A 56816-nucleotide genomic window follows, 5' to 3' on the forward strand; every position below is an offset into this window, starting at 1 on the left:
CAGAACAGCCGGTTCGGGCCGCAGGTTCAAGGCCAGCCCCAGCGCGATCCATCCCATCCAGCGCCACCGGTCCGCCCACAGTGTCAACAGATAGAAGAACACCAGAAGCATCGCAAAACCCGCGACATTCTCGCGGGTCAGCATCCAGATGGCAGGATAGGACAGGCAAAGCGCAAAACCGCAAAACCACATGACCGGTCTGGGCGCATCGCACAGATGGGCAAATATCCGCATCACCGCCACGCCAAGCGCCATATACGCGACCATGAACCCCAAAACCGCCGCCATCGGCCCGGCCGATGCCATCGTCATGGCCCCCAGCACAAAGATGATCACCGTCAGCGGCGGGATATGCAAAGTCGTGATCGTATGGGAATGCGGATCGTTGATATTGCGCAGCGAATCGTCCGCCGCGCCGAGATTGTTCAACAGATAATCCTGAAACAGTTGCGGCCAATAGCTGTATTGCCCCTTGGCCATGACATCCGTGAAGGCGAATTTGTAAGCGGTGGCCACCTTGGCGAAATCGGCGAACAGATCGGCCGGGTCAAAAAACATGCTCCACCGGCCCGGACCGCCAAAGGCATGATAAATATCATCGACAAGCGCCCGAACCGCCATGATCGCGATCAGCGCGGCAAAGGCTCGGGTGGGCTGGTAAAGGCGGTAATCGAAAACAAGCTGATTGAGTCGTGCAAGCGGCCGCTTAAGCCAAAGCGAATAGCCCATCAAAATAATATGTCCCGGACAAATGATTCATGCCTTCCCCACCGGCCCGTCATGGCACAGGCCAGTGGGAATGAAAGCAAAATCGCCCGCCCGGGGCAGGCCCAAAGGCATTAATGGGGCGCCTGCCCCGGATAGAACACAACCCGCTTCGAAGCGAAGCGGGTTGCGCGAGGATCGGGTTTTGGGACCACCAAAATCACCCCTTTGCGGCAGCGGCCTTTTTCGCAGGAGCCTTTTTCGCCGCCGGTTTCTTGGCGGCAGGTTTCTTGGCTGCCGCTTCGCCATCGTCCTTCTTGGCCGCTTCCTTTTTCGGGGCGGCCTTCTTGGGCGCTGCCTTTTTCGCGGGCGCCTTCTTCTTGCCCTTGGTGCTCGGCCCCTTGGCCGCCTTTTCGTCGATCAGCGCGATCGCCTGTTCCAGCGTCAGCTTGTCCTGCTCGACCGCCTTGGGCAGCGTGGCATTGGTCGTGCCATCGGTGACATAGGCGCCGTAACGGCCCGCCAGCAGCTTGATCTCGCCCCCGGTGGTGGGATGGGCGCCAAACACCTTGAGCGGCTCGGCAGGGGCATTGCGGCTGCGCCCGCCGCCCGCCGCCGCCTCGGCCAGCTTGGTCACGGCAAGGTTCATGCCCGTTTCAAACACCTCGGACGTGCTGCGCAACCGGGCATATTTGCCGCTATGCGCCAGATAGGGACCATAGCGGCCAATGCTGGCGGTGATCGGTTCGCCCGTTTCGGGATGCGGCCCGATGGTGCGCGGCAAGGACAGCAGCTTGACCGCCCAATCCAGCGTCATCTCGCCGATATCCTTGGGGATCGAGGCCATCTTGCGCGTGTCGCCCTCGCCCATCTGGATATAGGGGCCAAAGCGACCCGCCTTGCGCATGATGGGTTCGCCGGTCTCCGGGTGCTTGCCCAGTTCGCCTTCCTCGCCCGCATCGGCGCTGCCGCCGGGCTGGGCGAATTTGCGGGTGAATTTGCATTCCGGATAGTTTGAGCAGGCAACAAATGCGCCATACTTGCCGCCGCGCAGGGACAAACGCCCCGCCTCGCATTGCGGGCATTTGCGCGGGTCGGTCCCATCCTCACGCGGGGGGAAGAGGTAATCGGAGAGGAATTCATCCAGCGCCTCGGTCACTTCCGAGGGCTTCTTCTCCATCACCTCGTCGGACTTGGGCTTGAAATCCTTCCAGAAGGCTTCGAGCACCGCGCGCCATTGCGCCCGCCCGCCCGAAACATCGTCCAGTTCGTCCTCCATGCCCGCCGTGAAGTCATAGGCGACATAGCGGTCAAAGAAACGTTCGAGGAAGGAGGTCAGCAGACGGCCCGTTTCCTCGGCAAAGAAGCGATTTTTCTCGGTGCGCACATAGGCGCGGTCCTTCAAGACCTGAAGCGTGGCCGCATAGGTCGAGGGGCGCCCGATGCCCAGTTCCTCCAGACGCTTGACCAGCGAGGCTTCGGAATAGCGCGGCGGCGGCTGGGTGAAATGCTGGGTGGCCTCCACGCCCTGCTTCATGGGCATGTCGCCCTTGTTCATCAGGGGCAGCAGGTTCGCATCGTCATCATCATCGGTCTTGTTGTCGCGGCTTTCGTCATAGACCGCCATGAAGCCGGGGAACTTGACCACCTGACCCGTCGCGCGCAGTTCATGGCTCCCGGTGCCGTCGCGCATCGTCACCGTGGTGCGCTCCAGCGCGGCGGAGGCCATCTGGCTGGCCAAAGCGCGCTTCCAGATCAGGTCATACAGGCGCGCCTCGTCGCCGCTGCCGTAATGGTCGCGGCTGAACTCGGTCGGGCGGATGGCCTCGTGGGCCTCCTGCGCGTTCTTGGCCTTGGTTTCATAATGGCGCGGCTTTTCGGGGCAGTAATGGCCGGAAAAACGCTCGGTAATCTCGCGGCGGGCGGCGGAAATGGCGCTGGGGTCCATCTGCACGCCGTCGGTACGCATATAGGTGATCGCGCCCGCCTCATACAGCGTCTGGGCCACGCGCATCGTGTGGCTGGCCGAAAAGCCCAGCTTGCGCGCCGCTTCCTGTTGCAGCGTCGAGGTGGTGAAAGGCGGATAGGGATTGCGGCGGACGGGCTTCGTCTCCACCTCCTCCACGCGGAAGGCGCCAGCCTCCACCGCCGCCTTGGCGCGATCGGCAATGCCCGCATCGCCAAGGCTCAGCTTCTCCAGCTTCTTGCCTTCAAACTTGACCAGACGCGCCGGGAATTGCGAACCATCGTGCATCATACGCGCGATGACCTGCCAATATTCCTCGGGCTTGAAGACCTCGATCTCACGCTCACGCTGAACGATCAGGCGCAGCGCCACCGACTGCACGCGGCCCGCCGATTTCGCGCCCGGCAATTTACGCCACAGCACCGGCGAGAGCGTGAAGCCGAACAGATAGTCGAGCGCCCGCCGCGCCAGATAGGCATCGATCAGATCCTGATCCAGCTCACGCGGGTGCTTCATCGCCGTGGTCACGGCATCCTTGGTGATCGCGTTGAAGGTGACGCGCTCAACCTCCTTGGGCAGCGCCCGCCGCTTGGCCAGCAATTCCTTCACATGCCACGAAATCGCCTCGCCCTCGCGATCAGGGTCAGTCGCCAGGATCAGTCGGTCGGCCTGCTTGGCAAGGTCGGCAATCTCGCGCACGCGGGCCTGTTTGTCGCCATACAGTTCCCAATCCATCGCAAAATCTTCATCGGGCCGCACCGATCCATCCTTGGGCGGCAGGTCGCGCACATGGCCATAGCTGGCCAGCACCCGATAATCCTTGCCGAGATATTTCTCGATGGTCTTCGCCTTGGCCGGGGATTCGACAATAACAAGCTGCATGGTTTCTCTTGTACTATCTGCAATGGCCGCAGGGCCGACGATCCGGCCATGCCCCCAATTGAAAGACTTGTGAAGCCCGGTTGCCCCTTTGACCGCCGGGGCCTCACGTATACGCGCGAGGGTGGCGGGAGCGGTGGGCCTTCGTCAAGAGGGCGTGAGGCGCCTCCATTTCCATGGCATTTTGACAGGCATAAGACACAGGCGGGTTCGTTTCGGAACTATCACAACTTTACCCGCGCGGCTCCCTCTCCGAAAATCCACGCGCTTTTACGGAGCGCGCGATGAGACCACTTAATCCCCGATCACAGGATGCGGCTGACCCGGCCCCCGGCATGGCGCTGGATCACCCCGGCCAATTCCAGTTCGATCAGCGCCATCTGCACACCCCCGGCGCTCAGGCCCGACTGGCGCACGATCTCGTCCACCCCCACCGGGGCCAGGCCCAGCAGCGCGGCAATCCGGTCATTGGCATCGGTGCTGCCGTCCGCGTCTTCTGGCGCCTCCTGCGCCTTTTCAAAATGGCTCTCGCCGCCAAAGCCGTCCAGCGGGCCGTGATCCTCTTCATGAAAATGCGAACGCGGCACGCCGTCGAAACTGGCGATCAGCTCGATAATGTCCTCGGCGCGCTGGATCAGGATGGCGCCGTCGCGGATCATTTCGTTGCAGCCATGGCTGCGCGGGTCAAGCGGGGAGCCGGGAACCGCCATCACCTCGCGCCCGTAATCGCCCGCCAGCCGCGCGGTTATCAGCGAACCGGACTTGAGCGCGGCCTCGACCACCACGGTGCCCGCGGCGATCCCGGCGATGATGCGGTTGCGCGCCGGGAAATGACGCTGGGTTGGCTCGACGCCGGGCGGCGCCTCGGTCAGGAGCAGGCCCTCCTCGGCAATGCGCGATTGCAGCGCGGCATGGTCGGGTGGATACGCGATGTCGATGCCCCCGGCGATGACGGCAATCGTGCCGGCGTTGGTGTAAGCCTCTCCCCGACCCGCTAGCGCACCTTCATGCGCAGCCGCATCTATGCCGCGCGCCAGACCCGACACCACCGGATAGCCCGCCTCGGCCAGCCCGCCCGCGATTTCTCGCGCCAGCCGCATCGCCCCCGCGCTGGCATTGCGCGCGCCCACCATGGCCACCGGCGCGGCCCGCGACAGATCCGCCCGCCCGCGCGCAATCAGCAAAGGCGGAGCCGAATCGACCTGACGCAGCAAGGGGGGATAATCGGGCGAATCATGAAAGATATAGCGCGCACCGGCGGCGCGGACGGCCTTGATCTCGGCCTCGACCACGCCGGGATCCACCGCGCGATAGGGCTGACGCCCCTTGCCGCTGGCGCGCCCGTCGCCCCGCGCGGCCAGATCGGGCAAAGCGTCGAGCGCCCGGCGCGCATCGCCAAACCGGCGCAGCAATTGTCCAAAGGTCACCGGCCCGATGTTGGGCGAGCGGATCAGGCGTATCCGCGCCAGCCCCTCCTCGCGCGTCAGGGTGAAGCCCGTGCCGGACTGCGCCTCCTCGCCCGTTTCACTCATCCCTTTTTCGCGCCCACTTTCGGCTCGGTTCCGGCGCGCAGGCGGGCGATATTCTCACGATGCTGATACAGCACCAGCGCGGCCAGCGCGGCCAGCACCGGTACCATCGCCGTATGGCCCAGCGCCAATGCGCCAATCGGCGCGGCCAGCGCGGCGCTCATCCCGCCCACGCTGGAAATGCGCGAGAGCCGGAACATGCCCACCCATGCCAGCAGGCACAGCAGCCCGACCGGCCATGCCAGCCCCAACGCCACGCCCAGCATGGTGGCCACGCCCTTGCCGCCTTTGAATTTCAACCACACCGGGAAGCAATGGCCCACCATCGCCCCGGCCCCGCCCGCCAGCGCCAGCCATGTCGCCCCGGCGGCCCCATCGGCAAATTGCCCGGCTGGCAGCATGCCCGCGATCAGCACCGCCGCCGCCCCCTTGCCGCCATCGAGCAGGAGCGTGGCCGCCGCCAGACCTTTACGCCCGGTGCGCAGCACATTGGTCGCCCCGATATTGCCCGAACCGATCGAGCGCAGATCGCCCGCGCCAAAGGCCCGCGTCAACAGCAGGCCAAAAGGCACCGAACCCAGCGCATAACCCAGCACCGAGGCCACCATCAAAGACATTGCATTCACCCTTTTTGGCGCCCCATGCTTTAACCAAGGGGCGCGTTCACCCCTCCTTTAGTCGCAGCGGCGATTTTGTCGAACCCCCTTCTCTTTCCTTTTTGCCGCAATCGCTCGTAAAGAGGAGCTGACATGGCCCCGACTCCCGACGAACTGATCGCCCCTTCCGCCCCCATCCTGCTCTTCGATTCAGGCGTCGGCGGATTGACCGTGCTGGACGCGCTGCGCCGCCATTTGCCCGATGCTCCGGTGATCTATGTGGCCGACAATGCGGGCCTGCCCTATGGCACCAAAACCGAGGCGCAGATCGCCGCGCGGGTGTCGGGCCTGCTGGGGCGGATGACCGAGCGTTTGCGCCCTCGCCTGGTCTGCATCGCCTGCAATACGGCCAGCACGATCGCACTGGCCAGCGTGCGCGAAGTGCTGGAGGTGCCGATTGTGGGCACGGTGCCCGCGATCAAGCCCGCCGCAGCCATGACCCAGACCGGCGTGATCGGCCTGCTGGGCACGCAGGCGACGATCCGTCAGGCCTATGTGGATCGACTGGAGCATGAATTTGCCGCCGGTAAACGCCTTTTGCGCCATGGTGCGCCCGAACTGGTCGAGGCGGCGGAGGCAAAATTGCGAGACTTGCCGGTCGATTCCCGTTTGATTGCGCGCGCGGTTGCGGGCCTGCGCGATCAGCCGGACGGAGATCGCATTGACACGGTGGTGCTGGCCTGCACCCATTTCCCGCTGTTGGCGCAGGAATTGGGCGAGGCATTTGGTCCGGGCGTGCGCTTTATCGACGGGGCCGACGGCATCGCGCGCCGCATCGCCTTTTTGACGCAAGGTCAGGAGTTTAAACGCAATGCCGAAGACCTTGCCCTGTTCACCAGCGGGGATGGGATCGCCGGGCTGGAGCCTGCGTTGAACCAGCGCGGATTGACGCGCATCGGCGTGTTCTGATCCCCTTAATGGTCGCCGTGCGATAAAGACAAATACTACTTTTGGACAGAATGCCCTATCTCACTGTTTGACTCTGGTCATTTTATGCATCCCCTCATATGTTCTAACGGGGGAGAGCCGGAAAGCCGGATCCATACGGTGCCGTTCAGGATTAGAGCCAGTGAACTACGACCAGATTTTCGACGCAGCTATCGACCGCCTGCATTCCGAAGGGCGGTATCGCGTGTTTATCGACATCCTGCGCAACAAGGGCGCCTATCCCAACGCGCGCTGTTTTGCCGGACATAACGGCCCCAAGCCGATCACGGTGTGGTGCAGCAACGACTATCTGGCGATGGGGCAGCACCCCAAGGTGATCGCCGCGATGGAGGAAGCGCTGCATGACGTGGGCGCGGGTTCGGGCGGCACGCGCAACATCGGCGGTAACACCCATTACCATATCCAGTTGGAAGAAGAACTGGCCGACCTGCACGGCAAGCAGGGCGCGCTGCTCTTCACTTCGGGCTATGTGTCGAACGATGCCACGCTCTCCACGCTGGCCAAGATCCTGCCCGGATGCGTAATCTTTTCCGACGAATTGAATCATGCCAGCATGATCGCCGGCATCCGCAATTCGGGCGCGGAAAAGAAGGTGTTCCGTCACAATGATGTCGAGCATCTGGAAGAACTGCTGAAGGAAACCGATCCCAACGTGCCCAAGCTGGTTGCGTTTGAATCGGTCTATTCGATGGATGGCGATATCGCCCCGATCCACGAAATCTGCGATCTGGCGGAAAAGTACAACGCACTGACCTATATCGACGAGGTCCATGCCGTGGGCATGTATGGCCCGCGCGGCGGCGGCATCACCGATCGCGACAATGCCGCCCACCGCATCGACATTATCGAGGGCACGCTGGGCAAGGCTTTTGGCGTGATGGGCGGCTATATCGCGGCCGACAAGCGCATCATCGATGTGATCCGCTCCTATGCGCCGGGCTTCATTTTCACCACCTCGCTCTCGCCGGTGCTGGTGGCGGGCGTGCTGGCCTCGGTTCGTCATCTGAAGGCGTCGAGCGTTGAGCGCGACGGGCAGCAGGCGGCGGCGGCGGGCCTCAAGGCCATGATGCGCGAGGCCGGGCTGCCGGTGATGAATTCGACCACGCATATCGTGCCGCTGATGGTGGGCGATCCGGTCAAGGCCAAGAAGATCAGCGACATTCTGCTGGCCGAATATGGCGTCTATGTGCAGCCCATCAACTTCCCTACCGTGCCGCGCGGGACCGAACGTCTGCGTTTTACGCCCGGGCCGCAGCATACCGAGGCCATGATGCGCGATCTGACCGCCGCGCTGGTGGAAATCTGGGATCGGCTGGAGTTGAAGCTGGCGGCGTAAGCAAATCTATGCCTCCGGCGGGCAAAGGGACTTGTCCCTTTGCAATCTCATTAATGAGGTGGTGCCGGGTTGGCAGGGTTATTGAATGGAATTTGAGAGCCTGCGGCGCGAAGAGCTTATGCTCAAAAGCGCCGCAGGCTTTAATTTTGAAACGCTGCGTCCGACACCCATTGGCCGAACCCGTGGCACAACACAGACAGTAACGGGAGCGCGAGGGTCTAGACCCTCGCATCATCCCTTTTCTTACCCATACCTACCCGTCACATAATCCCGCATCGCCGCCGTCGCAGGCCGCACAAAGGCCTCACCCGAGGGCCGGAATTCCACCATTTTGCCCATCAGCATAAAGCCGGTGTAGTCCGAAATCCGCGCCGCCTGCTGCAGGTTGTGGGTGACGATGACGATGGTGAAGCTCTGCTTGAGTTCGATCAGCGCCGTTTCCAGCTTGGCCGTGGACAAAGGATCGAGCGCCGAGGCCGGCTCGTCGAGCAACAGCACTTCCGGCTCGACCGCGATCCCGCGCGCCACGCAAAGGCGCTGCTGCTGCCCGCCCGACAGGCTCAGGCCCGACTTGTCCAGCTTGTCCTTGACCTCGTCCCACAGCGCCGCGCGGGTCAGTGAGGTTTCGACGATCTCGTCCATTTGCGCACGCGAGACATTGCGGTGCAGCCGGACGCCAAAGGCGATGTTTTCATAGATCGACATCGGAAAGGGCGTCGGCCGCTGAAACACCATGCCGATACGCGCGCGCAGCCGGGCATTGTCGCCGTTAATAGGCGCGCCCGAAGCGGGTGGCGCGTCCTCCACCGCCTCTCCCCCGGCCAGCAGGTTCTCGCCGTTGAACAGGATCTGCCCCTCGGCGCGTTGGCCAGGATAGAGGTCGTAGATCTTGTTGAGCGTGCGCAGCAGCGTCGATTTCCCGCAGCCCGACGGCCCGATCAGCGCCGTGATCTTGCCCCGCGCCACCGGCAGATCGACGCCGAACAGCGCCTGATGCTTGCCATAGAAAAAGTTCAGCCCGCGCACGTCCAGCACGCGCTGCTCCATCGGCGGGGGCAGGATCACGCTGCCGACATCGGCCTGTTTGGCGTCAAAATTCACGACTGATGGCTCCCGCGCGCCAGAGCGCGTCCGATGATGTTGGCGGCAAGGACGGTGATCGCGATCAACAGCGCCCCCACCCATGCCAGCGCGCGCCAGTCGTCAAAGGCCGACAGCGCGAATTGATAGATCGTGGTGGGCAAGGCGCCCATCGGCTGGGTCAGGGCAAAGGAGAGGTTGGGATTGCCCAGCGAGGTGAAAAGCAGCGGCGCCGTCTCGCCCGAGATACGCGCAAAGCCCAGCAGCGCGCCCGTCACCAGACCCGGCCGCGAGGCGCGCCAGATGATTGCGCGGATGACATAGCTCTTGCCAGCACCGATCGCCATGCCGGCCTCGCGCAACTGGTTCGATTGCAGGCGCAGGATGTCCTCGGTCGTGCGCGTCACCACGGGCGTGGCCACAAAGGCCAGCGCCACCGCGCCCGCGCCCGCCGAAAAGCCATGCAGCGGCCGCACCAGAATTTCATAAACGAACAGGCCGATCAGGATCGATGGCGCGGACAGCAACACGTCGTTCAAAAACCGTACCACCTCGGCCAGACGCTTGCCCTCACCATATTCGGCCAACCACGTGCCCGCCAGAATGCCGATGACCACCGCCATCACCATGCCGATCGCGCACATTTCCAGCGAGCCGAGGATGGCATTGCGCAGGCCGCCGGGCATTTCCGGCGGCGGCTGATCCATGGTGAAGATATGCAGGCCAATCCCATCCAGCCCATTGGCCACCAGCGACCACAGGATCAGCAAGAGCGCGATCACCGCCACGGCGGTGGCCGCCATGGTCAGGCCGACAAAGCCGTAATTGACCAGCTTGCGCCGCATATGGCGGTCGAAAACCCGCATCACGCCTTCTCCCGCCCGATCAGCAGCCGCGCACCCACCAGCGCGGCAAAGGTGATCACAAACAGCACCAGCCCCAGCGCCAGCAATGCCGAGACATGCAGATCGCTGCTCGCTTCGGCAAATTCATTGGCGATGGTCGAGGCGATGGTCGATCCGCTGGCGAACAGGCTGCGCGGGAATTCGTGGCTGTTGCCGATGATGAAGGTGACGGCCATCGTCTCGCCCAGCGCGCGGCCCAGCCCCAGCATCACCGCACCGATCGCGCTGCGCCGGATATAGGGCAGCATGATCTTGCTCACCACCTCATAGGGGGTGCAGCCCATGCCATAGGCCGCCTCGCGCACATGGGTGGGCACGGACAGCAGCAGTTCGCGCAGCACCGTGGCGATATAGGGCAGCACCATGATCGCCAGGATCATCGCGGCGGTAAAAATATTCGCGCCATTGGGGATGCCCTCGAACAGATGGCCCCAGAAACTGTCGGGATCGACCACATAGAACAGCGGCAATTGCACATGCAGCGCAAACCACGGCGCCAGCACAAACAGGCCCCACATGCCGTAAACAATGGATGGAATGCCCGCCAGCAGCTCGACCGCCATACTGACATATCTGGCCAGCACCGAGGGGCAGAATTCCACCAGAAACACCGCGATCCCCACCGCCAGCGGCAGCGCCATCACCATAGCCAGACCCGCCGTCACCAGCGTGCCGACAATGGGTCCTGCCGCGCCATAATCCTCGGCCACAGGATCCCATGCGGCGGAGATGAAGAATTTCGGCCCGAAATGCGCCAGCGCGGGCCAGCCCCCGATCACCAGCGCAACCAGCAGGCCAGCGAGCGTCGCCATCAGCACCATGGCGGCGGAAAAGCACAGCGCCTGAAAAAACGCATCCTGCCGCGCCGCGCGCGAGGGGCCGGCAGTCTCCACGCTCATTTGCCGCCCCCGATGGCGCGCCATTGCTGGCGCACCATGGCTTTGAGCGAGGCGGGCAGCGGCACATAGGACAGGCGCGCCGCCGTGGCATCACCGCGCGCAAAGGCCCAGTCAAAGAAACGCAGCACCGCGCGACCCTTTTCCGGGCGCTCCTGCTCGCGGTGCATCAGGATGAAGGTCGCGCCCGAAATCGGCCATGCCCCCGCCCCCGGTTGGTTGAGCAGCAGCACGTAATTGCCCGCAGCACGCCCCCATGGCGCCGCAGAGGCGGCGGCGGCGAAACTGGTCGGTTCAGGCGTCGGGAATTGCCCCGCTGAATTCTGCACGCGGGCATAGCTGACCTTGCCCTTGCGAGCGTAGATATATTCGACATAGCCCAGCGCGCCATAGGTCTGGCGCACGAAAGCGGCCACGCCATCATTGCCCTTGCCGCCAATCCCGGCGGGCCATTTTACTGCATCGCTGGCCCCCACCGCGCGTGCCCATGCGGGCGAGGTCTGGGCCAGATAGGAGGTGAACAGGAAGGTCGTGCCCGAACCATCGGCGCGGTGAACCACCGTAATCGGGAAAGGCGGCAGCTTCAGCCCCGGATTGAGCGCGGCGATGCGCGGATCGTTCCAGCGCTTGATCCGGCCCAGAAAAATGTCGCCCAGCAAACCGCCCGACAGGCGCAATTGCCCCGGCCCGATGCCCGGCAGATTGAACACCGGCACCACCCCGCCGATCGCAGCGGGAAACTGCACCAGCCCTGCCTTGTTCAACTCTTCGGGCTTCAAAGGCTTGTCGGTGGCGCCGAAATCGACCGTATGGGCGATGATCTGGCGCACCCCGCCGCCCGAGCCAATCGATTGATAATTCAGTTGATCGCCGCTGGCACCGGCATATTCGCGGGCCCATGCCTGATAGAGAGAGGCAGGAAAGCTGGCCCCCGCGCCGGTGAACGATTCGGACCAAGCGGGCGAAATCATCGCCAGCCCAAGGCCGAACGCCAGCACGGTTTTGCGAAACATGGGCGATTCTCCACCAATGGGCGCACTTCGCCCACATCGGGCGCTAGACATTCCATATGACAACTTTGTGACAATCGCCAAGCCTCGACACTTTCGCGCCTTTTTGCCCAAACCGGCGGGAAAGGCGCGTTGCGGCCCGTCTTTGCCCTCATGCACGCCGCGCAATGTCATAGAAATGTCATCTTCTTCACACCGCCCCTTTGCCGACAGGGCTTTATCGTCCCACCGACGATTATCTATCTATCCCGATGCGCATGGCGGCCCTAAACTGGCCCGGATGGATCGATGCGCCGACCGGGTCCCGGCGCAAACCGATCCCGGCGGTCGGTTCACGGCGATCACCGCCAGCCTCGCGGCCCATATGGCTCATGCCACAAGGAATTCGTTCGATGGATTTGCTCAAGCCCTTTGCCCTGGCCCTGCTCGCATCGACGGCTCTGGCGCCGGGCGCAGCGGCGGCATCGGGGCAAGCGGCCAAGCCCAGCCCCAGCCTTCAGGCCCAATTGCAACAGGCCCAGGCGCAAATGGCGCGGATGCAGGCGCAGATCGACGCGCTGGAAAAGAAGCTGACCGCGCTGACCGCGCCCAATGCGGCCGACGCCAAGCTGGCCGAGGCCAAGCCCGAGGGTACAGCGCCCGGGGCAACGCCGCCTGAAACGCCCACGCTGGCCTCGGCGGTGGAAACCGCCCGCCATGCCGATGCCACCGCCACGCAGGCGCTGGCCAGCGCGGAAAAGGCGCAGGGCGCGATCACCCTGACCCAGCGCGCCGTGGCCGCCACCAAATGGGCCGCCAACACCTCGGTCTCGGGCGAAATGTTCCTGAACCTGAGCAACATCACCCAGCACAGCGGCGGCGCGAACAATCCCGCCAGCGGCGCGGGCGTCAATCTCAAGCGCGCCTTCATCGGGCTGAACCATCGTTTCACCAACAAGGTTTCGGCCGCGATCCTGCTGGACGCCGACAATGTCACCGGCCAGCCCAGCACGGTGAACCCGCTCAACTCGGCCTCCGGGCTGGTGGGCAAGGGCGTCTATGTGCGCAACGCCTATGCCGAGGTAAAACTGCACCCCGCGCTGACCATCCGGCTGGGCGCGGCGGAAATGCCGTGGATCTCCTATGCCGAGGGGGCGGAAAACCAGCGCCATGTCGAGCGCTCGCTGCTCGAACGGGTGGGCTATGGCAATCCGGCCGACTGGGGTCTCCACCTTTCGGGCGACTTTCTGCGTCAGGGCAGCACCAGCCTGTCCTATGGTCTGGCCGTGGTCAACGGCGGGGGCTATCGTCAGGCCCGCGTGACCAAATCCATGGACATCGAGGCGCGCCTGTCGGGCACATGGAACGGGTTCTACGCCGCCGCCGGGGGCTATTACGGCAAGCGCGGCAATGACATCGAATCCATCGCGGGCACCACGGCCTCGTCCTTCCGCACCGCCACGCGGATCGACTTCATGGGCGGATACAAGAGTTCGGTGATCGGCATCGGCGGCGAATATTTCTATGCCCGCGACTGGAACAATGTGGCGATCAATCCGGCCAATTTCGCACTGTCGCAGGATACGGCCAGCGGCTGGTCGGGATTTGCCCATTACAACCTCTCGCGCCAATGGCGGGCCTTCATGCGCTATGATCAGGTTCACCCCAACCGGATGACGGTGCGCGATTTGCAGGACGATCTGTTTGTGGGGGGCCTGCAATTCTCGCCGCTCAAATATGTCGATCTGGCGCTGGTGTATAAGCGCGAGACGGTCAATGGCGGCTCTCTGGCCACCAGCAATGGCGTGATCGGTTGCGGCACGACGGCCACGCCCAATGCCTTTGCCACGGTTTCCGGCCCTTCGGCGCTGTGCAAGGGCAATGGCACCTATGACGAAGTAGGGCTGTTCACCGCGATCCGCTTCTGATGCGTTTGGAGGTCATTCTGCTGGCGGCGGGATGGTCGCGGCGGATGGAGGGCGTGGACAAGCGGCTGATGCCATGGCGCGGGGCGCCGATGGTGCGCCGCGCGGCGGAATTGTATCTGGGGCTGGGCCTGCCGGTGATGGTGGTGGGCCGGGCGCGGGATGAGGCTTTGGCGCGGGCGCTTGGTGGGCTGGATCTGCGCCTGATCGCCAATCCCGATGAAGGCAGCGAGCAGGGCGCATCGGCGCGGGTCGGGCTGGCGGCCTGTATCCTTGACGGAGATGGCGTGATCTTTGCGCTGGCCGATCAGCCGCTGTTGATGCCTGAGGATATTGCCGCGCTGATTGCGGATTTTGCCGGGCATCGCGATGCTGTCACCATTCCGCGCCATGATAGTGTACGGGGCAATCCGGTGGTGATGCCGCGCGATCTGGCGCTTGGGCTGGCAGCCCAGCCTGCGGATGTCAGCCCGCGCGCATGGATCGAGCGCCACGCCTCGCGCATTGTCTGGCACGAGGCGGAACATTCGCGTTTCACCAGCGATATGGATACGCCGCAGGACAGGGATCGCCTGCGACAATACGAAAGTTGATTCATCATTCAGGATGGCTAGGTTAGTCGTTCAAAGGCCCATGGGCCGCAAGAAGATGACAAGAGGAGTAGACCGGCCATGAAACTCGACAAGAAGGTTTGCATCGTCACGGGCGCCGCCAGCGGCATTGGGCTTGGCATTGCGCGGCGTTATGTGGCCGAAGGGGCGCTGGTGGCGCTGGCCGATCTCAATCTGGACGCGGCGCAAGCCGCAGCCGCCCAACTGAACGCCGCAGGACCGGGTCAGGCCATCGGCATCGCCATGGACGTGACCAGCGAGGAGCAGGTCAATGCCGGGGTGGCCGAAGTGGTGGCCAAATGGGGCACGGTGGATGTGCTGGTCTCGAACGCGGGCATCCAGATCGTCAATCCGGTGGAAAATTTCGCCTATGCCGACTGGAAGAAGATGCTGGCGATCCATCTCGACGGCGCATTTCTGACCAGCAAGGCAGTCTTGCCGCATATGCAGGCACAAGGTTCAGGCGCGATTCTCATGATGGGTTCGGTCCATTCCAAGACCGCCAGCCCGCTCAAATCCGCCTATGTCACCGCCAAGCACGGGCTGCTGGGTCTGGCCCGCACGATTGCGCGCGAGGGCGGCAAAAAGGGCATTCGCGCCAATGTGATCTGCCCCGGCTTTGTCAAAACGCCGCTGGTGGAAAAGCAGATCCCCGAACAGGCCAAGGAATTGGGCATTTCCGAGGAGGAAGTGGTCAAGAAGGTCATGCTGGGCGACACGGTGGACGGCGAATTCACCACCGTCGAGGACATTGCCGAGGTCGCGCTGTTCTTCGCCGCCTTCCCCAGCAATGCGCTGACCGGGCAATCGCTGATCGCCAGCCACGGATGGTTCATGGAATAAAGCCCGGCGCCGGGGCCGGGTTTTTCGCATACACCGGCCCCGGCCCGTTCAGGCCGTCAAGTGCGCGACCAGCGCCTTGACCTTTTTCTGGCGCCATTGCGGCAGGGGGGCTACCAGCCAATAGGCTTTGCGTGCGGGTTCCGGTTCGCCAAAGCCGGGGATGCGACCCAGATCGCGCCAGCCCTGCGCCAGGAGCAAAGGCACACGCGCGCGACCAAGCCCGGCAGCGGCCGCCGCAATCGCCTGCCCCGCATCGCCCACATGCAGGCCCGCCTCGATCCCCTCGCCCGCCGGATTGGGGTCGCTGGGCCATGCGATCCACTCGCCCTCGCCCACAACCGCCTGCTGCGCCTCGCCAATCGCCACACCTTCCAGATCGCCCGGCCCTTCGGACAGGCGCATGGCAAGGTCGAGGTTGGCCTCGGTAAAATCGGTGGCATCGCCATCGACCAGCACGACGCGAATGTCGGGATTGGCCGCACGGAACGCGGCCAGACGCGGCGCCAGCCATGCCGCGAAAATGTCGCGCGGGGCGGCAATCGTGTAAACATGCGAGGATTGCCCCGCCTGCATCGCCTGCACCGCATCCTCAAATTGCAGGAAACCGGCGCGCAAAGGCTCCAGCCCCGCCTGCGCCTCGTCGGTCAGTTCCAGCCCCTTGGTCGTGCGGCGAAACAGCACCACGCCCAGCAGATCCTCAAGCGCGCGGATCTGTTGCCCGACGGCCGCCGGGGTCACGGCCAGTTCGTCGGCGGCGCGGGTAAAGGACAGGTGACGCGCCGCCGCGTCAAACACGCGCAAGGCATTGAGAGGAAGATGGGTACGCTTCATGGCGCGGGTTGTTGCGCGCCGCCGCCCACTGCGTCAAGCCTTCATCCCGCCGTGGCGGGAGCGGCCAGCGGGAAATGCGGGATCGGCACCAGCACCGAATCGCCCTGCGATCCATCAGGGTGAATCTCGCGGAAGGTATAATAGCCCTCCATGCTGCCCTGCGGCGTGGCCAGCGGGCAGCCCGAGACGTAATCATGACTTTGGCCCGGAGACAGCACGGGGGTCTCGCCCACGACGCCTTCGCCCTCGACCAGATTGACCGCACCGCGTCCATCGGTGATCCGCCAGTGGCGCGTGACCAGTTGCAGGGTGCGATCCGAGTCGTTCTCGATCCGTATATGGTAGACCCAGAACCACTTGCCCGCCTCGATCCGCGATTGTTCGGGCAGGAAGTTGACAGCCACCCGCACGGTGACGCCATGGGTGGTGGCGGCGTGCTGGAACAGTTCCTTGATGAAGGATCGGTCAGACATGGATGCAGGTTAGCGCCGCTTTTGGCGCTTCGCAACGGGCCTTTAGGGGCATTTTGGGGTTATTGGACCAACGGTTTGCCGCAAAAAATGCAGGTCTTTTATTGATATTCACTCGCAATAGCGTTAAATGAAGCTCCACACCAAGGAGTGTCCCCATGAACGAACCGCATCTGGCCCGGATCCTGCCCCATACCGCCCCACTCGAAGGCCCGCCGCGCGCACTTCTGGTCGCGCTGCGCCGGATGGCGATCCACGGCCTCTATGATGCCAGCGCGTCGCTGTTGATGTTTGAACATTTCGGGCTGCATTTCCGCAAGCCGCTGGTGCTGATGCGCGCGCTGTTGATGGAGGTTTCGCAGACCACCCGCAAACCGATCCAGATCGCGCCCTGCTGCGCCTCGCGCATGACGACGGCGGAAAATGCGCTGCTGCGCGCGATGACCTGCGCCGATCATGACCCCGCACAGGCTGGGCAGCATTTGCAGGATCTGACTCAGGCCCCCGCCATCGAGGGTCTGCTGGCCACCACCCGCGTGCTGGCCAGCGCCCTTCGCGATTCCGGGCGGGAACTCAGGGTCGAGGCTTGAAGGCCCTTAAAGCCCAATCGCCTTCAATGCCCCGTCGAGATCTTCCTTGAGGTCTTCCAGATCCTCAAGCCCGACGCTGATACGGATCATGCCCTCGGTCACGCCCATCGCCTGCCGCGTTTCGGGCGAGATCGAGGAATGGGTCGTGCTGGCCGGATGGGTCATCAGCGACTTGGTGTCGCCGATATTGTTCGAAATGTCGATCAATTGCAGCGCGTTGAGCAGCTTCATCGCCGCCTCGCGCCCGCCATCGACCTCAAAGGAGAAGATCGAACCCGCGCCATACATCTGCTTTTTCACCAGATAGTGCTGCGGGTGGCTTTCCAGCCCGGGGTGCAGCACGCGCGGCAGACGCGCTTCCAGCCAGCGGCCGAGGTCCAGCGCCGCATCACTCTGCGCCTTCGCGCGCAGTTCGAGCGTTTCCAGACCTTTCAGCACCACCCATGCATTGAAGGGCGACAGCACATTGCCCGTGTTGCGCGTATAGGGGTGCAGGATGGTATTGATGAAATTGGCATCGCCCGCCACCGCGCCCGCCAGCGTCCGGCCCGAACCGTCCATCAGCTTGGTGGCGGCATAGGCCACCACATCGGCGCCATGATCCAGCGGGCGCTGCAAGGCGACGCTGGCAAAGGCATTGTCCACCACCACGCGAATGCCGCGCGCATGGGCGATCTTGGAAACCTCGGCAATATCGACCAGATCCATCGTCGGATTGGCCGGGGTTTCAAAGAAGAACAGCTTGGTATTGTCGCGGATCGCGTCCTGCCACTGATTGAGGTCGCGCCCGTCAACCGCCGTCACCTCGATGCCGAAGCGGGGCAACAGATTGTCCGTCACCCAGCGCGTCGGGCCAAAGGCGGCCTTGGCGATCACCATATGGTCGCCCGCCGACAATTGGCACAGCAGAACGCTGGACATCGCGCCCATGCCGCTGGCCTGACACCGGCATGCCTCGGCCCCTTCCATCAGGGCAATGCGCTCCTCCAGCATCTGCACGCTGGGGTTGGCGGTGCGCGAATAGGTCATGCCGGGCAATTTGCCCGCAAAGCGGTCGGCCACGGTTTCGGCGCTGTCATAGGCAAAGCCCGAGGTCATATAGATGGCCTCGGAGGTTTCGCCCTGTTCGCTGCGCCATGTGCCGCCGCGCACGGCCTGCGTCGCGCTGCGCCAGTTGCGGGTGATCTTACGATCCTGTCCAGTATCCCTTTTCATGGGGCCTTGCTCTATAACCGGCACGGCGCAAGAGCAAGGGCATCCGGCGCAAGCGCTGTTGCGCAGATCCCGCCCCGGATCTAGCCTGTTCAAATGTTTGCCAAGCCACAGTCCGACCCGTGGGCATTCCAGATCCTTGTCACGCTGCTGTTTGCCGGGCTGGTGGCGCTGCGCCTGACGATCCCGTCGCATCTCTATTTCGACGAGATCCATTACGTGCCCGCCGCGCGCGCGATGATCGCGGGCAATCCGGCCAATCCGGAACACCCGCTGTTTGCCAAGGCGATGATCGCCGCCTCGATCCGCATCTTTGGCGACAATCCACTGGGCTGGCGGATGCCCAGTGCGCTGATGGGGGTGATCGGCCTGTGGGCCTTTGGCCGCGCCATGTGGCGGGCCAGCGGGAGGGCCATGGCCTCGGTCGCCGCGATGGTGCTGCTGGCCACCGATTTCGCGTGGTATGTGCAAAGCCGGATTGCCATGCTCGACATGGTGATGGCTGGGCTGGCGATGGTGGCGCTCTGGCTGATCGCCGGGGCGATGAACCGGGCCGATGGATCGCGATGGCGGATGGTGGCGGGCGGGCTCGTGCTGGGCCTGTCGCTGGGCGCGAAATGGAGCGTGCTGCCGGTCTGGGCGGTGGTTGTGGCTATGGTGCTGGGCGCGCGGCTGCGGGCCTTGGCCACCGGGGCGCGGCCGATCCTGCCCGCGCTCTCGATGGTCGAGCTGAGCCTGTGTCTGATCGCCCTGCCGCTGGGGGCCTATTGGCTGACCTATCTGCCGGGCTTTTTCACCGCGCGCGATGCGGTGCCCCCTCTCGATCCGATCGGTTGGCATCGCCACATGATCGACCTGCAAAGCAGCGTGACCAAGCACCATCCCTATCAGAGCGTGTGGACCCAGTGGATCATCAACTGGCGCGCGATCTGGTATCTTTATGAAGTCACCGACGGGGCGCAGCGCGGGGTGATGCTGATCGGCAATCCCTTCACAATGATCGCGGGGCTGATCGCGCTGGTCTGGGCGGGATGGTGCGGATTGGCCCGCCGGGCATGGTTGCCGCTGGTGCTGGTGGCGCTTTATGCCGCCTCACTGGGCCTGTGGATCGTGGGCAACAAGCCGGTGCAGTTCTATTACCACTATCTGCTGCCCGGCACGTTTCTGATGGCGGCGCTGGGGCTGGCGGTGGATGAATTGTGGGCCGCGCGCGGGCGACGCTGGAGGCATGAGGCTTTTGGCATCCTCTTGCTGTCGGTGGGCGTGTTCGCGTGGTTCTTTCCGATCCTCTCGGCCGCCGCGCTGCATAAGGGCGTGGCCAGTTTCGAGGACTGGATGTGGCTGGCCAGCTGGCGCTGAGCTTGAAAAGGCGCCGAAAGAGACGCATTTCATGCGGCACCGGCCCTCTCCCCCGGCCCTGCCACCCAAGAGTTTACTCGATTGAGTGACAGGGCCGGGAAAGAGTGCCTCTGATCAATTCCCGTATTTGCCCCAGACGAACTTGCTCGACAGCGCAAAGTTCCACACCGAGGCCAGCACGATGCCGACCAGCACCGCGATCACATCGTGGATATGCATCCGCTTCAAGGCCGCCGTCGCGCCGATGTTGGTCAGCAGGCCCAGCGAACAGGTCAGCGCGAATTGCGCCCAGCCCTTGCACAAAGGCCAGACCCCGCGCAAACGCTTGTCGGCATAGGTCAGCTCATTGTTCAGCACGAAGTTGAACGTCATGGCCACCAGCGCGGCAATCGTGTTGGCGATGTTGAAGGTCGTCTCGTCGCTCGACCAATGGCCATAGACGAAGCGCTGGCCCAGAAACACGCTGAGCACCAGCCACAGCATGGCAAATTGCACCAGCACGCCCAGCGCCCCCACCGTGCCGAACAGCGCGAAACGGGTGGGAATGATGCGGCCCAGCCACTTGTCGTAAAGACCGATCAGGAATTCAAACACAACCGTCCGATCCAGCTTGCTTTCGCCATCCGCGCGGGCGGCGAAATCGAGGGGAAATTCCTTGACCCGCATCGGCGCGTCAACCGTGGCAAGAATATCGAGCAGGATCTTGAAACCCACGCCCGAAAGGCGATGCGCATCACAGCGCAGCGTGGCCGTGGGCAGCATGAAAAAGCCGCTCATCGGATCGGACAGATCCACGCCCGTCACCTTGCGCGCGATGGCATTGGCAAAGCCGCTGGCCTTGACACGATCAGGGCGACCCCATGCCTCGGTGCTGGCGCCTTCGGCAAAGCGGCTGGCATAGGCCAGATCATATTCGCCCGATTCAATGGCCGCCAACATGCCGGGCAGCAGCTTGGGATCATGCTGATGGTCGGCGTCCATCACCGCGACGATGGGGGCGGCAGTGGCGCACATGCCCTCGATGGCGGCGCTGGCCAGACCGCGCCGCCCGATGCGCTGGATGCAGCGGATACGGGGGTCTTCCAAAGCGATGGCGCGTGCCTCATCGGCAGTGCCGTCGCGGCTGTTGTCGTCAACGAAGATCGCCTCCCACGCGATGCCCGCCAAAGCGGCATCGAGCCGCGCCACGAGCGGGCGCAGGTTGCCCCTCTCATTCAGCGTGGGCATTACGATGGCAAGTTGCAGAGTCTGAACCATAATTCCTGATGCTAAAAAAGCCGAAAGATGGGGAAGAGCCCCATTCTGACCCCATTCTGCCGCATATGACCGCGTTCATCGCCCCCCGGAAAACGCGCGTCTCTTGCGCCCCAACCTTGTTCAAATCATGGCAGGGGCGCAAAAGCGCGGATTACAGGCGTTCCAGCACCGCATCACCGATCGCGCTGGTCGAGGCATCGCCGCCCAGATCGCCGCCGCGAATGCCGTCGGCCAGCGTCTTGGCCACAGCCGCCTCGATCCGCACGGCCTGCGCCTCAAGGCCCAGCGAATGGCGCAGCAGCATGGCGGCCGACAGGATCGTGGCCATCGGGTTGGCCTTGTTTTGGCCCGCGATGTCGGGGGCGCTGCCGTGGATGGGTTCATACAGGCCCACGGTGCCATATTCGGTCTGGCGCGTGCCCAGCGAGGCCGAGGCCAGGAGGCCGATCGAGCCGACGCACATGCTGGCCTGATCCGACAGGATATCGCCAAACAGATTGCCTGTGACGATCACATCGAACTGGCCGGGCGACTTGACGAGCTGCATCGCGGCATTGTCGACATACATGTGGCTAAGTTCCACATCGGGATATTCCGCCGAAACCTCGATCACCACATCGCGCCAGAGCTGGCTGGTCTCGAGCACATTGGCCTTGTCCACGCTGCACAGCTTGCCCTTGCGGCCCTGCGCGGCCTTGAAACCGGCATGCGCGATGCGGCGCACTTCGTCCTCGGCATAGGACATCATGTCCCAGCCCTGACGACGGCCGTCTTCCAGCGTGCGCATACCCTTTTCGCCGAAATACACATCGCCGTTCAGCTCGCGCACGATCAGCAGGTCGATCTGGCTGGCGACTTCAGGGCGCAGCGCCGAAAAGCCTTCGAGGCCGGGGAAGAGCGTTGCCGGACGCAGGTTGGCGAACAGCGAGAGTTCCTTGCGCAGGCCCAGAATGGCCTGTTCCGGACGCAGCGCGCGCTCCAGATGGTCGCAGGAAAAATCGCCCACCGCGCCAAACAGGATACCGTCAACGCCGCGCGCGATTTCCTTGGTCGCCTCGGGCAGAGGATGGCCATGCTTGTAATAAGCCGCGCCGCCCACATCGCCTTCGACCATTTCAAGCCCGGCAATCGCCAGCTTGTCCAGCACGCGGACGGCCTGTGCCGTCACTTCGGGGCCGATGCCGTCACCGGCGAAAACCGCAATCTTCATGGCTCTACCTCTTTCAAGCTGCCATGCGCCCCAGACGTTGGCGCAATATTTCGCGCGCTCCCATAACATCGCCGCGCCGATCGGCAAGCAGATAGCGCGAAAGGGCAAGGCCAAGCGCATCGAAACGGGCCAGAACCGCATCCCACGCGCCGCCTTCCAGCATCCGCTGACCGTCGGCCCCGGCGCCGAAACGTTCGCCATAGCCCAGTTCGCGCAGCAAGAGCGCCTCATAGGCCAGCAAGGCCGGCGCCCAGCCCCGCGCCGATGGCGCATGGCACACCGCATCGAGCAGCGCCCCCAATGCATCATAAAGCGCCGGATAGGCCTGCCTCTCGGGGAGGGAAGCGGCGACAAGCGCCGTGACCCAGCCGATTGCGGCAGCGGGCAAAGGTTCAACCAGAAAAGGCGCGCGGCTGACCGTCAATTCAACCTTGGCCGCAGGCATCTGGCTGGGAATGCGGGCCCGCATGTCCACCGCCAGCCCATTGCCGGGGATCAGCACCGGGCGCAGGTCCCGCCCCCGCCCCCCCGCGACATAGGCAGCCACCATCCCATGATCGGCGGTCATCAGGCGCGCGATCACCCCCACCTCGCCATGCGGGCGGGCCGAACACAGAATGGCATGGGCGCGAATATGCATAGGCTCCGCGCTAGAGCAAAATGGCGCGGGAGGCAAAAAGCGTCGCCGTTCATCTGCGCGCAAGCTTTGCGCAGGCAGGTCAGCTATGGGGAGGGCTTCGCATGGGTCCGGGATGTAATATGCGCAACAGATTGACAGTTTTGACAGCCTTGCTGCTGGCCGTGCCGATGATGTCGGCGGCCCCTGCCATGGCCCAGATGGGCGGCATGGGGGGAATGGGCGGCATGGGCGGCGGAGGCATGGGTGGTATGGGCGGCGGTGGCGGCATGGGTGGCCGTCATGGCGGCGGCGACATGGGCGGCCCGCCCGATGGCGGATCTCCGCGCGGCGGCGCGCCACGGGACATGAAGCCCATCCCGCTGAAAAGATACGAGGCGGCGGTGGAATCCATGTTCCGCGCGGCCGACGCCAACAAGGACGGCATGGTCACGCTGGCCGAGTTTGAAAGCGTGATCACCGCGCGGCGCAATGCGCTGATCCACAAGCGCTTTGTCGATGTGGACGCCAACCATGACGGGCGCATCGACGAGGCCGAGTTCATCGCCTGGGAAAGCCGCAAGAGCAGCGCGGAAATGGCCGAGGATGGCGGCGAATTTGCCGAAATCGTGCCCGATGCGATCTTCCCCGATCTGGGCGAAGGCGAGCGCGACATGGCGCTGCGTCTGGCGGTCGAACCGCTGGGGCCGGTGGCAATTGCCAAGGCCAATGTCGACTATGACGCCGGGATCAGCCTTGCCGAATTGCAGGCCTATGAACGCGCCCGTTTCGACAAGGCCGACACCAACAAGGATCTGTTCCTCAGCCGCGAAGAGATCAACGCGATGCGCGGCGGACGCGGCATGATGCCCCCGATGGGCGGCGGACGGCGCGGCGGTGGCGGTATGGGCGGCGGCCAGGGCGGCGGCGGCATGGGCGATGGCCCGCCTCCGGGCATGCCCCCGATGGGCGGTGACGACAATTAAGCATCACGGCGCCGGGAGCATCACACTCCCGGCGCTGTTCTTTTGAAAGGCAGAGCTTGGCGCTCCACCAGCGAGCGCCACAGCCATTCGAGCGGCCCCTGACGGAAACGGGCCAGCCAGGGCTTGCTCCAGCCCAGCATGGCGATCCACACGGCCAGCACCACCAACATCTGCGCCGCATCGCCCATCCGCCCGAACAGGCCCGCGCGATAGAACAGCACCGAGAGCGCCACGCTGGTCAGGATATAATTGGAAAAGGCCATCCGCCCCGCCGCCACCAGCCGCTCTCCCAGCCAGCTCCGCAGCAGACAGGGCGCAGCCAGCAGCATCAGCGCATAATAGGCCAGCGCCAGCAACAGATGTTGCGGCGCGGCCCAATTGGCCATCAACTCGCCCATCGCCACCGGAGGGAAATGGCGCGCCCAAGCCCACCACGCCATGCCCAGCGCCATCGGCAGCCCTAACCCCACCCCCAGCGCCGCCACACCCCACAGCACCCGCCGCGAGGCCAGCCCTTGGGCAAAACCGATGCGATAGAGCACCATGCCGATCAGCATCAGCGGCAAAGTCTCGCCAAAACTGGCAAAGATCATGACAAAGGGCCAGCCCGGCGCATGGACCAGCTTGTCATGCGCCATGGCCATAAAGCCCAGATGCGCCTGCGCCACATCACCGCGCATCATCGCCATGCTGTCGACCAGCGCGGATTTCAATTGGGCCGCCTCATCCGCGCCGGCCATGCCAAGGCGCATATGCTCCTCGGCCAGCACCAGCGGCAGGCCGCCCAAGCCTCCCATCACCGCCCAGAGCAGATATCCGGCGAGAGCGCCAATCACCAGCGCCCGATTGGAAAACACGCAAAGCCCCAGCGCGACAAAGCCGCAGGCGGCATAGAGGAACAGAATATCACCCCACCACAGCAGCACGTAATGCAGATAGCCAAACAGCGCCAGCCAGCCCAGCCGCCGCGCCTGAAGCGCCAAACCGTTGCGCCCCGCCGCCTCGGCCCGCTCGATAAAGAGCAGCATCGAGGCGCCGAACAGCATGGTGAAAAGCGCGCGCATCTTGCCTTCAAACAGAACAAGGATCGCGGCAAACACCGCCTCGTCCAGCGGCGCGGCGGGCGCATAGGCAAAGCCGCCGCCCTGCGCGATCAGATGGGCGGGCGTCAAAGTGGCCAGACGCGGCCCGGCAAAGCCCGCCACATTGACCGCCACAATGCCCAGCACCGCAAACCCGCGCACCAGATCGAGCGAAATGATCCGCTCGCGCCCCTCCATCGTCAAAATCGTCAGTCCCCGAACGCCGTCAATCCTTGACCGCCATACAGGACAGACCCGCCCCCGTCAGCTTGCGACAGGCACTTTGCGCGTTTTCCTCGCTATATCCCGTGGCCAGCAGGCGCATGACCTTGCCAACCGGCACATTGGCGCGCGGATGCCCGGCGATTTCGGGCATGGATTTCACCCGCGCCCACAGCGCATCAGCATTGCCCGCCACGCCAAAGGCGCCAAGCTGCAATTTCCACGGCCCGCCCACCGGCACGGCATGGGGCGCGGGCTTGGGTGCAAGGGCCGGTTTGGGCGCGGGGGTCGGTTTGGGCGCGGGCATGGGCGTGGCCTTGGGCGCGGGCTCCGCCACGGCCACCGCCATCGGGGCCGGACGCGGCGCGGCGACACGCGGCGCCGGCGCAGGCGGCAAGCCGACCGGAGCCGCCGTGGCCAGCACCGGGCGCGGCGCCGGTTCGCGCGGCATGACCGGCGCGGGGGCAGGCTCGCGAATCACACCCTGCGCGGGCCGCATATTGCCCGCCATGCCGGTCGGCACCGCGCGCACCGGCGTAGCCGTGGACGTGGTCACCACAGGCGGGTTGGGCGTGCCCAGATCGACCGCCGCCAACTGGCGCTGGCGATTCGCCTCGACCTGTGCGGCCAGTTCCGTGGCCAGCGAGATCGCGCGCTGGCGATCCTCGATGGCAATATACTTGTCCATTTCGCTCAGCGCCGCCTTGGCCTGCGGCAGGCCCGGCGCGCCCGAAGTGGGCTGCGCGGCAAGGCTTTCAAGAGCATAGGCGCGCACCCAGTCCTTGTTAACCCCATCGGCATTGAAATAGGCCAGCCCGAGCAGATATTGCGAGCGCGGATCCCCCCGGTCTGATGCTGCGCGGATATAGGGCAAGGCGGCGGCATGTTGGCCGCGCTGAAACAGCAGAAGGCCGTAATTGTCGCCCGCCTGCAGGTGGCCTTGCGCGGCGGCCTTTGCATAAAGCATCTCGGCGCGGGTCAGATCCTGCGGCACGCCGCGCCCCAATTTATAGGCCTGGGCCATGTTGAACTGGGCATCGGGGTCGCCTTTGTCGGCCAGGGGCTGCCATTCGCGCACGGCGGCGGGAAAATCGCCCCGCCCCCAGGCATCGGCCCCGGCCTTCACATCGGCCAGCGCAGGCGCCGAAGCCGCCGCGCCCAGCAAGCCTGCAACGACCAAACCCTTGCGCATCAAAGAGAAACCCATCGTCCGATCCCCTTGCGGCGCAAAGCGCGCCGCCAATACTTGTCCCGAAACCCATTTGCCCAAACAGCAAGGCCCAGACAGCCCTTCAGCTCCCTGGCCATGTCCGTGTTTACTACGCGGGTTACTACCGCTCCGTTAACTTAAATTTAGGAACGATCTGCGAAGTTTTTCCCAGAAATCCCACCATCTGGTCGGGATGCGCATGCCGGCTGCTCTGCCTTGCGCGCCCGTAAACCGTTGCAGGAGCCGACCATGATCGCGCGCCGTTCTTTTTCGCTTAACGCCGCCTTGCCGTTATCCCTGACTCTGGCGCTGATGGCCACCGCGACGGCCCAGCCCGCGATGGCCCGCACCAAACCCAAGCCCAAGGCGGTCGAGACGGCTCTGGCCAAGGGCGATGGCGAGCGGGGCGTTTCGCTGGCCGAGGCATCGGTGGCGCAAAGCCCGCGTGAGGCTTCGCTGCGCGCGACGCTGGGCCGCGCCTATTTGAAAAACGGGCGTTTTCAATCGGCCACCACGGCGCTGTCCGATGCCGTAACGCTGGGCGACACGTCGGGCCGCACGCTGCTGGCCCTGGCGCTGGCCCAGATCGGCAGCGGGCAGAATGACGCCGCGCTGGCCACGCTGGAAAGCGGCAACAATGTGATTCCGGTGGCCGACCTTGGCCTTGCGCTGGCGCTGGCGGGCGAAGGCGACAAGGGCAGCGTGCTGCTGGCCGATGCGCTGCGCGCGGGCGACAAGAGCGACAAGCTGCGCGCGAATCTGGCCTATGCCTATGCGCTGGCTGGCCGCTGGGCCGAGTCGCGCACGATTGTGGCCATGGACCTGCCCGCCGACAAGGTGGACGCGCGCATGACCGAATGGGCCGCTGCCGCCCGCCCCGAGGCAGCCCGCCAGCGTGTGGCCAGCCTGCTGGGCGTCGATCTGGCGCCCGATGCGGGCCAGCCGATGCAACTGGCGCTGAACAAGACCGAGGCCCCGGTGCAGATGGCCTCGGCCGAACCCGCGCCGATGGCCGCGCCCACCGTGGCCGCCGCCGCTCCGGTTGAGGCCCCGATCAATCCGGCTCCGGCAGAGGTGGCCCTCGCCAGCGCGGCTCCGGCCGACCCGGCTCCTGTCAGCCCGGCCCCGGTCACCGCGACTGCGACCAGCGAATCGGCACCCGCCACCGAATTGCCCGCTCTGGCCCCAAGCCAGCCTGTCGCGCAGGCCGAAACCTTTACCCCGCCCGCGCCGGTGTTCCACGCCATTGCCGTGCCCGCCTCGGCGGCGCGCCCGGTCGCCGTGGCGCTGCACACAGCGCGCGCCAAGGCGAAGGGCAAGAGCGCCGCTCCGGTTGATATTGCCAATGGCGAAGCACGCAGCGCCTCGGGCACGCATGTCGTGCAACTGGGTGCCTTCCTGTCGGAAAAGAATGCCCTGCGCGCCAAGAAGGCCTTTTTGAGCCGCGAAAAGGCCTTTGCCGCCGCCGATGTCGAAGTGACCAAGGCCATGGTCGAGGACCGCCAGTTCTGGCGCGTGTCGGTGCGCGGGTTCAACGCCAATGCCGCGACGAACAAATGCGCCTCGATCCGCAAGAGCGGCGGCGCCTGCTTTGCCCATTCCGGCAACCTGCCCCGGAACACCCCGGCACAGCCTGCACAGAGCAAGGGTTCGGGCAATTCGCAGGGCAAGGCTCTGGCCATGGCCACGCCCAAAGGGCAGCGCGGCCGCTGATCTTTCGATCTCAGACCATCTAAAAAGGGCTGCCCCATCGGGAGCAGCCCTTTTTTGTTACTTCTTCGTCGCGAAGGGATTCTTCGGCGTGCGCAATGTCAAACGCACCGGCACCGCGTCAAAGCCCAATTCGCGCCGGATGCCGTTGATCAGATAGCGCTGATACGACATCGGCAGATCATCCAGTCGCGTACCGAACAGCACGAAACCGGGCGGACGGGTCTTGGCCTGGGTGATATAGCGCAGCTTGATCCGCTTGCCGCCGGGCGCCGGCGGCGGATTGGCGGCCAGCGCATCGTCGAACCAGCGGTTGAGCGCGGCGGTCGGCACGCGCTTGCTCCACGAGGCGCGCAGCTTGAAGGCCGCGGCGATCATCTGGTTCAGCCCCTTGCCGGTGCGCGCCGAAACGCTCATCAGCGGCAGACCTCGCACCTGCGCCAGACCATCGTCCAGCGCCGCCTTGATGCCGTTGAACAGGCCCGAGGCGTCCTCGGCCACGTCCCATTTGTTGATGGCGATCATCAGGGCGCGACCTTCTTCCAGCACCATGCTGGCGATTTTCAGGTCCTGATGCTCCAACCCGCGAGTCGCGTCGAGCAGCAGCACGACCACCTCGGCAAAGTCGATCGCGCGGCGCGCGTCGGCCACCGACATGCGCTCCAGCTTTTCAACCACCAGCGCCTTTTTGCGCATACCGGCGGTGTCGATCAGACGGACCGGGCGCTCCAGATGCGTTTCCGGGTCCATCCATACCCAGTCGATGGCGATCGAATCGCGGGTAATCCCCGCCTCCGGCCCGGTCAGCAGGCGATCCTCGCCCAGCAGGGCGTTGATCAGCGTGGATTTGCCCGCATTGGGGCGGCCCACAATCGCCAGCTTCAGAGGGGCGGCGTTGAGCGCATCCTCATCGTCGGGATCGAAGGGCTCGAACTCTTCCTCTTCCTCGTCGCCCTCAAAGAAAGGCAGCAGCGCCTCGAACAGGTCGCCCATGCCTTCGCCATGCTCGGCGCTGATCGGAACGGGATCGCCCATGCCAAGGCTGAAAGCCTCATACAGGCCGCCATCGCCCGCGCGCCCTTCGGCCTTGTTGGCGCAAAGGATAACCGGAACAGTCTGTTCACGCAGCCAGCGGGCGATTTCTTCGTCCAGCGGGGTGATGCCCGCGCGCGCATCGACCACGAAAAGCGCGATATCCGCGCCCTCAAGGCTGGCCTCGGTCTGGGCGCGCATACGGCCCGGCAGGCTGGAGGGATCGTCGTCCTCCCACCCGGCGGTGTCGACAATGGTGAAATCCAGCCCCAGCAGACTCGCCTCGCCAAAGCGGCGGTCGCGAGTCACGCCCGGCTGGTCATCCACCAGCGCGAGCTTCTTTCCCACGAGGCGGTTGAACAGGGTTGATTTGCCGACATTGGGTCGGCCAATAATGATAATCTGACGGGACATGGCATTAGCCCTGCTCACAAGAACGCGCTTTTGGCAAGCAAAACGGCGCGTCCCCGGCGCCCTCGCCCCGAAATGGCGCGCTTTTGCCGCCCATCGCGGCCTGTCGGTGTCATAGGTAGTAATCAGCCGAAAGATTACGCCGCAGGTAACCAAACCTTGCGACAGTGCCATAACTTGTGGCGACGTAGTTTCTTTGCATGACGCGAATCCCTTTCAGCAAGACGCCGGGCATGACCATGGCAAAGGCTCTCGCCATAGCGCTGATGGGGGCCTCGTTTATGGCGGCCTTGCCCGCCCATGCGGCCGGGCGGACGGAATCTTCGGGTCGACCGGCCGCCAATCGCTTTGCCTCAACGCGCTTTTCGGTCGCCTTTGTCGATCTGGCGAATCAGAATGGGCGAATCGTCCCGCGCAGTCAGCAGGTCATGGCCGCCCCCAGCAGCACTTTCCTGCAATGCGTGCCCTATGCGCGCAGCGTATCGGGCATTCAGTTGCGCGGCGACGCGCATACATGGTGGGATCAGGCCGCCGGGCGTTACCAACGTGGCTTTTCCCCCCGCGTGGGCGCGGTGATGGCGTTCAAGCCCTATGGGCCGATGGTGCTGGGCCATGTGGCCACGGTCAGCCGGATCCTCGATTCGCGCCGGGTGTTGGTGCGCCATGCCAACTGGAGCCCCTTGGGCGGCGAGCGCGGCCAGATCGAGGACAATGTGTTGGCCATGGACGTGTCGGCGCGCAATGACTGGAGCGAAGTGCGCGTGTGGTATCAGCCGCTGGGCGGGCTGGGCACGACGCATTGGCCGGTCTCGGGCTTTATCTATAACACGCCTGCCGCGCCGCTGGGCGAGAGCCGGCCCTATGCCGGGGCCAATCACGGCTCTGCGCTGAGCCATTATCTGGGCGACCCCATCGGGGCGATCATCGCGGCCTATTCGCGCCGCTGAAACCCGCGAAAATTCGAAGTAGCAGTCGATGGGAAAGGTCCGGGTTCGCGCCCGGACCTTTTTCGTGTCAGCCTCAGACGGCGGCGATGGGCGGATTATCGCCCAGATCCTCGTACCACGCCTCAACCGGGCCGTTCAGCTTGATGGTCAGCGGCTGCCCCTTGCGATCAAAGCTCTTGCCGGCCTGAACGCGCACCCAGCCTTCGGAAATGCAATATTCCTCGACATTGTTGCGCACCACGCCCTTGAAGCGGATGCCGATGCCGCGCTGCAGCTTGTCCGCGTCGAAAAACGGGCTCTTGGGGTTGATGGCCAGGCGATCGGGCGGGGTATCGCCGATGGCGGCGCCCGATTCGGCGGAGGTGTTTTCGGTGTCAGTCATGGGTGCGTGAAATAAATTGCATTACCCACTTGTCAACGCAAACAAACCCCTTTAGAGGCGCGGCTCCCGGCAACGGAGACGCTTCAAAACGAAGCCGACACCAAGCCAGCGGGCGCGTAGCTCAGCGGTAGAGCACACCCTTCACACGGGTGGGGTCGCAGGTTCAATCCCTGCCGCGCCCACCATAAAACCCTCTGAAATAAGGGGATTTTATGGAAACCATATTCTGTCGAAAAAATTTGGATGCGGAAAATAACGGGAACAAACGCCCCGTTTCGTACCGAGCCCGTACAAATCCCGTACACGGCCATCACGCCCTCTCCTTCCTTTGGCTGGCTCCAACGCTGAACAGTGACAGCTTGGTTCGCTCCTCGGCAGCCCGCAGACCACGCAATTGCGCCTCGTGAATTTTCTCGGCCGTCTGCTCGGCATGGGTATAAGTTCTGCGCATCAGACTGGTGTCGGACCAACCGCCGAATTCACCCGCAGCCTTCTCGTCGATGCCCTGTCGCACGTTCATTTCCTGGCCGAACCCATGGCGCCCGGCGGCGTGAAATGGCAGCAGATCGATGCCAGCCAGTTTGCAGGCCTTGGCCCAACCCTTTCGAGGGCTTGATCGATCTGCGAAACCGAAGACCCGCAGATTGTCCTGTGTGCGCTCGAACCCGCGCGGATAAAGTCGAGGCAGGGATGCCAGTTCCCTCACCAACTCATGCGGAACCGTGATCCAGCGATCATCGTGACCTTTGGCCGCCGGGATGCAGACCAAATTCTGATCCAGCCTCAAATGACGGTCGGGATGCATCGCAATGGACTGGCTGATCCGCGCCCCCGTCATGAACATGAACATGGCCAGAGCAGCATGACTCCGCGGCGCGTGCTGGCGGAATTTGAGCAGCCATTCCCAGCTTCCTGGCGTCTTCTTGACCCGGCTTTTCCGACCGCGCTTTAGATCCTGCGCGACTCGCTCCTCTTTGGAATAGCCCTTGATGCGGATCGGCGCGCAGTGGCCAAGGTCATGCGCATTGTTGATGACAGAGCGAACGGGCGTCACGACATGGCGCACCCACGTGTCTGTCGATGCCTCTGGATAGAGTTCCCCGCCCAGTTCACGCACGAGCTTGGGCGTAATGTCTGCGACAGCCATCGAGCCAAGCTTGGTCATGATTGGGACGAGATACCCAGCATCCGCTTCGCTCGGCTTGTAGAGAAGCACAGCATCAGCGAATGTGAACTTGGCAGGCGGCTGCGCCTCGGCATCCTCGCCTAGGACGTGGCGGCGTATTTGCCTCTCTTCCTCGGCACGGCACCAGTCCCACGCGCCTGCTTCTTCAGATGCTCCAGTGCTGCATCGATAGTAGTCGGTGATGGGGGCGCCGAGATATTCGACGCGCCCGCGCGCCCACCACGTGGGGCCTCTGCGGAACGGTTCGAGGGGCATGGTTTGCGATATTCCAAAATTTGGTCGATCTGATCGGCGGTGATGATCATGTTCCGCCCGAGCCGGTGGAAGGCACCGATGCGGTTGGCCTTCTCGCGCAATGCTCGTTCGGAAATGACAAGGCCCCGGGTGGACAGCAACTCAACCCATTCGCTGGGCGGCCTCCCGGAATCGAGAATGGATGAGAGGACAGCCATTCCAAGAGCTCCTCATTGGTCAGTTTCTAGGATCAGGGTCTTGCGCCGGACTGGCCAGGGTGAGTCGCCCCATCGGGGTTGACCGACCTGCGGCGGCCACGAAGTGGTTTGCCACATAATCTTCAATGGCGGTTTCCGGCAGAAGAAGCCGACCGTTGACGCGAATATGGGACAGCAACCCCCGCGCAACCATGCGACGGACGCGAGACTCCGGCCAGCCGCTGCGCGCGGCCAGTTTTGGCAGTGTCAGCAATTGCATGACTAGCACCTCTGTAGTAGTTTGTGATTGGAGTTTGGCAGAAACTCACGATTATTGGAGTAGCTCATGTTTGTGAGTTTCGTCAAGACGGATTCGTGCGTCGGTGCGGCATGAGCATCGGCGCGCGTTTTCTGGAGATCCGCAAGGCAAAGGGGCTGAAGCAAACCGATGTCGCGGAAGCGATCGGCATTTCGCATGGCGCCTTGGTCAATTATGAAAAGGGGCGCGAGCCTCCAGCCTCGGCGATCCTCGCCTTCAGCCAGGTTTATGGCGTCAGCGCAAACTGGCTTTTGACCGGCGAAGGTCGGCCAGATACCGAAAGTCTGGACAGCATCTATGCCCGTTCAATCGCCACCGCTTGGGCTTTCCTAAGCCGCGGTGGCGACGATGTGGAACAGGACGCCCTTATCAAACTCGGTGGCGCGCTGTTTCAATACCTACTGGAGCATGGCGAAATCAGCCCCGCCATGAGTGAGAAGATTTTTGCCCTGAGCGCCTGACATGAACGACAACCAGTTACCGCCGATTGCCGACGAACGCCTTCTGGCTGCCATGAAGGCCGTCAACCCTTCGGTAGAAAAGCTGATGGCTGACCGCCTCGCGCTGCGGCAGGAGATGAGGCAGGCCAAGGATGAACTGGAACGCGTCCGCCATCACTTGATCCCAAGATATATTGGCATAGTCAAAGCCGTCGCACTGGGGGCAGCGACCGTGGCCCTTTTCGCCTTGGCCCTCGCCCTTTTCAAAGGCCTCTTCGAGGTCAAAACCACCGCAGCCCTCTTTGCCTCTCTCCTGCTGCCGGTCTGGATCGTCGATTTGGCCGAAAAGAGGTTTGGCCGTTGGGTGCTTCATCACAATGGACAAGCCGAGTATATCGAACAGAACAATACCGAATGACTGACCAGCCGAAGGCCGATAAGTTCAAGCGGAGAGACAGAAGCCCTCTTATTGGGTATGCCTTTCCAGATAACGCATAATGATTGCCGGATCGGCCGGATAAACGATGAAGTTAGATGCCAGCACACGCCAGAATTGAAGTCCTGTCAAACCGGCTCAATGTCGGCTTCTTGCGCCCCGCTGGACATTCCGGCAGGGCCCGTGCCGTCACCCGTGCGCCCGGCTCGGAAATTCCGGATATCGTCCCCTCTCTCTGACAAGTTCCGAGATAACGCCGCCCCGATATCCAACCGCAAATCTGGGTTCGTGAGATTTTAGGGTACTGGTACGAGCAGCGGTCGGGTCACATAACGATAGCCTGACAGGTGCATGTCGCGCCATCGACTGCGGTCACGTCCGTCAACCGAACGAGTGAAAGACGCTCGATCCAGCAGGAGTTCGCGGCCAGATGCAGCCTTGGACATCGCGGTTGCGAAAGTAGGATGGCCTGCCACGCGTAGCAAATAGGCACGGAGATTTGGATAGGGCTACAGATCGAACAGGATGAAGGCACGCACGGTGGTTTACGGAAACCTCATCACGAAATCCGCGACATTGAAATCAGCACCGGCCAGCCATTGATGCCCTTCCGCGAAATGCGACTCTAGCGCATCCAGGTTGCGATTGGCTCGATCACGCATAAGCCTCGCCATGGCTACTTCAGCCATCAGCATCATCGGGCACGGCATCAGCGAATCGTTTAAATCATGGTTCCTGATCCCCTACCATAAGATCGGTACGTTTTCGATTGGAGGCCTGGAAGTCGTCAGGGCTACCTATGGTGCATAGATTCTGTTCTTCGTCTCTTGCCCCATAACCATGCTTCAGGATCTGAAGCGAGTGCGTATTCCAGCCGTGGCCACCATCGGTCAGGCCGTTGGGTCACAACCAATTTGGTGAGTAGCCGCCCCACCCCATCTAACGGCCTCGCGTTCTGAGAATTAACGCAGGGAAGGGTGGCAGGAGATGTGGAACCGGCGGCGAAGTTGATGCCGGCTCAACATTTCCATCGCTTAGAATATCCTGCTTGTCGCGACCAAAGACTGATTTTCAGCTATTGGCTACGATGGTCCGGCGTGAACGGAAGCCCAGCCTGCGGAGCTTCTCGACGGCCTTATCGTAACTTTCTGAAGCAATTTCTGAGTTCATTGACGAAAAGTCCCGGCTGCTCGAAGGCCGCGAAATGACCGCCCTTGTCGAGCTCGTTCCAGTGTATCAGCTCTGGCGTGCACCGTTCAGCCCAGCTTCTCGGTGCCTGATAGATTTCTCTCGGAAACACGCTGTAGCCACATGGCACGGGAACCGGTTCCGTAACCACGAAGGCGTTCTCGAAACTCTCCCAATAGAGCTGCGCCGACGAGGCGCCGCAGTTGGGGAGCCAATACATCATGATGCTGTCGAGCAACTCATCATAGCTCAGGATGTTGAGCGGATTGCCATCGCAATCGGCCCATGCCCTGAACTTTTCGAATATCCAGGCTGCCTGTCCAATAGGCGAGTCGGCAAGAGCGTAGCCCAGCGTTTGCGGGCGGGACATCTGCTGGGTTGAATAGCCTGCTTCCCAGCGCTGGTAATGCCCCATAGCGGCTAGCATCGCGGTCTCTTCAGCATTGAGATTTTCGTAAGGCGGCGGCGGCATCACCACCGGCAGGTTGGTATGGATCGCCTTCAGCCCCTCCGGTTTCAGCCTTGCCAACTTATGCGTAACCGCCGAGCCCCAATCGCCGCCCTGTGCGACATATTCGCGGTAGCCCAGGCGCTTCATGAGCGTGTCCCAGCTCGCGGCTATCCTGGCGAGGCCCCAACCGCTGTCGGACGGCTTGCCGGAGAATCCATAACCCGGCAGGGAGGGAACAACCAGATGGAAGGCGTCGCGGGCGTCGCCACCGAAATCCTGCGGTTCGCTCAGCGGGCCTATGACTTTCAAGAACTCGATGATCGATCCCGGCCAGCCATGGGTGAGGATCAAGGGAAGTGCATTTTCATTCGAAGAGCGGATATGGAGAAAATGGAACTCAAGTCCGTCCAAGGTCGTCTTGAATTGCGGGTACCGGTTCAGCGTAGCCTCGCAGCGGCGCCAGTCGTAGGAATGGCGCCAGTAATCGGCAAGCTTGCGCATTTCGGCCAATGGTACGCCCTGCGACCAGTCGGAAACCGTCTCTCGCTCTGGCCAGCGGATGCGATCGAGACGAGCATGAAGGTCGCTAATCTCCTCGTCAGCGACATTGATCCTGAAAGGCGTGATCGATGGCTGCGGTTTGTTCGGCATGGAGTGCTCCTTGCAATCAGAGAAATGGGCGCCCTCACCGAGCTTAGAAGGGCGCCCAATTTGAAATCTTGCGGCTCAGAATTGGGGGGCCGCCGCTCCGATCTGCGCGCGACGATTCTGCGCACTGCCATTGCTGATTGCCTCTCTCTCCGCGAAGGCAAGCGGCTTACGTCCGAGGATCAGGTAAAGGATGCCGACGACCTGAATCAGGGCGAGGATGCAAGTGAGGATACCCGCTGCCTGAGTCACGAACGGCGAGAAATTGCCCTGGATCGCATAGATCGTCGGCAGTCCGGAAAAGGCAAAGCCGCCGATGTAGCAAAGCGGCATCAAGGCCAGGATGAGCACGCTTTTCCAGCCATTGAACCATTCACGAAAACGATAGGCGATCGCAACGCTGAGGTACAAAGCCGCGACATTGGCAAAAAGCCACCACCAAGGAAAATATCCGAGCAAAACCAGCGGCTGATGCCCGAAATAGGTATAAATGCCACCATAGCGAAGCAGTGTCTCTTCGAACATGATATCGGCGAGGCCGGAAAGTGCGAAAGCGGTCCAGAGTGCACCGGTCTTCACATTTCTCATGAGCGCGGCGTAAAAGATATACCCAAGCAGTGCGCCGAAGGGCCACCACATCGCAATGGTGTAATAGTCAAACTCGCGCCCCATCAGAAAATAGAAGAGCTTGTTTGGATCATGCGACTGGGACCAGAAGCAGCCGGCCAGGTAATTGTCTACACTTTCCGGAAAGACGCAGGCGGCACCCGCCATCACGATTGCAAATGGAACGGTTGACCTGAAGCGAAGTCCTTCGATCATCGACACGACAACCATGATGAGCGCGATGGCCACCATCCCTATGGTCGCATAGAAAACATGTTCGGCATTCTGCGGGAAGGCATCGTTGGGCGGCGCGGGTGTGCGGAAATTCGGATCAAGCACAACGTGCGCATGCGCGTTCTGGGCAAGGGCGATATCCGGCATCAGCACACAGAGTGCGAAACCCGCCGACAGTGCGAGTCCGGTCAAGGCTCTCGCTTTGGAAGATCCTGCTTGTATCAATGGAAACATGGCACACCTCTCTTGCGGCCGGCTTGAAAAACTAACTTTTTAGTTATATCCACTCTCTCCGATGGTCAATGGGATTTTGAAGGCATGAAGAAGATTGAGTTCACAAAGGGGGAGCAGACGCGCGAACGCATCCTCCTGGCCGCGACAGAAGAGTTTGCGACCCACGGCATCGCGGGCGGTCGTATTGACCGCATTGCCACCGCCGCGCCAGCGAACAAGGCACTGATCTACAGCTACTTTGGAAACAAGGAACAGCTCTTCAGGGCTGTGCTGGAACGGCATCTGGCTGATATTTACAGCACCATCCAGTTCTCTGCAGATGATCTTCCGGGTTATGCGGCGGCACTGTTCGACTTCGCGATGGATCATCCACATGTGATGCGCCTGGTCATGTGGAACGGTCTAGCGCAGCAGGGGGACTGGCCGCTGGACGAAGGCTCGAGTCTCGCCGCTCAGGTCGCGAAAATTCGGCGCGCGCAGGCCGAGGGGCGAGTTGCCAACCGATATCCTGCGGATTTCCTTCTGACGCTCATCGTTACGATCGCCTCAGCTTGGACCGCCGCCAATCCCTTCGGCACGTCGATCAGTCCAGACGCAATGACGCAACGCACATTATTGCGAACAGCGATATCGACGGCGGTGAGCCAACTGTCCGAGGCAAATTAGGCGTATCTGGTTACGTGATCGTGCAAGCACCTGCATGGAGTCGTCAGATAATGACCAGCACGGTCACGTTAGTAAGGGACGAGGAGGTTCGGAGCAGAGATGACTCGTTCGACTTGTACAAGTTCTTAGGCACTAAAGGTTTGTCGTAGCGCGCGCGGCGCGGTCATCGCCGAGCAAGGAAGCGACATGGTCGATCTGCGGCTAAAGCCAAGCAAATACCAACCATCGCCCTCCCTTATCAGGGTGAGGCCCGCGAGGGATGCTGCCTGCTTGTTCTCGAGACTGCCGAGTTCGGGCATGGTCGCGATGAGCTGGTTGGCAGTCAGCGTTCCGACGCCGGCGATGCTGGTCAGAATCTGATGCCGGCGGGCGAGAGCGGAAGCGGCGGCGATCAGGTAGGCGATTTCGGCATCGAGCGCCTCGATATGCCGGTCGATCTGGTCAAGTCGCTGCCGACACTGGCGCTTGAGGAAGGCGATGGTGAGGTTCTTCTCGCGATTCTTGAGAGCGGTGCGATCGCGCACCAGGCCGTCACGGGCATGGTACGCATTATACAATTGCGCGCATTGCGCGTGCTGATTTATTGCAGAGGCATGAAAATGCGCGAACTAGAAGCACGGACCGGAGTCCATCGCGAGACAATACGTGTCTATCTGCGACACAGGCTGATCCCAGAACCTGCACGCCCTTACCGAAATGCCGCTGACTATGATGAAAAGCATGTCAGTGCGATTATCGCCATCCGACAACTCCAGCAGGACAGCCGCCTCACACTGGCCCAGATCGGCGCTCTGATGGATGGTGATGCCGCCAAGGGACAGGTCGGTGCCTACGCATTCGACAAACTCGAACAGCTGGTTGCACATCGATCTGAGACCGACGGCCAACCCGTCGCGATAGGATCACTGCTTGAGCATTACCCGCATGCCGATGAAGACGCGCGAACTCTCGCAAACATCGGTATCCTCGAAATTATCGAAACCCAGCAGGGCGAAATGCTTTCACTCTCGAATGCCCAGATCGTGAGGATCTGGGGTGAGATGCGTAAGGCCGGGTTCGACGGCCATCTCGATTATACGCCGGAGATCCTGGGGTTCTACGTCGAAGCGGCCAACTTCGTTGGGCGCTGGGAAGCGACGACATTCCTTCAGCGAATAGAAGGACGCGTAAGCGTCGATGAAGCTGCCAGGCTGGTCGAGCGCGCTCTCCCGCTTATGCTTGAATTCTTCGGTCTGCTTCGGCAGCAAGCCTTCTTCAGCTATTTTAATCGGCTCCGCAGCAAGCAAGATGAATGCCTGCCCCCACATCATCCTGAACTCTCGGGAAATTGATCGCGTTTCCTCCCCCAAAAGCATTAGATTCTGACCCCACTATCTGATTTTTCGCATTCGATCTTTTGATCAGAAAGCTGCAGAAATTCGATCAAGATCAGCATCTGTACTTGCATAGCCGCGCGTCTCGTCGCGGCTGTAGCATTGGCAATGCATTATCGACCACTTCATTGCCATGGCTATGTCAGCCATTTGACCAAATATCTTATAGCATTTCGCAATACGAATGTGACTTGCTACGCCAAATTCCTTACCCTTTCGGCACAGAAAAGTTTGGTGCATCAGAATAGCGTCAGCAATGGTGGGAGACGAGGAAGCGATCGAACTGACGGCAGGCCAATGGTCTATTTCGGGATGCCTTTCTTTATAAAGGATCCCGCCCCCGTCGTCGATGGCGCCCTTGCGGAATTGACCGTCCGGTCCGGATCGCGGTCTGGCAAGTTCTCATGGCATCTGCTGCGCAAGGCGAGAGTGAGAGCGACATTTATGGACAGCATGGTTGGCAATCGGTGTCCCGAGTCCGACATTGATCCATTTTCGATCGAGTACCTTGCCTCCCCGCACGCTCCGCAAGCTCGGCTGCGTGAACTCGGGCCAGTGACCTACCTGCCACGCTACGGCTTCTACGTACTCGCCCGCCACACCTCGGTCTTTGCAGCGCTACGCGATCCGGAAAATTTCTGTTCGGGCAGAGGGGTCGGCATTACGGATTTCGGGAAGGAAGCGCCGTGGCGCCCCAAGAGCATCATTAACGAAGCCGACGCCCCCGATCATGCACGCCCCCGCACCGTCATGACCAGAGTCCTGAGCAAAGGTGTGCTCGAACAACTGCGCGAAGATTTCAAGATCGCCGCCCGCGATATAGTCGACAGTGCCTTGAACATGGTCACGCTCGATGGCATCGAGGATTTCGCTCAGGCCTATCCGCTTCGCATCATCCCCGATGCCGTTGGCATGATGTCCGAGGGACGCGAAAACCTCTTGCCCTATGGTACGATGGTTTTCAACGCTATGGGACCGCATAATGAACTCTTCGCCACCTCGATGCAGAACAGCGCTCCGGTTATCGAATGGGTGACCCGACAATGTCGTCGCGAGTCAATTGCCGCGACAGGGATCGGGGCACGGATCTACGATGAGGTCGACAACGGCAATCTGACCGAAGACGAAGCCAGCATGCTGGTGCGATCAGTCCTGAGCGCAGGTCTCGACACGACGATCTTTGGCCTCGGCCACATGCTCCATGCGTTTGGCCAAGCTCCTGACCAATGGCAGGTGTTGCGCGCCGATCCGTCCTTGATCCGAGCAGCCTGGTCAGAGGTCATCCGCCTAGGCTCGACCGTGCAGTCACTTTTCCGGACTACCACCCGCCCCGTCGAAATCGACGGGGTCAATATCCCGGCCAATTCGAAAGTAATGCTGCTGCTGGCGGCTGCAAATCGTGATCCGGAGAAATTCACTGCCCCCGATCGCTTCGACATCCGGCGCAAGACGATGGGCCATGTCGGCTTCGGCTTCGGGATCCATATGTGCGTTGGACAGATGCTCTCAACGCTGGAGGCGGAAGTCCTTCTGGAGGAAATGCTCCCGAGAATTGAGAAGATCGAACTTGCGGGCGAGCCGGTCTGGCGCCTCAACAACATGCTGCGCGGCCTGCAGTCTCTGCCCATCCGCTTCACGGTTGCATGACCCTCCAGCCTTCCAACACAGTTCCCGGAAACGTCGGGACCAAGGGGATTCCAAGGTCAACAATGAGCACCATTCGCCCCTACATCCTTCAGATTCCTGAAGACGATCTGATCGATCTCCAGCGGCGACTTGCCCGCACCCGGCTGGCAGACAGTCTTCCCGGCAATGCTTGGGATCTCGGGACCGATCCGCAGTGGCTCTCGCGACTGATCGCCTATTGGCACGACCACTTCGACTGGCGCGCGCAGGAAAGGCGCATTAACGCGTGGCCTCAATTCAAAGTGACGATCAACGGTCGCGAACTCCATTATTTTCATGTTGAGGGCAAGGGCCCCAACCCGAAACCTCTTCTGCTGGTTCATGGCTGGCCAGGCTCGCCACTCGAATTTCTCGATATGATCGATCTTCTGACCGATCCAGTAAAACACGGTCGCGATCCTGGTGAGGCCTTCACCGTCGTGATCCCTTCACTACCCGGCTATCACCTTTCTTACAGTCACGGACGAGGTGGCCTCTCGATAGAGGCCATGGCCGATCTTCTGAAGGAACTGATGACTTCAGTGCTGGGCTATGAACGCTTTGCGGCACAAGGCGGCGACTGGGGGGCGTTTATCACAACCCGCCTTGCCCACAGATGGCCCCAAAACCTGATCGGGATCCATCTCAACCTGCTCCCGCTTCCCCGCAATCCCTCAGTCTGGGCCCGCGACGAACAAGAGCGAAACTACCTGGTGGCAGTGGAGAGCTGGTTAAAGCGCGATACTGGCTACATCGCCATCCAGGCGACGAGGCCCCAGACTCTGGCTCTTGCTCTCAACGATTCTCCCGCCGGTTTGGCTGCCTGGATCGGCGAGAAATTCAGAACTTGGTCCGATCCTGACTCCCCCCTTGAAGAACTGTTCGACATAGATGCTCTGCTCGCCAACATCTGCCTCTACTGGTTCACGGGTTCGATCGGCTCATCCTTCTGGCCCTATCACGCCAGGCATTTTGGGGAACCGATCATTCCTGCCGATGCCGCCATTACAGTGCCCACTGCCTATGCAGAATTCCCTTTCGAATTCCTGCGACCTCCACAGAGCATGGCGGGCGACATGTTCGCCAACATCAAACAATGGAACACAATGCCCAAAGGTGGGCATTTCGCGGCAATGGAATGTCCCGGAGAACTGGCAGCAGACCTGATCACCTTTTTCGCAACCTGCTGATCGCGGTGATGGCTATTCGTCTGCTCGCTCTGTCACATCCCCCCCACAGCCCCCCCTATCTTGCAACAGCGCAGCGAGGGCTTGGAGATCACGGCATGGGAAGTACCACCTCGACGCATTTTCCGGCGCGCTGGTCCTCGATGGCCTGGTTGATCTGTTTGAGCGGATAGGTGGTGACCAGTCTATCGAAAGGAAAGCGTCCCCCCGGTAAAGATCGACCAGCAAGGGCTGGATAGTCTGCGGATCGGCATCGCCTTCGGCCACGCCGCACACGAGGATGCCTTTCGAAAGCAATTGTATGATTTTGAGCGAGCTTGTCGCATCGATCGAACGCGGTACGCCCACCATGGCCCAGAACTGCCGGCAGCGGCGTGGGCAACACCTGAGCGCGCACAACGAGATCGGTATGACACAGCCCCTTACCCACAACCCTGACCAGCACCTCATCTGGACGGATACCTTCTATTTCAACCTTTTCGATAGCGAAGGGGCCACCGCTTTTCCTCACGGCCGCCGCGGTAATATCCATATGCGTCCTTCTATTCATTTTCATGCGCGCCATTCAAATCTCGGCACAAAACCCGCAGGGTAAAAACATATCAAATTGAAAAACAGTGGAATTTTTTCAAATTTTGATATTTGGTCCGACCTTTTAATATAATTGACGCCCCCATCGTCCAGCATTACGTTACTGCTATACGCAAAAAGCAGAAGTGATGCACAAAGCGATGCATCGAGAGGACCAACATGAGCACCATACTCGAAGCCGACACGCGCCCCCTGATCCCTCAGGACATCGCCAAGATCGTTATCACGCCCAAATCCTACGCCGATGATGATATTATCTACCCCGCATTCAAATGGCTGCGCGAAAACATGCCGCTGGGCGTCGCGGAAGTCGAAGGCTACGACCCGATTTGGGTCGTCACCAAGCATGCCGACATCAAGGCGATCGAACTGAACGCCAAGCTGTTCCATAACGCCGATCACAACCCGATTCTCAACGACCGGGCTTCGGATGAATTCATGAAGCAGATCAACGGCGGCACGACCCGTCTGCTCTCTTCGCTGACCTATATGGATCCGCCTGAACATGCCGCCTATCGCAACCTAACCCAGAGCTGGTTCATGCCCAACCGCGTGTCCAAGCTGGAAGAAAAGATTCGTACACTGGCACGCAACAGCGTTGACACGCTGCTCAGCTTTGATGGCGAATGCGATTTCGTGCGGGACTTCGCTCTGCATTATCCGCTGCGGGTCATCATGACCCTCTTCGGCGTTCCGCCGGAAGATGAGCCCCGCATGCTCAAACTGACCCAGGAATTCTTTGGTGTCCACGATCCGGAAGAACAGCGCCCAGAGATGGTCGCCGATCCCGTGGCGGCCGGCAAGCAGTGGGCTGCCACACTTGAGGAATTCTTCGAATATTTCGATGGTCTGAGCGCTCAGCGCCGCGCCAATCCCAGCGACGACATGCTCTCACTTATCGCCAATTCGCAGGTCAACGGAGCTCCCATTCCCCGTGATGAGGCGAATGGGTATTACGTTGCCATCGCGACCGCAGGTCATGACACGACCTCCTCATCAACTGCCGGCGGCCTGCACGGCATGCTGCTCTATCCTGACAATTTCGCGAAACTGAAGGCAGATCCCTCGCTGGTGAAGGGACTGGTGGACGAAGCGATCCGCTGGACCAGCCCGGTCAAGCACTTCATGCGGAACGCCACGGAAGACACTGTGGTCCGTGGGCAGACAATCCGCGCGATGGACCGACTGATGATCTCCTATCCTTCCGGAAATCGAGATGAGGAGGTTTTCTCCGATCCGACGCGCTTCGACATCACACGTTCGCCCAATCCACATATCGCCTTCGGCTTCGGGCCGCATATGTGCCTTGGCCAGCATCTGGCAAAGCTGGAGATGCGTGTGCTCTTCGAGGAACTGCTGCCGCATATCGAAAGCATCGAACTTGCGGGCGATCCACGCTTTGTCGAGACCAACTTCGTGGGCGGCTACAAGAGCCTGCCGGTCCGTTTCAAGAAGCGCTGATCGACCAGCCGGGCGCGCTGGAGTGCGCCCGGCCCAATGCTGATCCCATAATCAGGACCCCGTAAAGGGGCCGCAACGGGACTGGAACCCCCCATGAACGATACCACCACCCTGACCGCACCCGAAAAGCTCGGTGTGCGAATGCCCGACACCGGCATGCTGATCGGCGCACATCGCGTCGCAGCAGGCGATGGTCGTACCATCGAGGTTGAGGACCCTGCCACCGGCAAGATTATCGCACATGTTCCGGCAGGCGGCACCCATGACGTGGACGCGGCCGTGACCGCGGCGCGCACGGCTTTCGAAAGCAGGGCATGGTCGCGGATGCGCCCGCTTGATCGCGCCCGGATCATCGAGACCATCGCCCGCAAGATCGAGGAAAATGCCGCCGAACTGGCGCTCCTTGAAAGCTATGACAACGGCAAGGCCGTTCATCATGCGCTCGCCGTGGATGTCCCTGCCGCGGTTGACATCTTCCGCTACATGGCCGGATGGGCTTCGAAGATCGCCGGTCAAGTCAATCCGATCTCGGGCGATGGCCGTCAGTATCACTCCTATTCGGTGCGCGAGCCCATTGGCGTGGTCGGCCAGATCGTCCCCTGGAATTACCCGCTCGCCATGGCGGCCTGGAAGATCGCAACCGCACTGGCGGCAGGATGCACGATTGTTCTCAAGCCCTCTGAGGTCACCCCGCTCACGGCACTGCGTCTGGCGGAACTGGCGCTTGAAGCCGGTCTGCCTGAAGGCGTTCTCAACATCGTCACCGGCTATGGCCACGAGGCCGGCCAGGCGCTGGTCGAACACCCCGGCATCGACAAGATCGCCTTCACCGGTTCAACCCGCGTGGGCAAGCAGATCGTTCAGACCGCCGCGCGCGATCTGAAGCGCGTGACCCTTGAACTGGGCGGCAAGTCGCCGTCGCTGATCTTTGCCGACGCCGACCTCGACAAGGCCGCGATCGGCGCCGCGCTGGCAATCTTTTTCAACTCCGGGCAGGTCTGCCTGGCTGCTTCGCGCCTTTATGTGGAGCGATCGGTCTACGACCAGGTGCTGGAGGGCGTCGCCAAGGTTGCCCAGAGTTTCAAGCTGGGGCATGGCCGCGATCCCGATACGATGCTCGGGCCGCTGGTCTCCCGCGCGCAGCAACAGCGGGTGCTCGACTACATCGACCAGGGCCGCGCCGCCGGCGCTGAAATTGTCACCGGCGGAGGTACAGGCCCCACCGAAGGCTATTTCGTCGAACCGACCATCTTCGCCAATCCGGATCCGGATGCAGCCATCGTGCGCGAGGAGATTTTCGGTCCGGTGCTCGTCGCAACCCCCTTCGACGATCCCGAGGAGGTCATCAAGACCGCGAACGACACGCGCTACGGTCTGGCGGCCAATATCTGGACCCGCGACCTGTCTCGCGCCCATCTCACCGCGCGCAAACTGCAGGCCGGGACGGTCTGGATTAACACGCACGGCATGAACGACCCATCGGCGCCGTTCGGCGGGGTGAAGGAATCCGGTTGGGGACGCGAGGTCGGTGAGGAAGGTGTCCTCCTCTATACTGAAACCAAGACAGTCACAGCTCTGCTGGACGACTGAAACTAATAAAAGTGCGGCGGCAACGACCGCCGTACTTATATAAAAACAACTCAATTGGGAGGAATATATGAAGAAGTTGAAGGCACAACTGTGTTTGGTGAGCTTGGCTTATATCATGGCAGCTTCGCCAGCTCTGGCTGAGGATGACAAGACACAGGCCGCGCCCGTCAACAGTCCTGAAATCCTTGTGACCGCCAACAAGCGGCAGGAGAACATCAACAAGGTCGGCCTGACAATCACCGCCGTTTCCGGAGCCCAGCTTGCCGAGCGCAAGGTAACCTCACTCGAAGACGTTGCCTCGCTCGTACCGGGTCTGGCCTATTCCCCGAGTACCGCCAACACGCCGATTTTCACCCTGCGCGGCGTCGGCTTCAACGAAAGTTCGTTGGGCGTCTATCCCGCAGTCAGCGTCTATATCGATCAGGCACCACTTTCCTTCCCCGTGCTCGCCAGCCATTCCGCCTATGATCTGGAGCGGGTGGAAGTGCTCAAGGGACCGCAAGGCACGCTCTTCGGCCAGAATTCGACCGGAGGCGCGATCAACTATATCGCAGCGAAGCCCACCAGAACTTTCGAGGCGGGCGGCGACCTGAGCTACGGCCGGTTCAATCAGATCGAGGGCAATGCCTATATCAGTGGACCGATCACCGACTCGCTGCGCGGCCGAGTTTCGGTCACAGGCCTCAATTCAGATCCTTGGCAGTATAGTATTTCTCGCGGCGACAAGCTCGGCAAGCAATCCTACGTCGCAGGGCGCGTTCTGCTCGATTGGGATAACAGCAACGGTGTGCGCCTTTCGCTCAACGTCAATGGTTGGCGCGATACCTCCGATCCTCAGGCACAGCAACTGATCGCCATACGTCCGACATTTTCGGCCTTCACCCCGGCCAGCGTTCTGACAGCGCCGTTCGCGCCAGCTAACGCCCGCGCCGCCGACTGGACCGCCAGCATTCTGGATCCCGCCACAGGGCAGGTCAATTCAGCGTCAGGAGCAGTCACGCCGGGGACTGCTCAATCGGTGAATTTTACGCCCTTTTCAAACCGCAGCTTGATTCAGGGATCGCTGCGCGCAGATATCAATGTCACTGACAGCATCACCTTGACCTCGCAGACCTCCTACGCCGACTTTGATCAGAAGCAGCGGACCGATGGCGACGGTGGCGCCTTTGTCACCTTCGACCTCTATCGAAACGATGGCTACATCAAGGCGTTCAACCAGGAAGTCCGTCTGGCAAACGATCCCCGCCGCAGCTTCCGGTGGCTGATCGGTGGCAACATCGAAAGCAGCCACACATTCGAGGACCAGTTGCTGCGGTATTTCAACAGCTCGAACTACAACCCCAACAACCTCTACATCAATGCCAGCGGCGTGACCAACAAACAGGACATCCTGAATTATGCCTTCTTTGGCAGCACCGAATATGTCGTCGCGCCCAAGCTGACACTGAAGGCTTCGGCACGCTTTACCCAGTCGCGCAACAACGGTAACATCGGAAGCTACACGATCGTCGGCGGCAACGTAGACAAGCTGTTCAATCTGCTTGGAACTTTGCTCGGAACAACACCTTTCACACCGATCACGATCGCCGGACCCTACACTCTCAATAGCAATAATGTGCCCGGCCAGGCCTTCATCCGAACGCTGAGCGAGAACAATGTCTCCTGGCGCGCGGGGATCGACTATCAGGCAACGCGCGATACATTGCTCTACGCCAACGTCTCGCGCGGTTACAAGGCCGGTTCCTTTCCCAGCCTCGCCGCCTCAATCTACGAAGGCCTGCAACCGGTCACCCAAGAATCGGTCACAGCCTATGAAGGCGGCATCAAGACCCAACTTCTGGACCGCCGTGTCAGCCTGAATGGCGCTGTCTTCTACTATGACTATCGCAACAAGCAGGTGCGCGGCAAATTCAACGACCCGTTGTTCGGCGCGCTCGACGAACTGGTCAATCTTCCCAAGTCACGGATCTTCGGAGCCGAAGCGGATATCACGATCCGTCCGGTCGATGGGCTGACGATCAACGGCGCTGTCACCTATCTGGATTCCGCTATTCAGGTGGGCCCGTCCGCTCCGCGCAACTACAATGTGTTGGGGCAAGCGACCAACTTTTCCGGAGATCCCCTGCCCTTCACTCCGAAATGGTCAGGCACCGTCAACGTTGAATACCGTGCGAAACTGGCCAATGGCGGCGCGCCGTTCGTCGGCGTCAGCGTCAGTGCCCGCAGTTCGACAGATGCGGTTCCCGGTGCTAGCAAGATCTCCTACGTCCCCGACCCCACCTCGGGCGCAGCCATTGTCCGTTTGGCACAGGGAGTCACCAATCCTTTCGTCATCGACGGCTACGCCACGGTTGACGGGCGGATCGGTTATGAGGCGCCGGACGGAGCCTGGCGGGTCATGCTGTGGGGCAAGAACCTCTTCAACAAATACTACTGGACCACTGTCGTCGCATCCACCGACACTGCTGCCCGGATCACGGGGCGCCCGGTCACCTACGGCTTAACTGTCGGCTTCAAAATTCGCTGACCTTCGACAACTGATTCCCGCCCAGTCACACATGACCGGGCGGGACATCCGAAACAGGAAGGGTATTGGCATGTCGCAACTGACGAACGCCTACATGACAGAGAACTGCGAGCGCTACATCCCCAACACATTGATTCAAAAATGGAATCAGAGCTACTACTTCAATTTTTATGACCGCAAGGCACGTCTGGGCGGCTTCATTCGGGTCGGCATCATGGAAAACGTAGGCGAGACGAACGGTTTCGCCGTTTTCTTCATGAACGGCAAACCGCTGTTTACCCGCGTCAACATGCAGCTCCCCTACACCTCCGAACGGCTTGACCCTGGCCTTGAGGTGGCTGGGGTGAAGCTCACGGCCACACGTCCGCTCCAGACCTGCGGCATCAGCATCGACACAGAGGATTTCGGCGCCGAACTGGTCTGGGACCTCCGCTTTCCGATGGGAGATAGCATCGCTCTCACCAAGGACGGGGATGATGCGATCGCCCGTGAACTGGCATACGTGCATCTCGAGGGTGTCTGCAATGTCACAGGCACGATACGGCTGCGTGACGGCAAAACCATCCGGATCGAGGATGGGGGCTTCCGCGATATCAGCTGTGGCCCGCGCAACTGGGCCGGCGTGCGCCACTATCGCCTTGCGTGGCCCATCTTCGACAATGGCATGTCCTGTGTCGCCGTTCACGCGATCACCGAGCATGGCGACAGCTATCAGAAGATCCTTCACGATGGCGAGCGCTGGCACAGCATCGGCAGGCTCGAGGAAGAGATCGAGTTCGAACCCGACGACATGGGATTCAAGTTTGTCCGATGGAAGGCCTGGGACGAGGAAGACCGCCTGTGGGAGTTTACAGGGACACCTCTGTTCCGCTGGCAGTTTCCTTTCGACACATTCGTCATGGTTGAGCAGATGATGGAATTCCGCCTGAGCGACGGGACCATCGGCTACGGCATGGGGGAAGGTGGATTCCGCTTCCCCTGGGAAGGCAATGGTAACTGATATGGCTAAAGTTCGGACTACCCCCGCCATCGACCCGGTCGACATTTGGGACAGGGACCAAATCGAGCCCCGCATCAAGGATCTTTTGGATCGCACGCTCCGCGATCGGGCCAGGGGCCCCTACGCCGCAAAGACCGATATCGAGGTGATCGCCATGCTGGAGCGTCATTTTGCTTCAGAAAGCCCGGCGCCGATTGAGATTGTCGATGTCGCCCGTCTGTCCGGAGGTGCCTCCAAGGAGCAGTTCGCGTTCACGCTTCGCCGTGCAGGAGATATTGAGGGTGAACGCCTCGTTCTGCGGATGGATCCGCTCGAAGCGATTGCACAGACTTGCCGGGGGCGCGAAGCCCAGGTCCACCGGGCTTTCCAGAACATCCTACCGGTGGCCCCCGTGCGCAGCCTGGATGCTGACGGAGACCTTATTGGTCAACCGGCGATCATTCTGGGCTATGTTCATGGCGTTACCGAGCCCACCCAAGGCAAGGGGCACGGCATCTCGGGCATCGGCACGCATTTCGAGGAGTGGGCGAGCAAGCTGGCCCCGCAATTCCTCGACGCACTCGCCAAAGTGCATCGCTTCGACTGGCACAGCGCGGACCTCTCCTATTTCGCGGCCCCCGAACCCGGAACCCGGCAGGCGGCAATCTGGCAAGTCAACTGGTGGTCGCGCGTGTGGTGGGATGGTGCTGTCCAACCCGTGGCGATCATGGCCTATGCCGAGCGCTGGTTGCGGGAAAATGCTCCCATCTGCGACAATCCGGTAATGTGCCACAGCGATCTGCGGCTCGGTAACTTCATGTTCGAGGAACCCAGCGGCCAATTCACAGCCGTCCTCGACTGGGAACTGGCCCATATCGGCGACTTTCACGAGGATCTGGCTTGGTCGATGCAGCGCCTGTTCGGCACCTGGACCGATGGCGGTGAATTTCTTGTCAGCGGTCTGATCCCTCGCGCGCAGTTTCTAAGCGTATACGAGGAACTTTCAGGCAATCGCATCGATCCGGTGAAACTGCGCTATTATGAGGTTCTCAACGCCTACAAATGCGCGGTGATCGATCTGGGGCAAGCCATGCGCGCCGCGACTGAGGGCAACAGTCACCAAGATATTGTTCTCACTTGGCTCGGTTCGGCAGGCGGCGTTTTTCTCGAACAACTTGTCACAATGATGCGGGAGGCCTGAAACATGCTGCCCAATATCGATCTGCGTATCGGAAATCTGGTAAAAGCGCTCGAGCAAGTGATCCTGCCGGCCCTTCCCGCCAGCCAGCGCCTTGCCCGAGACCAGGTGCGACTGGTCATCGGTCATCTGCGCATGCTGGGCGGCCAATGGAAAACCGCGCTGCGCTATGAAGAAATTTCGTTCGAGGAGCTTGCTGCCCTTGCCCGTGATCTGGCGGAGCTGGTTGAAGAGCCGCAGCAGCGCCTGCTGACAAGCGCGTTGAAGGAAACCGCAACCTGCGACCACAGCAGCATCGATGCCCTGGAAGACGCCAACAAAATACTCGGGCAAGCCGTCGATATGACCATACTGGGCGGAGAAGATCATCGCCCCCTTTCCCGCGCGGCAAGCGAGGCGGTGCTCGAATATGCACTGCGCCACGCCCGGCGTGAACGCATCTGGTTCCAGGCCAATCAACTGGACCCGGATCGCGCCGAGCTGCCTTCAATCGCCTCTATGCTGGCAACCGCCTAAAAGAGTGCGGCATGCGGCAGGGAGGCACCTCTTGAAACACGACAATCCGGTCCTCCCGCAAGACGATCCTGCCGGAGCGCTTGCTGGCATGGTTACAGCAACCCGCTTTGAAGATATCCCTGCCGCAGTAGTAGATCTGGCGAAGAAGGCGATTCTCGATACGCTGGCAGTAACGCTTGCCGGATCAGGATGGGAGGTCAGCCCGGCGATCGCCGCTCAGGTCGTCGAGTGGGGTGGTACGCCTCAGGCGACGGTGCTAGTCCATGGACACAGGGTCCCAGCTCCCATGGCAGCCTTCGCCAATGGCGTGATGGCCCGCGCGATCGACATGGGTGACGTCCATGAAACCGGCGGTCATGTCACGGAATGGAACGTGCCCGCGATGCTCTCCGTGCTGGGGATCGCTGGCGCGCCGATCGACGGGAAAGCTTTCCTCGCCGCCTATATTGTGGGAGCCGAAGTCGGGGTGCGTGCCAGCGCCGCGCTTAATCTCGTACGCTACCACACGACATGGGGCATGCCTGGCGAATGGAACGGTCCGCTTTGTGCAACCGCCTCGGTGGCGAGGCTGCTTGGGCTTGACCGCGACGGAACCTGGAATGCCATGGGCATGGCCTACACGGTCCATGGGATGTCCGAATACAACAAATATTCCGAGGGCACCCAGATGGCCCGGGTGCAGCATAGCTTTGCCGGAGATACCGCGGTCAAGTCCGTCCTGCTGACCCGATTGGGTGTTACAGCGCCGCGCGGCATCTTCCAGGGCGTTCCGAGCGGCATTCTGCGTCATATCGCCTGGGATGATATTCAGCCTGAGCTCTTGACTGAGGGGCTTGGTCGTCATTGGCAGCTTGCCGAGGGGCTTTCGATGAAGCCCTATTCGGCCTGCAAGTTCACACACAGCTTCATCGCAAGCACCCTCGCCATCATGGCCGACCAAGGGCTGGACCATCGCGACATCGAGCGCATCGATTGCGTGGCGAGCGAGAGTTCGCGCATGACCTACGAACCGGCAGCCGCCAAATGGAACCCGCGAAGCGTCCCCGAGGCGATGTTCAGCGCGCCCTATACCATCGCCACCGCCGCGATGACTGGTGGCTTCTTTCTTGATGATCTGCGGATCGAGGCCATCCTCGATGAAGACCGGCGAGATCTGATGCGCCGTGTTTCAATCACCTCGGATCCCGATCACCCCGACCCATTCGAGGGCTTTCGCGTTAAGATCACGCTCAGGGATGGTCGCAGCTTCAACCATGTTACCCCTTATGTGAAGGGTCATACGCGCAATCCAATGGGCTGGAAGGATCTCTCCGAGAAGCTCCACCGTTGCGCCGCTTTCGCAGCAGCCCCCCTCCCTCACGAGAAACTCGACCGGCTAATCTGCCTGTGTCGAGAGATGGAGAAAGTCCCAGACATGCACGAGGTTCTCGCGTGCTTGACACCTTGATTTTGCTCAGGAGAAGATGATGAAGGCAGCAGTTCTCAACCACCTCGACGGTACTTTTCAGATCGAGGAGATCGAGATCGACGAACCGCGCGGCCGCGAAGTGCTGGTCGAGGTCAAGGCATCAGGCCTCTGTCACTCCGACCTGCATTTCGCCGAGCAGGATTTCGGCGTGCCGCTTCCCGCAGTGCTTGGTCACGAGCTTGCCGGTATCGTCGTTGCGATCGGCCCCGAAGTCAGGGAGTTTTCCATCGGCGACCATGTGGTTGGGTCGCTCATCCAGTTTTGCGGGCATTGCCCGGCGTGCATCGGCGGGCGTACCTATCAGTGCTTCCATCCCGAGGAAACACTAAGGGGAGATCATGATCACGACCACCCCCATCGGCTTACACGTAGCGGGGCCGGCGTATCCCAGGTTTTTGGCACCGGGGCCTTTGCCGAACGCGCGCTCGTTCACGAAAACCAACTGGCGATCGTCCCCAAGGAGATGCCCTTTGCGCAGGCTTCCCTGCTGGGCTGCGGAACAATCACCGGCGCAGGTGCCGCGATCAACACCGCTTCTGTCCGTCCCGGCGAGACGGTTGCCGTGATCGGCATCGGCGGTGTGGGTCTCAATGTCATTTCCGGGGCCAAACTGGCCGGAGCAGCGCGGATCATCGCGGTCGATCGTCAGCCACAAAAGGAAGTGTTGGCGCGTAAGTTCGGTGCTACAGACTTCATCGATGCATCGAAGGTGGATTCAGTTGCCAAAATACGTGAGCTGACCGGCGGCGGCGTCGATCATGCCTTTGAGGTAGTTGGTCTCAAGGCAACCTCGGAGCAGGCTATCCAGATGGCACGCAAGGGTGGTGGCGCCTATCTGATCGGCGTCCATTCGCCTACATCGACGATCGACCTGAATGTGACGATCGACCTGTTGACCCGGCAGGTCGACGTGCGCGGGGTCTATATGGGCTCGACGAATATTAAGAATGACATTCCCCTGTATGCAAGTCTCTACCTTCAAGGAAAACTGAACCTGGACGACCTCATCTCCAAGGAAATAAGTCTCGCGGATATCAACGAGGCCTATACCGAGCTGAAGGGCGGCTCGATCGCACGCAGCGTCATCACTACCTTCTGAATCTGGAAGGGCGGTCGCCCGAACCTGCGTGCGACCGCCCTTCCTTTGTTACATATTAGGATAGTTCGGGCCACCGCCGCCCTCAGGCGCCACCCAGGTGATGTTTTCGGCCGGGTCTTTGATATCGCAAGTTTTGCAATGAAGGCAATTCTGCGCGTTGATCACGAAACGCGGCGTTCCGGCCTCGCGGTCGGTGATTTCATAGACTCCTGCTGGACAATAGCGTTGTGCCGGCTCGTCATAGAGCGGCAAATTCCATGCGATCGGGGCCTCGGAATCGGCAAGCCTCAGATGAACCGGCTGATCCTCCTCATGATTGGTGTTCGAGACGAAGACCGAGGAAAGCCTGTCGAAACTGATGACACCGTCCGGCGCTGTATAGCTTATCGGCCGGCTCTGCGATTTGCGAAGCAATGTTCGGTCGGAATGGTGACCCAACGTATAGGGCAGCCCGATGCCCAGCGTGCGCATCCACATCTCAGCACCGGCCAGCACAGTCCCAAGCACCGCGCCGAAGCGCGCGATGAGGGGCTGCACGTTGCGCACCATGCGCAATTCGTTCGCCAGCCAGCTACTGCCCAAGGCTGTCTCGTAGGTTCTGAGCGTATCGCCGCCACGACCGGCGCCCAAAGCCCCCAGGACTGCATCCGCAGCCAACATCGCCGATTTCATCGCAGTATGCGTGCCCTTGATGCGCGGCACATTCACGAAGCCGGCTGCACAGCCGATCAGTGCACCGCCGGGAAAAACCAGCTTGGGGATGCTTTGCCATCCTCCTTCATTAATGACCCGAGCGCCATAGGACACCCGCTTGCCGCCCTCGAGGAAGGCTCGAATCTGCGGATGTTGCTTCCAGCGCTGGAATTCGCCGAAGGGCGAGAGGTTCGGGTTACGATAGCCCAACCCCACAACGAAGCCTAAAGCGACCTGTCCGTCGGCCTGATGATAAAGGAACCCCCCGCCATAGGCATCCTTGAGAGGCCATCCCTGCGTATGGATCACAAGGCCCGGCCGATGCTTTTCTGGCGCGATATCCCACAGTTCCTTCAGCCCAAGGCCATAAACCTGGGGGGCACAGTCCGCATCGAGTGAAAAGTGAGCGATGATCTGCTTCGTGAGATGCCCGCGCGCGCCCTCCGCAAAGAGCGTATAGCGCGCATGGAGTTCCATGCCCAGCTGGTAGTCGGGCTTCGGTTTCCCATCACGTCCGACCCCCATGTCTCCGGTTGCCACGCCGCAAACCGCGCCATGCTCATCGTAAAGCACCTCAGCAGCAGCAAAGCCCGGAAAGATCTCGACCCCCAGTTCCTCGGCCTCGCTCGCAAGCCAGCGACACAGATTGCCGAGCGATCCGGTATAGGTTCCCTTGTTGTGCATCCAGCCCGGCGTCAGCCAGTGGGGCACGGAGAACTTGCCCTTCCTAGTCAGGAACCAGTGCTGATTGTCCCTGACAGCTACAGCAGCTAGCGGACATTCCCGTTCCCGCCAGTCAGGTATCAGTTCGTCGAGTGATCGGGGATCGATCACCGCCCCGGACAGAATATGTGCGCCGATCTCGCTGCCTTTTTCGAGCACACAGACACTGATATCCGGATTGCCTTGCTTGAGCCGGATCGCAGCGGACAGCCCGGCTGGGCCGCCCCCCACGATCACGACATCATAGTCCATGGCCTCGCGCTCGCTCATTGGCTCCTCTCCCCGTTCACAACTTGGCCGTGAGTTCCGGAACGGCCTCGAACAGGTCGGCCACCAGACCAATGTCAGCGATCTGGAAGATCGGTGCGTCCTCGTCCTTGTTGATAGCGATGATGGTCTTGCTGTCCTTCATACCAGCCAGATGCTGGATGGCGCCGGAGATGCCGACGGCGATATAAACTTCTGGCGCAACGATCTTGCCGGTCTGGCCGACCTGATAGTCATTGGGCACATAGCCTGCATCGACCGCCGCACGACTGGCGCCCACGCCTGCACCAAGCTTGTCTGCCAGCGGCATGATAATCGCCTCGAAGCCAGCTGCATCCTTGAGCGCGCGCCCGCCCGAGACGACTACCTTGGCGCTGGTAAGTTCAGGACGCTCGCTTTTGGCGATCTCCGCGCCCACGAAGCTTGAAAGACCGGCATCCCCATGCCCGGTCACGCTATCAACCGCAGCCGATCCGCCGGTGGCCGCTGCCTTGGCAAAGGCGGTAGTGCGGACAGTCGCCACCAGTCTGGCGTCGCGGCTTTCAACGGTTGCGATGACGTTGCCCGCATAAATCGGGCGGGTAAACGTCTTGGGCCCCTCAATCGAGAGGATTTCAGAGACCTGCATGACATCAAGAAGCGCAGCAACGCGCGGCGCTATATTTTTGCCCGCCGTGGTGGCTGGAGCAATGAACGCATCAAAATCACCCATCAAGCCGACGACCAGCGGGGCGATATTTTCGGCCAGACCATGGCCGTATGCAGCGTCGTCAGCCAACAAAACGCGCGTGACGCCCGCAATCCGCGCAGCAGCCCGCGCCGCCTCGCCGCAGCACTGACCTGCCACCAGCGCTACTACATCGCCCAATTGTGCCGCAGCGGTCACCGCTGAGAGGGTGGCATCCTTAACGGATTTGTTATCGTGTTCGACCCAGACCAGACTCGTCATCTCAGGCTACTCCCATGTCCTTGAGTTTGGCCACCAGCGCATCGACATCGGCAACCTTGATGCCGGCACTGCGCATCGGCGGCTCCGCCACTTTCAGCGTGGCGAGGCGCGGCGTGACATCCACGCCGAGATCGGCGGGCGTCTTGGTCGCAAGCGGCTTGGATTTGGCTTTCATGATATTGGGCAGGCTGGCATAGCGAGGCTCGTTCAGGCGCAGATCAGCCGTAATGATCGCAGGCAGAGCAAGGCGCAGGGTCTCGAGTCCGCCGTCGATCTCGCGCGTAACCAGAACATGCTCGCCATCCACGTTAACAACAGAAGCGAAGGTGCCTTGAGGACGTCCCATGAGGGCGGCGAGCATCTGTCCCGTCTGGTTGCTATCGTCATCGATCGCCTGTTTGCCCAGGATAACCAAGGCAGGCTGCTCATCATCGGCGATGCTCTTGAGTATCTTGGCGACGCCCAGTGGCTCGACAGCTTCGTCGGTCTGGATATGGATTGCGCGGTCTGCACCCATTGCCAGCGCTGTGCGAAGCGTTTCAGCAGATTTCGCCGGGCCGACCGAAACGACGACCACTTCGCTTGCCGCGCCCTTTTCTTTCAGGCGCACAGCTTCCTCGACGGAGATTTCGTCGAATGGGTTGATGCTCATTTTTACATTGGCGAGATCGACGGCAGAGCCGTCGGGCTTGATACGCGGCTTGGCGTTGTAATCGATCACCCTTTTAACGGGCACGAGAATCTTCATGATTGGCTTCCTTGCTGAATGGTCGTACCATTATGCAAGGTGGAAGCTGTGTCAAGACGGAGCGGTCTGGCCATTGCTCCTTTTTACGCAAGCGTTATAGCAGTTACAGTTCCGTTCCAGAGTTGCAGGTCATGCCCAGCGCAAAAGA

The 56816-nt window shown here is 61.7% G+C and carries 55 protein-coding genes and 1 tRNA gene (2 of these 56 cut by a window edge); 28 read left to right on the top strand and 28 right to left on the bottom strand.

The window, feature by feature from the left end:
- From BGP00_RS24960 to plsY, 4 genes are all read right to left on the bottom strand, one after another.
- On the bottom strand, positions 1-729 hold the 5' portion of the coding sequence (locus tag BGP00_RS24960; RefSeq protein WP_292692357.1) for a hypothetical protein. It extends 660 nt beyond the left edge of the window; only the first 729 of its 1389 coding nucleotides appear in the window; the start codon lies at positions 727-729; its stop codon lies off the left edge, out of view.
- Between the two features lie 196 nt (positions 730-925).
- Positions 926-3553, bottom strand: a complete 2628-nt coding sequence (topA, locus tag BGP00_RS24965; protein WP_292692355.1) for a type I DNA topoisomerase — start codon at positions 3551-3553, stop codon at positions 926-928.
- A gap of 302 nt (positions 3554-3855) precedes the next feature.
- Positions 3856-5082 (bottom strand): DNA-processing protein DprA, encoded by a 1227-nt coding sequence (gene dprA, locus BGP00_RS24970; protein ID WP_292692353.1) that lies wholly within the window; start codon positions 5080-5082, stop codon positions 3856-3858.
- A complete protein-coding gene (gene plsY, locus BGP00_RS24975) occupies positions 5079-5696 on the bottom strand; it encodes a glycerol-3-phosphate 1-O-acyltransferase PlsY (RefSeq protein ID WP_168603931.1) in 618 nt (205 codons plus the stop codon). Before plsY ends, dprA begins: the two co-directional genes overlap by 4 nt.
- Before the next feature lie 132 nt (positions 5697-5828).
- On the opposite strand from plsY, the gene murI reads away from it, so the two are divergent.
- Together murI and hemA are read left to right on the top strand one after the other, a co-directional pair.
- Positions 5829-6644 (top strand): glutamate racemase, encoded by an 816-nt coding sequence (gene murI / locus BGP00_RS24980; RefSeq protein WP_292692350.1) that lies wholly within the window; start codon positions 5829-5831, stop codon positions 6642-6644.
- Positions 6645-6804: 160 nt separating this feature from the next.
- Complete coding sequence (gene hemA / locus BGP00_RS24985; protein ID WP_168603933.1) at positions 6805-8019, top strand: 5-aminolevulinate synthase; 1215 nt, start codon at positions 6805-6807, stop codon at positions 8017-8019.
- A 243-nt stretch (positions 8020-8262) separates the two neighbouring features.
- Here hemA and pstB read toward each other — a convergent pair whose 3' ends face one another.
- The 4 genes from pstB to pstS are packed head-to-tail and all read right to left on the bottom strand — an operon-like array spanning position 8263 to position 11913.
- Positions 8263-9066 (bottom strand): phosphate ABC transporter ATP-binding protein PstB, encoded by an 804-nt coding sequence (gene pstB, locus BGP00_RS24990; RefSeq protein WP_310015289.1) that lies wholly within the window; start codon positions 9064-9066, stop codon positions 8263-8265.
- 50 nt (positions 9067-9116) lie between these two features.
- Complete coding sequence (gene pstA, locus BGP00_RS24995) at positions 9117-9965, bottom strand: phosphate ABC transporter permease PstA (RefSeq protein WP_292692538.1); 849 nt, start codon at positions 9963-9965, stop codon at positions 9117-9119.
- Positions 9965-10903, bottom strand: a complete 939-nt coding sequence (gene pstC, locus BGP00_RS25000) for a phosphate ABC transporter permease subunit PstC (protein ID WP_292692348.1) — start codon at positions 10901-10903, stop codon at positions 9965-9967. Before pstC ends, pstA begins: the two co-directional genes overlap by 1 nt.
- A complete protein-coding gene (pstS, locus tag BGP00_RS25005) occupies positions 10900-11913 on the bottom strand; it encodes a phosphate ABC transporter substrate-binding protein PstS (RefSeq protein WP_292692346.1) in 1014 nt (337 codons plus the stop codon). Before pstS ends, pstC begins: the two co-directional genes overlap by 4 nt.
- A 389-nt stretch (positions 11914-12302) precedes the next feature.
- Between pstS and BGP00_RS25010 the strand changes: the two genes are divergently transcribed.
- The 3 genes from BGP00_RS25010 (at position 12303) to BGP00_RS25020 (ending at position 15268) form a co-directional block, all read left to right on the top strand.
- Positions 12303-13817 (top strand): hypothetical protein, encoded by a 1515-nt coding sequence (locus tag BGP00_RS25010; RefSeq protein WP_292692344.1) that lies wholly within the window; start codon positions 12303-12305, stop codon positions 13815-13817.
- Entirely contained in the window at positions 13817-14407 is a 591-nt protein-coding gene (locus tag BGP00_RS25015) for a nucleotidyltransferase family protein (RefSeq protein ID WP_292692342.1), read from the top strand. Before BGP00_RS25010 ends, BGP00_RS25015 begins: the two co-directional genes overlap by 1 nt.
- A 78-nt stretch (positions 14408-14485) precedes the next feature.
- Positions 14486-15268: a 3-hydroxybutyrate dehydrogenase gene (locus tag BGP00_RS25020; RefSeq protein WP_292692340.1), complete on the top strand. Its 783-nt coding sequence runs from the start codon at positions 14486-14488 to the stop codon at positions 15266-15268.
- A gap of 48 nt (positions 15269-15316) precedes the next feature.
- Here the strand turns inward: BGP00_RS25020 and BGP00_RS25025 are convergent, their stop codons facing one another.
- Together BGP00_RS25025 and apaG are read right to left on the bottom strand one after the other, a co-directional pair.
- Positions 15317-16099: a LysR family transcriptional regulator gene (locus tag BGP00_RS25025; RefSeq protein WP_168603940.1), complete on the bottom strand. Its 783-nt coding sequence runs from the start codon at positions 16097-16099 to the stop codon at positions 15317-15319.
- Between the two features lie 41 nt (positions 16100-16140).
- Positions 16141-16554 carry a Co2+/Mg2+ efflux protein ApaG gene (gene apaG, locus BGP00_RS25030; RefSeq protein WP_168604110.1) on the bottom strand — a complete coding sequence of 138 codons (414 nt, stop codon included), beginning with the start codon at positions 16552-16554 and terminating at the stop codon, positions 16141-16143.
- A 173-nt stretch (positions 16555-16727) separates the two neighbouring features.
- Between apaG and BGP00_RS25035 the strand changes: the two genes are divergently transcribed.
- A complete protein-coding gene (locus BGP00_RS25035; RefSeq protein ID WP_292692338.1) occupies positions 16728-17159 on the top strand; it encodes a DUF6628 family protein in 432 nt (143 codons plus the stop codon).
- A 6-nt stretch (positions 17160-17165) separates the two neighbouring features.
- Here the strand turns inward: BGP00_RS25035 and BGP00_RS25040 are convergent, their stop codons facing one another.
- Entirely contained in the window at positions 17166-18374 is a 1209-nt protein-coding gene (locus BGP00_RS25040) for an aminotransferase class I/II-fold pyridoxal phosphate-dependent enzyme (RefSeq protein ID WP_292692336.1), read from the bottom strand.
- 93 nt (positions 18375-18467) lie between these two features.
- On the opposite strand from BGP00_RS25040, the gene BGP00_RS25045 reads away from it, so the two are divergent.
- A complete protein-coding gene (locus BGP00_RS25045; RefSeq protein WP_292692334.1) occupies positions 18468-19730 on the top strand; it encodes a phospholipid carrier-dependent glycosyltransferase in 1263 nt (420 codons plus the stop codon).
- Positions 19731-19844: 114 nt separating this feature from the next.
- On the opposite strand, the gene BGP00_RS25050 is transcribed toward BGP00_RS25045, so the two are convergent.
- From BGP00_RS25050 to BGP00_RS25060, 3 genes are all read right to left on the bottom strand, one after another.
- Positions 19845-20987, bottom strand: coding sequence for a glycosyltransferase family 2 protein (locus BGP00_RS25050; protein ID WP_168603944.1), 1143 nt, complete (start codon positions 20985-20987; stop codon positions 19845-19847).
- A 151-nt stretch (positions 20988-21138) separates the two neighbouring features.
- On the bottom strand, positions 21139-22197 hold the full coding sequence (gene leuB / locus BGP00_RS25055; protein WP_292692332.1) for a 3-isopropylmalate dehydrogenase: 1059 nt from the start codon (positions 22195-22197) through the stop codon (positions 21139-21141).
- 13 nt (positions 22198-22210) lie between these two features.
- Entirely contained in the window at positions 22211-22837 is a 627-nt protein-coding gene (locus BGP00_RS25060; protein ID WP_292692330.1) for a DNA repair protein RecO C-terminal domain-containing protein, read from the bottom strand.
- Between the two features lie 131 nt (positions 22838-22968).
- Here BGP00_RS25060 and BGP00_RS25065 point away from each other — a divergent pair, with 131 nt between their 5' ends.
- Complete coding sequence (locus tag BGP00_RS25065) at positions 22969-23799, top strand: EF-hand domain-containing protein (RefSeq protein ID WP_292692328.1); 831 nt, start codon at positions 22969-22971, stop codon at positions 23797-23799.
- A gap of 20 nt (positions 23800-23819) precedes the next feature.
- On the opposite strand, the gene BGP00_RS25070 is transcribed toward BGP00_RS25065, so the two are convergent.
- Together BGP00_RS25070 and BGP00_RS25075 are read right to left on the bottom strand one after the other, a co-directional pair.
- Entirely contained in the window at positions 23820-25079 is a 1260-nt protein-coding gene (locus BGP00_RS25070) for a DUF418 domain-containing protein (protein ID WP_292692535.1), read from the bottom strand.
- A gap of 28 nt (positions 25080-25107) precedes the next feature.
- Entirely contained in the window at positions 25108-26310 is a 1203-nt protein-coding gene (locus BGP00_RS25075; protein WP_292692326.1) for an SPOR domain-containing protein, read from the bottom strand.
- Positions 26311-26562: 252 nt separating this feature from the next.
- On the opposite strand from BGP00_RS25075, the gene BGP00_RS25080 reads away from it, so the two are divergent.
- Positions 26563-28026, top strand: coding sequence for an SPOR domain-containing protein (locus BGP00_RS25080; protein WP_292692325.1), 1464 nt, complete (start codon positions 26563-26565; stop codon positions 28024-28026).
- 57 nt (positions 28027-28083) lie between these two features.
- On the opposite strand, the gene der is transcribed toward BGP00_RS25080, so the two are convergent.
- Positions 28084-29469 (bottom strand): ribosome biogenesis GTPase Der, encoded by a 1386-nt coding sequence (gene der / locus BGP00_RS25085; RefSeq protein WP_168603948.1) that lies wholly within the window; start codon positions 29467-29469, stop codon positions 28084-28086.
- Positions 29470-29666: 197 nt separating this feature from the next.
- On the opposite strand from der, the gene BGP00_RS25090 reads away from it, so the two are divergent.
- Entirely contained in the window at positions 29667-30413 is a 747-nt protein-coding gene (locus BGP00_RS25090) for a CHAP domain-containing protein (RefSeq protein ID WP_366556811.1), read from the top strand.
- A gap of 73 nt (positions 30414-30486) precedes the next feature.
- Here BGP00_RS25090 and BGP00_RS25095 read toward each other — a convergent pair whose 3' ends face one another.
- Positions 30487-30795 (bottom strand): DUF3297 family protein, encoded by a 309-nt coding sequence (locus tag BGP00_RS25095; protein ID WP_168603949.1) that lies wholly within the window; start codon positions 30793-30795, stop codon positions 30487-30489.
- A 110-nt stretch (positions 30796-30905) separates the two neighbouring features.
- Between BGP00_RS25095 and BGP00_RS25100 the strand changes: the two genes are divergently transcribed.
- Positions 30906-30980, top strand: a tRNA-Val gene (locus BGP00_RS25100).
- Positions 30981-31105: 125 nt separating this feature from the next.
- Here BGP00_RS25100 and BGP00_RS25105 read toward each other — a convergent pair.
- The gene (locus tag BGP00_RS25105) at positions 31106-32236 is read right to left on the bottom strand and encodes a tyrosine-type recombinase/integrase (protein ID WP_292692324.1); all 1131 of its coding nucleotides are present in this window, start codon (positions 32234-32236) and stop codon (positions 31106-31108) included.
- 20 nt (positions 32237-32256) lie between these two features.
- Between BGP00_RS25105 and BGP00_RS25110 the strand changes: the two genes are divergently transcribed.
- On the top strand, positions 32257-32421 hold the full coding sequence (locus BGP00_RS25110; protein WP_292692322.1) for a hypothetical protein: 165 nt from the start codon (positions 32257-32259) through the stop codon (positions 32419-32421).
- A gap of 31 nt (positions 32422-32452) precedes the next feature.
- Here BGP00_RS25110 and BGP00_RS25115 read toward each other — a convergent pair whose 3' ends face one another.
- Positions 32453-32692: a helix-turn-helix domain-containing protein gene (locus BGP00_RS25115; RefSeq protein ID WP_082703361.1), complete on the bottom strand. Its 240-nt coding sequence runs from the start codon at positions 32690-32692 to the stop codon at positions 32453-32455.
- A gap of 110 nt (positions 32693-32802) precedes the next feature.
- On the opposite strand from BGP00_RS25115, the gene BGP00_RS25120 reads away from it, so the two are divergent.
- Both BGP00_RS25120 and BGP00_RS25125 read left to right on the top strand, forming a co-directional pair.
- Complete coding sequence (locus tag BGP00_RS25120; protein WP_292692319.1) at positions 32803-33192, top strand: helix-turn-helix transcriptional regulator; 390 nt, start codon at positions 32803-32805, stop codon at positions 33190-33192.
- Between the two features lies 1 nt (position 33193).
- Positions 33194-33589 carry a hypothetical protein gene (locus tag BGP00_RS25125; RefSeq protein WP_292692317.1) on the top strand — a complete coding sequence of 132 codons (396 nt, stop codon included), beginning with the start codon at positions 33194-33196 and terminating at the stop codon, positions 33587-33589.
- A 563-nt stretch (positions 33590-34152) separates the two neighbouring features.
- On the opposite strand, the gene BGP00_RS25130 is transcribed toward BGP00_RS25125, so the two are convergent.
- The 3 genes from BGP00_RS25130 to BGP00_RS25140 all read right to left on the bottom strand — a co-directional run bounded on the left by BGP00_RS25130 (position 34153) and on the right by BGP00_RS25140 (position 36926).
- Complete coding sequence (locus tag BGP00_RS25130; protein WP_292692315.1) at positions 34153-34296, bottom strand: hypothetical protein; 144 nt, start codon at positions 34294-34296, stop codon at positions 34153-34155.
- A 446-nt stretch (positions 34297-34742) separates the two neighbouring features.
- On the bottom strand, positions 34743-35897 hold the full coding sequence (locus tag BGP00_RS25135) for an epoxide hydrolase family protein (protein ID WP_292692313.1): 1155 nt from the start codon (positions 35895-35897) through the stop codon (positions 34743-34745).
- Positions 35898-35972: 75 nt separating this feature from the next.
- Positions 35973-36926 carry a hypothetical protein gene (locus BGP00_RS25140; RefSeq protein ID WP_292692311.1) on the bottom strand — a complete coding sequence of 318 codons (954 nt, stop codon included), beginning with the start codon at positions 36924-36926 and terminating at the stop codon, positions 35973-35975.
- Between the two features lie 126 nt (positions 36927-37052).
- Between BGP00_RS25140 and BGP00_RS25145 the strand changes: the two genes are divergently transcribed.
- Complete coding sequence (locus BGP00_RS25145) at positions 37053-37634, top strand: TetR family transcriptional regulator (protein ID WP_292692309.1); 582 nt, start codon at positions 37053-37055, stop codon at positions 37632-37634.
- 125 nt (positions 37635-37759) lie between these two features.
- Here BGP00_RS25145 and BGP00_RS25150 read toward each other — a convergent pair whose 3' ends face one another.
- Positions 37760-38158, bottom strand: coding sequence for a transposase (locus BGP00_RS25150; RefSeq protein WP_292692307.1), 399 nt, complete (start codon positions 38156-38158; stop codon positions 37760-37762).
- Between the two features lie 69 nt (positions 38159-38227).
- Here BGP00_RS25150 and BGP00_RS25155 point away from each other — a divergent pair, with 69 nt between their 5' ends.
- The 3 genes from BGP00_RS25155 (at position 38228) to BGP00_RS25165 (ending at position 41862) form a co-directional block, all read left to right on the top strand.
- Positions 38228-38965, top strand: coding sequence for a MerR family transcriptional regulator (locus tag BGP00_RS25155; RefSeq protein ID WP_292692305.1), 738 nt, complete (start codon positions 38228-38230; stop codon positions 38963-38965).
- A gap of 228 nt (positions 38966-39193) precedes the next feature.
- Positions 39194-40654, top strand: coding sequence for a cytochrome P450 (locus BGP00_RS25160; RefSeq protein ID WP_292925939.1), 1461 nt, complete (start codon positions 39194-39196; stop codon positions 40652-40654).
- A gap of 62 nt (positions 40655-40716) precedes the next feature.
- Positions 40717-41862, top strand: coding sequence for an epoxide hydrolase family protein (locus BGP00_RS25165; protein WP_292692301.1), 1146 nt, complete (start codon positions 40717-40719; stop codon positions 41860-41862).
- 88 nt (positions 41863-41950) lie between these two features.
- On the opposite strand, the gene BGP00_RS25170 is transcribed toward BGP00_RS25165, so the two are convergent.
- Positions 41951-42277, bottom strand: coding sequence for a hypothetical protein (locus BGP00_RS25170; protein ID WP_292925945.1), 327 nt, complete (start codon positions 42275-42277; stop codon positions 41951-41953).
- On the opposite strand from BGP00_RS25170, the gene BGP00_RS25175 reads away from it, so the two are divergent.
- From BGP00_RS25175 to BGP00_RS25215, 9 genes are all read left to right on the top strand, one after another.
- Positions 42161-42454, top strand: coding sequence for a hypothetical protein (locus tag BGP00_RS25175; protein ID WP_292925947.1), 294 nt, complete (start codon positions 42161-42163; stop codon positions 42452-42454). The genes BGP00_RS25170 and BGP00_RS25175 overlap by 117 nt on opposite strands.
- 155 nt (positions 42455-42609) lie before the next feature.
- On the top strand, positions 42610-43911 hold the full coding sequence (locus tag BGP00_RS25180) for a cytochrome P450 (protein ID WP_292692298.1): 1302 nt from the start codon (positions 42610-42612) through the stop codon (positions 43909-43911).
- 93 nt (positions 43912-44004) lie between these two features.
- Positions 44005-45501: an aldehyde dehydrogenase family protein gene (locus tag BGP00_RS25185; RefSeq protein WP_292692296.1), complete on the top strand. Its 1497-nt coding sequence runs from the start codon at positions 44005-44007 to the stop codon at positions 45499-45501.
- 67 nt (positions 45502-45568) lie between these two features.
- On the top strand, positions 45569-48028 hold the full coding sequence (locus tag BGP00_RS25190; protein WP_292692294.1) for a TonB-dependent receptor: 2460 nt from the start codon (positions 45569-45571) through the stop codon (positions 48026-48028).
- A gap of 70 nt (positions 48029-48098) precedes the next feature.
- Positions 48099-49028, top strand: coding sequence for a hypothetical protein (locus BGP00_RS25195; protein ID WP_292692292.1), 930 nt, complete (start codon positions 48099-48101; stop codon positions 49026-49028).
- Position 49029: 1 nt separating this feature from the next.
- Positions 49030-50208, top strand: coding sequence for a phosphotransferase family protein (locus tag BGP00_RS25200; protein WP_292692290.1), 1179 nt, complete (start codon positions 49030-49032; stop codon positions 50206-50208).
- Between the two features lie 3 nt (positions 50209-50211).
- Complete coding sequence (locus BGP00_RS25205; RefSeq protein ID WP_292692288.1) at positions 50212-50721, top strand: hypothetical protein; 510 nt, start codon at positions 50212-50214, stop codon at positions 50719-50721.
- A 31-nt stretch (positions 50722-50752) separates the two neighbouring features.
- Positions 50753-52168: an MmgE/PrpD family protein gene (locus BGP00_RS25210; RefSeq protein ID WP_292692286.1), complete on the top strand. Its 1416-nt coding sequence runs from the start codon at positions 50753-50755 to the stop codon at positions 52166-52168.
- 19 nt (positions 52169-52187) lie between these two features.
- Positions 52188-53288 (top strand): Zn-dependent alcohol dehydrogenase, encoded by a 1101-nt coding sequence (locus BGP00_RS25215; RefSeq protein ID WP_292923249.1) that lies wholly within the window; start codon positions 52188-52190, stop codon positions 53286-53288.
- A 48-nt stretch (positions 53289-53336) separates the two neighbouring features.
- Here BGP00_RS25215 and BGP00_RS25220 read toward each other — a convergent pair whose 3' ends face one another.
- The 3 genes from BGP00_RS25220 to BGP00_RS25230 are packed head-to-tail and all read right to left on the bottom strand — an operon-like array spanning position 53337 to position 56668.
- The gene (locus tag BGP00_RS25220) at positions 53337-54974 is read right to left on the bottom strand and encodes an electron transfer flavoprotein-ubiquinone oxidoreductase (protein ID WP_292692282.1); all 1638 of its coding nucleotides are present in this window, start codon (positions 54972-54974) and stop codon (positions 53337-53339) included.
- Between the two features lie 16 nt (positions 54975-54990).
- Positions 54991-55920, bottom strand: coding sequence for an FAD-binding protein (locus tag BGP00_RS25225; protein ID WP_292692280.1), 930 nt, complete (start codon positions 55918-55920; stop codon positions 54991-54993).
- Between the two features lies 1 nt (position 55921).
- A complete protein-coding gene (locus tag BGP00_RS25230; protein WP_292692278.1) occupies positions 55922-56668 on the bottom strand; it encodes an electron transfer flavoprotein subunit beta/FixA family protein in 747 nt (248 codons plus the stop codon).
- 32 nt (positions 56669-56700) lie between these two features.
- Between BGP00_RS25230 and BGP00_RS25235 the strand changes: the two genes are divergently transcribed.
- Positions 56701-56816, top strand: the beginning of a protein-coding gene (locus BGP00_RS25235) for a GntR family transcriptional regulator (RefSeq protein WP_292692276.1). 721 nt of this gene lie beyond the right edge of the window; only the first 116 of its 837 coding nucleotides appear in the window; it begins with the start codon at positions 56701-56703; its stop codon lies off the right edge, out of view.

Origin of the sequence: Novosphingobium sp. 63-713 (assembly GCF_001898925.1) — a bacterium.
Classification (GTDB): Bacteria; Pseudomonadota; Alphaproteobacteria; order Sphingomonadales; family Sphingomonadaceae; genus Novosphingobium.

Coding starts and splice junctions, on each gene's coding strand:
- topA (WP_292692355.1), bottom strand. CDS start 3,553: ATGCAGCTTGTTATTGTCGAATCCCCGGCCAAGGCGAAGACCATCGAG.
- dprA (WP_292692353.1), bottom strand. CDS start 5,082: ATGAGTGAAACGGGCGAGGAGGCGCAGTCCGGCACGGGCTTCACCCTG.
- plsY (WP_168603931.1), bottom strand. CDS start 5,696: ATGTCTTTGATGGTGGCCTCGGTGCTGGGTTATGCGCTGGGTTCGGTG.
- murI (WP_292692350.1), top strand. CDS start 5,829: ATGGCCCCGACTCCCGACGAACTGATCGCCCCTTCCGCCCCCATCCTG.
- pstB (WP_310015289.1), bottom strand. CDS start 9,066: ATGGAGCAGCGCGTGCTGGACGTGCGCGGGCTGAACTTTTTCTATGGC.
- pstA (WP_292692538.1), bottom strand. CDS start 9,965: ATGCGGGTTTTCGACCGCCATATGCGGCGCAAGCTGGTCAATTACGGC.
- pstC (WP_292692348.1), bottom strand. CDS start 10,903: ATGAGCGTGGAGACTGCCGGCCCCTCGCGCGCGGCGCGGCAGGATGCG.
- pstS (WP_292692346.1), bottom strand. CDS start 11,913: ATGTTTCGCAAAACCGTGCTGGCGTTCGGCCTTGGGCTGGCGATGATT.
- BGP00_RS25010 (WP_292692344.1), top strand. CDS start 12,303: ATGGATTTGCTCAAGCCCTTTGCCCTGGCCCTGCTCGCATCGACGGCT.
- BGP00_RS25015 (WP_292692342.1), top strand. CDS start 13,817: ATGCGTTTGGAGGTCATTCTGCTGGCGGCGGGATGGTCGCGGCGGATG.
- BGP00_RS25020 (WP_292692340.1), top strand. CDS start 14,486: ATGAAACTCGACAAGAAGGTTTGCATCGTCACGGGCGCCGCCAGCGGC.
- BGP00_RS25025 (WP_168603940.1), bottom strand. CDS start 16,099: ATGAAGCGTACCCATCTTCCTCTCAATGCCTTGCGCGTGTTTGACGCG.
- BGP00_RS25035 (WP_292692338.1), top strand. CDS start 16,728: ATGAACGAACCGCATCTGGCCCGGATCCTGCCCCATACCGCCCCACTC.
- BGP00_RS25040 (WP_292692336.1), bottom strand. CDS start 18,374: ATGAAAAGGGATACTGGACAGGATCGTAAGATCACCCGCAACTGGCGC.
- BGP00_RS25045 (WP_292692334.1), top strand. CDS start 18,468: ATGTTTGCCAAGCCACAGTCCGACCCGTGGGCATTCCAGATCCTTGTC.
- BGP00_RS25050 (WP_168603944.1), bottom strand. CDS start 20,987: ATGGTTCAGACTCTGCAACTTGCCATCGTAATGCCCACGCTGAATGAG.
- leuB (WP_292692332.1), bottom strand. CDS start 22,197: ATGAAGATTGCGGTTTTCGCCGGTGACGGCATCGGCCCCGAAGTGACG.
- BGP00_RS25060 (WP_292692330.1), bottom strand. CDS start 22,837: ATGCATATTCGCGCCCATGCCATTCTGTGTTCGGCCCGCCCGCATGGC.
- BGP00_RS25070 (WP_292692535.1), bottom strand. CDS start 25,079: ATGGAGGGGCGCGAGCGGATCATTTCGCTCGATCTGGTGCGCGGGTTT.
- BGP00_RS25075 (WP_292692326.1), bottom strand. CDS start 26,310: ATGGGTTTCTCTTTGATGCGCAAGGGTTTGGTCGTTGCAGGCTTGCTG.
- BGP00_RS25080 (WP_292692325.1), top strand. CDS start 26,563: ATGATCGCGCGCCGTTCTTTTTCGCTTAACGCCGCCTTGCCGTTATCC.
- der (WP_168603948.1), bottom strand. CDS start 29,469: ATGTCCCGTCAGATTATCATTATTGGCCGACCCAATGTCGGCAAATCA.
- BGP00_RS25090 (WP_366556811.1), top strand. CDS start 29,667: ATGACGCGAATCCCTTTCAGCAAGACGCCGGGCATGACCATGGCAAAG.
- BGP00_RS25095 (WP_168603949.1), bottom strand. CDS start 30,795: ATGACTGACACCGAAAACACCTCCGCCGAATCGGGCGCCGCCATCGGC.
- BGP00_RS25105 (WP_292692324.1), bottom strand. CDS start 32,236: ATGCCCCTCGAACCGTTCCGCAGAGGCCCCACGTGGTGGGCGCGCGGG.
- BGP00_RS25115 (WP_082703361.1), bottom strand. CDS start 32,692: ATGCAATTGCTGACACTGCCAAAACTGGCCGCGCGCAGCGGCTGGCCG.
- BGP00_RS25120 (WP_292692319.1), top strand. CDS start 32,803: ATGAGCATCGGCGCGCGTTTTCTGGAGATCCGCAAGGCAAAGGGGCTG.
- BGP00_RS25125 (WP_292692317.1), top strand. CDS start 33,194: ATGAACGACAACCAGTTACCGCCGATTGCCGACGAACGCCTTCTGGCT.
- BGP00_RS25130 (WP_292692315.1), bottom strand. CDS start 34,296: ATGGCTGAAGTAGCCATGGCGAGGCTTATGCGTGATCGAGCCAATCGC.
- BGP00_RS25135 (WP_292692313.1), bottom strand. CDS start 35,897: ATGCCGAACAAACCGCAGCCATCGATCACGCCTTTCAGGATCAATGTC.
- BGP00_RS25145 (WP_292692309.1), top strand. CDS start 37,053: ATGAAGAAGATTGAGTTCACAAAGGGGGAGCAGACGCGCGAACGCATC.
- BGP00_RS25155 (WP_292692305.1), top strand. CDS start 38,228: ATGAAAATGCGCGAACTAGAAGCACGGACCGGAGTCCATCGCGAGACA.
- BGP00_RS25165 (WP_292692301.1), top strand. CDS start 40,717: ATGAGCACCATTCGCCCCTACATCCTTCAGATTCCTGAAGACGATCTG.
- BGP00_RS25175 (WP_292925947.1), top strand. CDS start 42,161: ATGATTTTGAGCGAGCTTGTCGCATCGATCGAACGCGGTACGCCCACC.
- BGP00_RS25180 (WP_292692298.1), top strand. CDS start 42,610: ATGAGCACCATACTCGAAGCCGACACGCGCCCCCTGATCCCTCAGGAC.
- BGP00_RS25185 (WP_292692296.1), top strand. CDS start 44,005: ATGAACGATACCACCACCCTGACCGCACCCGAAAAGCTCGGTGTGCGA.
- BGP00_RS25190 (WP_292692294.1), top strand. CDS start 45,569: ATGAAGAAGTTGAAGGCACAACTGTGTTTGGTGAGCTTGGCTTATATC.
- BGP00_RS25195 (WP_292692292.1), top strand. CDS start 48,099: ATGTCGCAACTGACGAACGCCTACATGACAGAGAACTGCGAGCGCTAC.
- BGP00_RS25200 (WP_292692290.1), top strand. CDS start 49,030: ATGGCTAAAGTTCGGACTACCCCCGCCATCGACCCGGTCGACATTTGG.
- BGP00_RS25205 (WP_292692288.1), top strand. CDS start 50,212: ATGCTGCCCAATATCGATCTGCGTATCGGAAATCTGGTAAAAGCGCTC.
- BGP00_RS25215 (WP_292923249.1), top strand. CDS start 52,188: ATGAAGGCAGCAGTTCTCAACCACCTCGACGGTACTTTTCAGATCGAG.
- BGP00_RS25220 (WP_292692282.1), bottom strand. CDS start 54,974: ATGAGCGAGCGCGAGGCCATGGACTATGATGTCGTGATCGTGGGGGGC.
- BGP00_RS25225 (WP_292692280.1), bottom strand. CDS start 55,920: ATGACGAGTCTGGTCTGGGTCGAACACGATAACAAATCCGTTAAGGAT.
- BGP00_RS25230 (WP_292692278.1), bottom strand. CDS start 56,668: ATGAAGATTCTCGTGCCCGTTAAAAGGGTGATCGATTACAACGCCAAG.